At 43.3% G+C, this 57,671-nt stretch carries 49 protein-coding genes and 2 pseudogenes (2 of these 51 only partly in view); 13 read left to right on the forward strand and 38 right to left on the reverse strand.

The window, feature by feature from the left end; genetic code table 11:
• The 5 genes from cls to MKX35_RS23610 all read right to left on the reverse strand — a co-directional run.
• On the reverse strand, nt 1-492 hold the beginning of the coding sequence (gene cls / locus MKX35_RS23590; RefSeq protein ID WP_076298493.1) for a cardiolipin synthase. It extends 963 nt beyond the left edge of the window; the window shows 492 of its 1,455 coding nt (coding positions 1-492); it begins with the start codon at nt 490-492; its stop codon lies beyond the left edge, outside the window.
• A 280-nt stretch (nt 493-772) separates the two neighbouring features.
• The gene (locus MKX35_RS23595; RefSeq protein ID WP_076298494.1) at nt 773-2,653 is read right to left on the reverse strand and encodes a DUF2264 domain-containing protein; all 1,881 of its coding nucleotides are present in this window, start codon (nt 2,651-2,653) and stop codon (nt 773-775) included.
• Nucleotides 2,654-2,661: 8 nt separating this feature from the next.
• Complete coding sequence (locus tag MKX35_RS23600) at nt 2,662-3,798, reverse strand: glycoside hydrolase family 88 protein (RefSeq protein ID WP_076298613.1); 1,137 nt, start codon at nt 3,796-3,798, stop codon at nt 2,662-2,664.
• Nucleotides 3,799-3,843: 45 nt separating this feature from the next.
• Nucleotides 3,844-5,661 carry a heparinase II/III family protein gene (locus MKX35_RS23605; protein WP_076298495.1) on the reverse strand — a complete coding sequence of 606 codons (1,818 nt, stop codon included), beginning with the start codon at nt 5,659-5,661 and terminating at the stop codon, nt 3,844-3,846.
• A gap of 38 nt (nt 5,662-5,699) precedes the next feature.
• On the reverse strand, nt 5,700-6,845 hold the full coding sequence (locus MKX35_RS23610; protein WP_076298496.1) for a DUF2264 domain-containing protein: 1,146 nt from the start codon (nt 6,843-6,845) through the stop codon (nt 5,700-5,702).
• A gap of 189 nt (nt 6,846-7,034) precedes the next feature.
• Between MKX35_RS23610 and MKX35_RS23615 the strand changes: the two genes are divergently transcribed.
• A complete protein-coding gene (locus MKX35_RS23615; protein WP_052404241.1) occupies nt 7,035-7,871 on the forward strand; it encodes a helix-turn-helix domain-containing protein in 837 nt (278 codons plus the stop codon).
• Nucleotides 7,872-7,975: 104 nt separating this feature from the next.
• Here MKX35_RS23615 and MKX35_RS23620 read toward each other — a convergent pair whose 3' ends face one another.
• The 4 genes from MKX35_RS23620 to MKX35_RS23635 form a co-directional block, all read right to left on the reverse strand.
• On the reverse strand, nt 7,976-14,638 hold the full coding sequence (locus MKX35_RS23620) for an S-layer homology domain-containing protein (protein WP_081382738.1): 6,663 nt from the start codon (nt 14,636-14,638) through the stop codon (nt 7,976-7,978).
• 156 nt (nt 14,639-14,794) lie between these two features.
• Nucleotides 14,795-15,634 carry a carbohydrate ABC transporter permease gene (locus tag MKX35_RS23625; RefSeq protein ID WP_081382739.1) on the reverse strand — a complete coding sequence of 280 codons (840 nt, stop codon included), beginning with the start codon at nt 15,632-15,634 and terminating at the stop codon, nt 14,795-14,797.
• Between the two features lie 15 nt (nt 15,635-15,649).
• Complete coding sequence (locus MKX35_RS23630; RefSeq protein ID WP_076283100.1) at nt 15,650-16,588, reverse strand: carbohydrate ABC transporter permease; 939 nt, start codon at nt 16,586-16,588, stop codon at nt 15,650-15,652.
• A 72-nt stretch (nt 16,589-16,660) separates the two neighbouring features.
• A complete protein-coding gene (locus MKX35_RS23635) occupies nt 16,661-18,004 on the reverse strand; it encodes an ABC transporter substrate-binding protein (RefSeq protein WP_076298497.1) in 1,344 nt (447 codons plus the stop codon).
• Between the two features lie 300 nt (nt 18,005-18,304).
• On the opposite strand from MKX35_RS23635, the gene MKX35_RS23640 reads away from it, so the two are divergent.
• Together MKX35_RS23640 and MKX35_RS23645 are read left to right on the forward strand one after the other, a co-directional pair.
• Nucleotides 18,305-20,134, forward strand: a complete 1,830-nt coding sequence (locus MKX35_RS23640; protein ID WP_076298498.1) for a sensor histidine kinase — start codon at nt 18,305-18,307, stop codon at nt 20,132-20,134.
• Nucleotides 20,135-20,164: 30 nt separating this feature from the next.
• Nucleotides 20,165-21,775, forward strand: a complete 1,611-nt coding sequence (locus tag MKX35_RS23645; RefSeq protein WP_076298499.1) for a response regulator — start codon at nt 20,165-20,167, stop codon at nt 21,773-21,775.
• 132 nt (nt 21,776-21,907) lie between these two features.
• Here MKX35_RS23645 and MKX35_RS23650 read toward each other — a convergent pair whose 3' ends face one another.
• The 5 genes and pseudogenes from MKX35_RS23650 to MKX35_RS23670 form a co-directional block, all read right to left on the reverse strand.
• A complete protein-coding gene (locus MKX35_RS23650; RefSeq protein WP_042186968.1) occupies nt 21,908-22,390 on the reverse strand; it encodes a DinB family protein in 483 nt (160 codons plus the stop codon).
• Nucleotides 22,391-22,585: 195 nt separating this feature from the next.
• A complete protein-coding gene (locus tag MKX35_RS23655) occupies nt 22,586-23,233 on the reverse strand; it encodes a sugar O-acetyltransferase (RefSeq protein ID WP_256716221.1) in 648 nt (215 codons plus the stop codon).
• Nucleotides 23,234-23,246: 13 nt separating this feature from the next.
• Nucleotides 23,247-23,629 (reverse strand): annotated as a pseudogene (locus tag MKX35_RS23660) (VOC family protein).
• Nucleotides 23,630-23,657: 28 nt separating this feature from the next.
• Nucleotides 23,658-25,010 carry an MATE family efflux transporter gene (locus MKX35_RS23665; protein WP_042186961.1) on the reverse strand — a complete coding sequence of 451 codons (1,353 nt, stop codon included), beginning with the start codon at nt 25,008-25,010 and terminating at the stop codon, nt 23,658-23,660.
• Entirely contained in the window at nt 25,007-25,627 is a 621-nt protein-coding gene (locus tag MKX35_RS23670; RefSeq protein WP_076298501.1) for a DapH/DapD/GlmU-related protein, read from the reverse strand. Before MKX35_RS23670 ends, MKX35_RS23665 begins: the two co-directional genes overlap by 4 nt.
• Nucleotides 25,628-25,768: 141 nt before the next feature.
• Between MKX35_RS23670 and MKX35_RS23675 the strand changes: the two genes are divergently transcribed.
• Nucleotides 25,769-26,665 carry an AraC family transcriptional regulator gene (locus MKX35_RS23675; RefSeq protein WP_081382740.1) on the forward strand — a complete coding sequence of 299 codons (897 nt, stop codon included), beginning with the start codon at nt 25,769-25,771 and terminating at the stop codon, nt 26,663-26,665.
• 147 nt (nt 26,666-26,812) lie between these two features.
• Here MKX35_RS23675 and MKX35_RS23680 read toward each other — a convergent pair whose 3' ends face one another.
• Nucleotides 26,813-27,724 (reverse strand): DsbA family oxidoreductase, encoded by a 912-nt coding sequence (locus tag MKX35_RS23680; protein ID WP_076298502.1) that lies wholly within the window; start codon nt 27,722-27,724, stop codon nt 26,813-26,815.
• Between the two features lie 152 nt (nt 27,725-27,876).
• Between MKX35_RS23680 and MKX35_RS23685 the strand changes: the two genes are divergently transcribed.
• Nucleotides 27,877-28,215, forward strand: coding sequence for a winged helix-turn-helix transcriptional regulator (locus MKX35_RS23685; protein ID WP_042126439.1), 339 nt, complete (start codon nt 27,877-27,879; stop codon nt 28,213-28,215).
• 15 nt (nt 28,216-28,230) lie between these two features.
• On the opposite strand, the gene MKX35_RS23690 is transcribed toward MKX35_RS23685, so the two are convergent.
• The gene (locus MKX35_RS23690) at nt 28,231-30,219 is read right to left on the reverse strand and encodes an elongation factor G (RefSeq protein ID WP_076298503.1); all 1,989 of its coding nucleotides are present in this window, start codon (nt 30,217-30,219) and stop codon (nt 28,231-28,233) included.
• Nucleotides 30,220-30,579: 360 nt separating this feature from the next.
• Nucleotides 30,580-31,539, reverse strand: coding sequence for a methylenetetrahydrofolate reductase (locus MKX35_RS23695; protein WP_256716222.1), 960 nt, complete (start codon nt 31,537-31,539; stop codon nt 30,580-30,582).
• Between the two features lie 266 nt (nt 31,540-31,805).
• Between MKX35_RS23695 and MKX35_RS23700 the strand changes: the two genes are divergently transcribed.
• Nucleotides 31,806-32,204, forward strand: coding sequence for a cytidine deaminase (locus MKX35_RS23700; protein WP_036689594.1), 399 nt, complete (start codon nt 31,806-31,808; stop codon nt 32,202-32,204).
• Between the two features lie 102 nt (nt 32,205-32,306).
• Here the strand turns inward: MKX35_RS23700 and MKX35_RS23705 are convergent, their stop codons facing one another.
• The 4 genes from MKX35_RS23705 to MKX35_RS23720 all read right to left on the reverse strand — a co-directional run bounded on the left by MKX35_RS23705 (nt 32,307) and on the right by MKX35_RS23720 (nt 34,340).
• Nucleotides 32,307-32,681, reverse strand: a complete 375-nt coding sequence (locus MKX35_RS23705; RefSeq protein WP_076298504.1) for a hypothetical protein — start codon at nt 32,679-32,681, stop codon at nt 32,307-32,309.
• 712 nt (nt 32,682-33,393) lie between these two features.
• On the reverse strand, nt 33,394-33,546 hold the full coding sequence (locus MKX35_RS23710; RefSeq protein ID WP_341044445.1) for a hypothetical protein: 153 nt from the start codon (nt 33,544-33,546) through the stop codon (nt 33,394-33,396).
• 86 nt (nt 33,547-33,632) lie between these two features.
• Nucleotides 33,633-33,884 carry a hypothetical protein gene (locus MKX35_RS23715; RefSeq protein ID WP_076298505.1) on the reverse strand — a complete coding sequence of 84 codons (252 nt, stop codon included), beginning with the start codon at nt 33,882-33,884 and terminating at the stop codon, nt 33,633-33,635.
• Nucleotides 33,885-33,914: 30 nt separating this feature from the next.
• Complete coding sequence (locus MKX35_RS23720) at nt 33,915-34,340, reverse strand: hypothetical protein (RefSeq protein ID WP_076298506.1); 426 nt, start codon at nt 34,338-34,340, stop codon at nt 33,915-33,917.
• A 196-nt stretch (nt 34,341-34,536) separates the two neighbouring features.
• Between MKX35_RS23720 and MKX35_RS23725 the strand changes: the two are divergent.
• Nucleotides 34,537-34,701 (forward strand): annotated as a pseudogene (locus tag MKX35_RS23725) (IS5/IS1182 family transposase); the annotation flags it as partial.
• 788 nt (nt 34,702-35,489) lie between these two features.
• Here MKX35_RS23725 and MKX35_RS23730 read toward each other — a convergent pair.
• On the reverse strand, nt 35,490-38,126 hold the full coding sequence (locus MKX35_RS23730; RefSeq protein WP_076298507.1) for an adenosylcobalamin-dependent ribonucleoside-diphosphate reductase: 2,637 nt from the start codon (nt 38,124-38,126) through the stop codon (nt 35,490-35,492).
• Between the two features lie 415 nt (nt 38,127-38,541).
• On the opposite strand from MKX35_RS23730, the gene MKX35_RS23735 reads away from it, so the two are divergent.
• The 3 genes from MKX35_RS23735 to MKX35_RS23745 all read left to right on the forward strand — a co-directional run bounded on the left by MKX35_RS23735 (nt 38,542) and on the right by MKX35_RS23745 (nt 42,535).
• Nucleotides 38,542-40,287 (forward strand): DEAD/DEAH box helicase, encoded by a 1,746-nt coding sequence (locus tag MKX35_RS23735; protein WP_076298508.1) that lies wholly within the window; start codon nt 38,542-38,544, stop codon nt 40,285-40,287.
• Nucleotides 40,284-41,348, forward strand: coding sequence for a YqhG family protein (locus tag MKX35_RS23740; protein ID WP_076298509.1), 1,065 nt, complete (start codon nt 40,284-40,286; stop codon nt 41,346-41,348). Before MKX35_RS23735 ends, MKX35_RS23740 begins: the two co-directional genes overlap by 4 nt.
• Before the next feature lie 155 nt (nt 41,349-41,503).
• On the forward strand, nt 41,504-42,535 hold the full coding sequence (locus MKX35_RS23745) for a hypothetical protein (protein WP_076298510.1): 1,032 nt from the start codon (nt 41,504-41,506) through the stop codon (nt 42,533-42,535).
• Nucleotides 42,536-42,707: 172 nt separating this feature from the next.
• Here MKX35_RS23745 and MKX35_RS23750 read toward each other — a convergent pair whose 3' ends face one another.
• Nucleotides 42,708-42,896 carry a YqzE family protein gene (locus MKX35_RS23750; protein ID WP_076283115.1) on the reverse strand — a complete coding sequence of 63 codons (189 nt, stop codon included), beginning with the start codon at nt 42,894-42,896 and terminating at the stop codon, nt 42,708-42,710.
• A 183-nt stretch (nt 42,897-43,079) separates the two neighbouring features.
• On the opposite strand from MKX35_RS23750, the gene MKX35_RS23755 reads away from it, so the two are divergent.
• Nucleotides 43,080-43,832: an N-acetylmuramoyl-L-alanine amidase gene (locus tag MKX35_RS23755; protein WP_256716223.1), complete on the forward strand. Its 753-nt coding sequence runs from the start codon at nt 43,080-43,082 to the stop codon at nt 43,830-43,832.
• Here the strand turns inward: MKX35_RS23755 and MKX35_RS23760 are convergent.
• From MKX35_RS23760 to MKX35_RS23825, 14 genes are all read right to left on the reverse strand, one after another.
• Entirely contained in the window at nt 43,819-44,679 is an 861-nt protein-coding gene (locus tag MKX35_RS23760) for a divergent polysaccharide deacetylase family protein (protein WP_081382741.1), read from the reverse strand. The genes MKX35_RS23755 and MKX35_RS23760 overlap by 14 nt on opposite strands.
• A gap of 105 nt (nt 44,680-44,784) precedes the next feature.
• The gene (locus MKX35_RS23765; RefSeq protein WP_076298511.1) at nt 44,785-45,870 is read right to left on the reverse strand and encodes a glycerol dehydrogenase; all 1,086 of its coding nucleotides are present in this window, start codon (nt 45,868-45,870) and stop codon (nt 44,785-44,787) included.
• A gap of 87 nt (nt 45,871-45,957) precedes the next feature.
• The gene (locus tag MKX35_RS23770) at nt 45,958-46,701 is read right to left on the reverse strand and encodes an SDR family oxidoreductase (protein WP_076298512.1); all 744 of its coding nucleotides are present in this window, start codon (nt 46,699-46,701) and stop codon (nt 45,958-45,960) included.
• A 188-nt stretch (nt 46,702-46,889) separates the two neighbouring features.
• Nucleotides 46,890-47,480, reverse strand: a complete 591-nt coding sequence (locus MKX35_RS23775) for a TetR family transcriptional regulator (RefSeq protein ID WP_076298513.1) — start codon at nt 47,478-47,480, stop codon at nt 46,890-46,892.
• Between the two features lie 243 nt (nt 47,481-47,723).
• A complete protein-coding gene (locus MKX35_RS23780; RefSeq protein WP_076298514.1) occupies nt 47,724-48,635 on the reverse strand; it encodes an alpha/beta hydrolase in 912 nt (303 codons plus the stop codon).
• 68 nt (nt 48,636-48,703) lie between these two features.
• The gene (locus MKX35_RS23785) at nt 48,704-49,111 is read right to left on the reverse strand and encodes a MerR family transcriptional regulator (protein ID WP_076298515.1); all 408 of its coding nucleotides are present in this window, start codon (nt 49,109-49,111) and stop codon (nt 48,704-48,706) included.
• Between the two features lie 146 nt (nt 49,112-49,257).
• Nucleotides 49,258-49,698, reverse strand: coding sequence for a DinB family protein (locus tag MKX35_RS23790; RefSeq protein ID WP_076298516.1), 441 nt, complete (start codon nt 49,696-49,698; stop codon nt 49,258-49,260).
• 3 nt (nt 49,699-49,701) lie between these two features.
• Entirely contained in the window at nt 49,702-50,229 is a 528-nt protein-coding gene (locus tag MKX35_RS23795; protein ID WP_076298517.1) for a HugZ family pyridoxamine 5'-phosphate oxidase, read from the reverse strand.
• Between the two features lie 43 nt (nt 50,230-50,272).
• The gene (locus MKX35_RS23800; RefSeq protein ID WP_076298518.1) at nt 50,273-51,052 is read right to left on the reverse strand and encodes an ABC transporter ATP-binding protein; all 780 of its coding nucleotides are present in this window, start codon (nt 51,050-51,052) and stop codon (nt 50,273-50,275) included.
• 1 nt (nt 51,053) lies between these two features.
• Nucleotides 51,054-52,043, reverse strand: coding sequence for a FecCD family ABC transporter permease (locus MKX35_RS23805; RefSeq protein ID WP_081382742.1), 990 nt, complete (start codon nt 52,041-52,043; stop codon nt 51,054-51,056).
• 16 nt (nt 52,044-52,059) lie between these two features.
• Entirely contained in the window at nt 52,060-53,097 is a 1,038-nt protein-coding gene (locus tag MKX35_RS23810) for an ABC transporter substrate-binding protein (protein ID WP_081382743.1), read from the reverse strand.
• A 312-nt stretch (nt 53,098-53,409) separates the two neighbouring features.
• Complete coding sequence (locus tag MKX35_RS23815) at nt 53,410-54,084, reverse strand: DUF6320 domain-containing protein (protein WP_076298519.1); 675 nt, start codon at nt 54,082-54,084, stop codon at nt 53,410-53,412.
• Complete coding sequence (locus MKX35_RS23820) at nt 54,081-55,352, reverse strand: hypothetical protein (RefSeq protein WP_042186921.1); 1,272 nt, start codon at nt 55,350-55,352, stop codon at nt 54,081-54,083. Before MKX35_RS23820 ends, MKX35_RS23815 begins: the two co-directional genes overlap by 4 nt.
• Nucleotides 55,353-55,482: 130 nt before the next feature.
• Nucleotides 55,483-55,881, reverse strand: coding sequence for an MATE family efflux transporter (locus tag MKX35_RS23825; protein ID WP_143759315.1), 399 nt, complete (start codon nt 55,879-55,881; stop codon nt 55,483-55,485).
• 147 nt (nt 55,882-56,028) lie between these two features.
• Between MKX35_RS23825 and MKX35_RS23830 the strand changes: the two genes are divergently transcribed.
• The gene (locus MKX35_RS23830; RefSeq protein ID WP_179085713.1) at nt 56,029-56,166 is read left to right on the forward strand and encodes a hypothetical protein; all 138 of its coding nucleotides are present in this window, start codon (nt 56,029-56,031) and stop codon (nt 56,164-56,166) included.
• An 88-nt stretch (nt 56,167-56,254) separates the two neighbouring features.
• Here the strand turns inward: MKX35_RS23830 and MKX35_RS23835 are convergent, their stop codons facing one another.
• A complete protein-coding gene (locus tag MKX35_RS23835) occupies nt 56,255-56,629 on the reverse strand; it encodes a hypothetical protein (protein WP_076298521.1) in 375 nt (124 codons plus the stop codon).
• A gap of 406 nt (nt 56,630-57,035) precedes the next feature.
• Between MKX35_RS23835 and MKX35_RS23840 the strand changes: the two genes are divergently transcribed.
• On the forward strand, nt 57,036-57,671 hold the 5' portion of the coding sequence (locus tag MKX35_RS23840) for a S8 family peptidase (protein ID WP_179086651.1). The gene runs 375 nt beyond the window's last position; the window shows 636 of its 1,011 coding nt (coding positions 1-636); it begins with the start codon at nt 57,036-57,038; its stop codon lies beyond the right edge, outside the window.

Consider the following 57,671-nt stretch of genomic DNA (forward strand, 5'->3'; position numbering starts at 1 on the left):
TCTTAATTTTGTCCCTAAATCATCAGGCTGGATGATGTAATATTGAATGTTGACCTCTTTTTTGGCATTTCTAATATCATTAAATAAAGAGTCAAACTTTTGTTTACCATCGTTAAAAATAGCTATCTCGTTATCTGTTGTCATTAGCGCATTCGATGAAACAAGGTTCATATGAATTAAATCAGCATATTTCGTTAACAAAGCGTTCTGATTCTCGCGTTGATCCTTTAATGTAGCCAATTGATGATCTACAGTTGATTGTAGATATTTACTTTCTTCAGCTGAAAGGCCAAAGAAATTCTTTTTTGCTAAATTACGACCAAGAAAGAGATAAATAATAAAACCCAAAATGGGAATGAAATAAAAAACCATAAGCCACGCCCACGTATAACCAATATCTCTCCTCTCAAAAAATAAAAAACCAGCAGAGAGCAATATGTTTATAATCATAACAAATGAAAGTATCCACGTGACCAGACTGCCGTTGTCCATAAGGAGTTCCTGCCTTTCTTATCTTTCTATAGATGTCGGTATTTCTAGTTTTGCCAAAAGTCAGTTTATTCATCGTCTGATAAATCAATACTTCTGTAAATGACTAGATAGAGTACTATAGCATAATTGTCCATCTAAGAAAACATTTGATAAAAAACTCAATAATTAAAAGATAAAATCATAAAAATCCACATAAAAACAATAGCCCTAGTGCAGCAGTTCTGCATCAGGGCTATTGTTGTGACTTTTCAATTAGTGTGAGAAATATTCAACCAACTCATTATATATTAAGAACGATTTCTCTCCCAAAATGAGTGACAATGGTTAACGTTCCCTCGCTGAACTTAACTTTCAAATCTTGCTCAGGTGAATGCTTGAGGACCTCATCAGCTTGATCAGCCTGAATATCCAAAGCCCCCTCTGAAGGACAACCATAGACGGCCGAAGCGAGCCAATGAATTCCCGGCTCAAGGGTGCTCGTCAGCATCGGCAGCACCGTTCGAGGGTGAAGCAGGTTCGTATTGGCGTTCGGCCAGACCAGCTCACCCTTCCGACAACCTAGCAAATCCTTGATTGCGCTGGTTCCCCAAGCAGTGGAGGCCATCGCACCAGCCACATCGATCTTCGATAGCATTTCATTCTCTTGGCCAAGTGCGAATCCACCCTCTGCGGTATCCAGCGACCGTCCAGTTTCGACTCGATGAATCCGAATATGCCAAGGAAGTCCGGCGACAACCCAAGTCTGAACCTCGACATTGGCCCACGGTTTCCAGACGGAACGAAGGACGTTGTCTATCATCTCAGACTCTAAATTCTGGCGTCGTACCCGGTATAAGTTGTCTCCGCGCTCGCTCAGCGCAAGCATAGCGTCGAACGCTCCTTGGGAGAGCCCCCATTCGGAGCGGGGCACGCTGAAGCCGAAGCTTGTTGAATACACGAATTTTTCGTATTTGGCCGAGGTATGGGTATGTTCATTCGTGTATAAATGTCCGCTGTTGAAGGCTGCCACATGACCGGAAACGGAATCGCGGACGATGACAAGATGGGCAGGCTTCTGAACCATGACAGCCGGAATGGCCGGTAGCGGCAGTTCCTCTTCCTTCCAGAACGGATGATCCACCCCTAGAGCCAGCGGCAAGAAAGTCTTTAACGCCCAATACGGAGATCCGGGAGCATTGTAATTCTCCGCCATGACCAGATTCGGGTAAGTATATCCGATGGTCAGTACGCCATCGGCGTCAACAATCGGCTGGCTGAACCACCAACGCAGATTTCGCAGCACTAGACCTTTCACCACGCCTGCGGGAAATCCTTCAACATCTGCATAGGCAACGGCGCTCCAAAATGCCGACTGGGCAAAGCGGTAAGTCAAGCTACGTCCATAAGGAAGTGCGGAACCGTCGGGTGCGAACCAGCCGATGAAATCGACAGCAAACAATCGAGCCCGTTCTTTGAATACACGGGAACGTTCGGGGTCTTCCTGTTCCATCAGCTTTGCGTACAGCAGTGCGTAGTAATGAATAGCAAAAGGTACGTAATAATCGCTGTGACCATTAATCCCGTCGCTGTACCAGCCCTCTCCCAAATAGAAATCATCCATGCGCTTTAAATTGCTCTCTAGTTGTCCTGCGTTGTAGGGACGACCGATTTTGCGGAATCCGATATTGACTAGAACGTTAAAGAACAGCCAATTGCAATCATAGCAAGGATGGGCGTTTATTTGATTCAGCCAACGGTATAATTGATCCTGCTCATTCGGAGCAAGCGGCAACCAAATCTGTTCCGGAATGGCTGCCAATGCGAAGCCGAAGACCGCCATTTCGACCAAACGCTGATCGTAGTCCTTCACCTCTCCCCAATATTCTTCATGAGAAGGATCGGTGCCATGCCGAATGCCATCCAGCACGATGTCCCAGAGTTCGCTGTCTCCACCACCAATGAGCAGGGGTACCAAACCCCACAACACCCGCGAGAAACCTTCCATTTCAGCAGTTGCTGCCGAATAGCTCGCCCCTGTTTTGCCAATTTCAAGTCGTGAGCCACCTTTGCTGTAGAACGGCCGAAGTGGATCCGTAAGCTGCTCAAGTGCGATCACCAGATCCTCACGGGTCTTTAGCGGATTATCTCCAATACGAAAAAAAGATTTCTCATTGTTCATCATAATCCCCCCTATTCCCAATAGAAGGGTCCTGCTGCTTTAAGCCGAGCCAGTGCTTCGATATAAAAAAAATCACCGTAGATAAGAGGAACATCTATATTCCGGTTCTCAGGGTAGTTACTCGTACCATGAAGCAGCAACCCTTCCTCGTCCGCATTGTCCCAACTGCCATAATTCCTGTAGAGAGATTCCACTATTCTTATAGCCCCGTTCCGGTACACATGGGACTCCGAATCATCCACCTGGTCGGCTAGCAGCAGCAATCCACTCGCTGCGCAGGAACCAGCGGAGCTATCACGTATCTCGCCGACTTCACCGGGAGCGCGGAAATCCCAATGTGGAACGTGATCATCCGGCAGTCGGGTCAAGAAGAAATGCGCTACCTGCTTGGCTCCATCCAAGTAGCTTTGCTTTCCCGTATGATGATAGGCAAGCGCTAGGCCGTAAATAGCCCAAGCCGTGCCGCGTGACCAAGCCGATTCGGGCGCAAAGCCTTGCCCACCAAGCTTCTCCACCACTTCACCCGTCTCCGGGTTGAATTTGACGATGTGGTACACGGAGCCGTCCGGTCGGATAAAATGCTCCAGCACAGTATCCATATGCGCCTCTGCGATATGACGATAGCGGGGATCACCCGTTGTCTCGGAAGCCCAGAACAACAGGCTGGTGTTCATGCAGCAGTCGATAATAGCAACTCCGCTGTTGTCCTCCCCTTCACTCCATGGATTCCAAGCCCGAATATAATGCCCTTTCAGATTGAAGCGGGCTGCCAGATAGTTGGCCGCCTTTAATGCCCGAATTCGCGACGCTTCGCTACCCGTTAACTTATAATTTGCCACACTGGTAAGAATCCACATGAAGCCTAAATCGTGATCCAGCTTAACGTAGCCGTCCAGTACCTCGTCGAGTCTCTCTTCGCAGCGTTCCGCGATCATTTTAAGGCTTTCGTCCCCACTTTCAGAATAAAACTGCCAGAGCATTCCCGGCCAGAACCCTGCTGTCCACCAGTTCGGTGCTTCAAGCAAGTATTTACCACCTTGACTCGCGTGTGGAAATTCTGCACCGATCTTTCCACTGTTACATCTTGTCTTTTCAAGTGCCTTGTTCCAAGCTTCATCCAGCCAAGTTGGGTTTTCCGTTATATTCATTTCAAACACCGCCTTCTTAGAATGGTCCACTATTTCTTTCATCATTTATATAAATTGAAAGGTGAATACTAATTTTCCTTCAGAACCGGGCTGAATAGCATGAAAGTCTAGCGTATGCCAGACCGTATCCCTGCCAAAATGATCCCGGTACTCACGTGCAGTAATCTCTGGCTCAACGATCTGAACATCATAAGTCAGTTCCACTCCGCCTACTCCAGTTCCGGGCAGCAGCACAACACCAGAACGCAGCATTTTCGGACGACGCCAGGTAACGAACCGCTCTGTCCAGCTCACTGACTTACCGTTATACTGGTACTCGTCCATTAACTCCAAGCGAGGATGCTGCCCCTTATACCAAACCATAGAGCGGATCAGGGATTGAAGCTCTTCCACTTCGTATGCCTGAGACAGCTCCAGCTTCAGTTCATCTTTTTCAACCGCAGCCGACGCGTACAGAACTGTAGCACTATGCTTCCTGCCAGCCAGTTGATACTGGCCGCCGATGATCGGAACCGAATGTCCCTGCGAGCCGTTACAATCATATTGATAACGGCCAGCCCCAAAATATTCAGCCGTATACTCTCCACAGCCGAGATCAGCTGCATAGATTTCGCCTCCACCTGACAGAATGAACTGTCCCAGATCATTATGATTATGAGGTTCAGCGTTATGCCCTCCCTTAGCCGCGAAGCCGAACGAACTTCCTCCGGACTGATAACGCGAGACAAGCCATCCCGCATCAGGAAGATAATAACTGGCGGCTCCCCAATCCTGATCCTGTTTCTCATCGCCGGTCCTTCTCCAGATGAGATTTCGAAAAGCCGGAGCCCAGCGGCTGCAGTGATCCTTAGCGTAAGGAGTGCGAAGCACAGGCGGAGGACATTCTACTTCTGGATAGGTATCAGCTAAATAATGGGACAAGCCCATATGTATGTGAATTCGAGGCTCTGAGTCAGAGAAATTGGCGACAAAATTGCCACCGATGAAAATTTTCTGTTGGAACTGAGCGATACTTCGCACTTTGTCCGTTGCAAACCAGTCTACTCTTCCCTCACTTCTAACCCGGAGAAGATCGCTGTAATACGTGAAATAGCCAAATCCGTAGTTCCAGTAACTCAGACCTTCCAGGCAGGCCCCATCATCCCCGAAGCCTTCCAGATAGTAGCTCATGCTGCGCTCTGTCTTCAGCAGGATATTCGTCAGCGCAGCAGGATCATCCAACATCAATAAGGCGGCTGCCCCAATCGACCCTGCGCACACTGCTGCCCAGTTATGACGTGCAGTCTCCCATTCATAAGGACCACATTCAATAAAAGGTCGAAATATTCTCTTTTCTACTTCATGTCTGATTCGGGATCGAAGGAGCAGCGGAAGTCGTTCTCCCAGTAATAGAGAAATTTCGGCAAGGGTAAAAGCGGTCTCCGAGGAGAACAGATCAATAAACTGATCAATATTCTCTGTATTATGATCTGCAGGAAGATGGGCTGGCAGGCACCATGTGTACTCTTCGCATATAGACCATAGGATATTTTCCAGGTTCTCCAGAAGTCTGACATTATCCGGCTCAAGCAAGGTCATAAATACATATGTATTCAGCCTTCTTCTCCGTTCGAAATAGACCCGTTCATATTCTAACCTCGAACCCGTGCGCGCAAAAATTGAAAATAGCGTATCCGTCAGCTCTGATATAGGCTGGCTGTCTAATCTTTGAGCCTCCTCGCGGATTTCGCTGATATCTTCCTTTAATGTCTCGGATAATAAGGCTTGTTTCCAAAAAACATCCGACTCTCCATCAGGATAATACAAGCTCAGATTTGCTGGCTTCATTTCTTGGACAATTCCGAAAAGCTCCTGTCTGTTCATGCTTTTCCCCTCCCTTTGACCGATTAGATCAGATCCCCCTATCTACTCAAGGCATGATCTCTCATAACATCCTCTCCGGCTGCGATTCTTTGTGCTGTCCATTTCAGTTCTGTCCCTGCCCAGAAAGGATCTGAAGGAAGTAACCCCAGAGGAAGAAATACTGAAGCGCATAAATAGAGACTTCCCGTATTGATATAGCTCTCCGCAAGCTCGGGCTGGTAACCATACACCCCCGGACGTAGCCACCCGTCCTCATCCAGCGTCCCTGGAAATCCCATAGTCCGTGTGATTACAGCGGTCAAGGCGCAGCGTACCTGTGCGGGTGATAGCGCATCCTCCAGAAAATGCTGTAGCGCCGCTTGTGATAGCAGCTGAAACGCACCAAAACGGTAAACGATAGAGCGCCCGATAAACGGATACGTTCCGTCCGGCGCAATCATCCGTTCCAGAACAGTGGCGTATCTTTGTGCCCGCTCCAGAATCAATGGCCTCAATGCGGAGTATTGCTCCGAGTCCCGTTCAAAGAGTGTAACCACATCCACAAGCATCGGCTGAATGACAAAGCTATTGTAATGATCCCAGTGAAAGTCCTTGCCATCCCCGTAGATACCATCGCCTTTATACCAATCCATGAACATGTGGATCGCATAACCAACACGCATCCGGTCATATTCTGAATCGCCGAGTATATACAAAGCTGCTTCAACCATTGCGCTAAACAGCAGCCAATTGCTCCCGCTGGGTGCAGTCCGGCGCGTACGCTTCAAGGCTGTTATTAAATAACCTTTGACCCGCTCATTCAGCCGCCCGGCAAGCTGCTTCGGTGCACGCACCAACGCATGAGCGAGAAATGCCGCATCGACCAACGGTTGGCCTTCGGACTTAAAATCCATATAGTCAGGTGATGATGGATCAACAGCAGCATCGATGCATTCCAGCATCAATATGACATAACGAGCCCTGAGCTCTTCTTCTTCACCCTCCAGCCCTTCAAGCTCTAGCCATGGGGCCATTCCACAGGCCAACCTGGCGAATGCCTCCAAATGCGCAAACTTGCTCCTGTCACTATGAAACTCGGTGGGCAGCCGTTCCTTTAATTTTCTTTGCGACAAAGCGTCAAGTACTGGGTTCCCGATCTGTAGCATCGTATCCAGCCAATATTTGCGGTGTTTCGTACTATTCATACACCATCCACCCTTTCAATTGCGTCTATTCAGCAGATGCAGATCCCTACTACTCATGTTCAGACCAGCTATATACTTGGCTTATTGCGTAATCTTCTTCTATAGTTTAGTGTTGTATTATTGCAATGTCTTTGCGATTAATGATTATTTATTGCGTTTGTTGCTATTAATCTGAAAGGGGTTATCCGGATGAAACATGCCCAGTATTATCAGCCGTTCGAAGGCGACATACTGGCGGGCATCGGCAATTCACCGATCTCACCTACCAAAGATTTTCATATTCATGATCACTTTGAAATCTTCCTATTTTTAGGGGGCACGGTGAACGGATTTGTGGATCAGTACAGCTATCCGCTTCAACGTGGCAATGTGCTCTTATTCAACAATCACGAGATTCATAAAATCATTAATCTATCTCCGGAGCCTTACGAACGATTAACAATTCATTTCAAAGCTCCACTTGTATATCCCTTCTGCACCGCAACCACAAATCTGCTCGCCTGTTTCCAGAACCGTCAGCCCGGAGAGCAGAATCTCGCTCAAATGGATGAAACACTGCTTGCAGAGTACATGACCCTTGCCTATCGCCTGATTGCAATTTTGGAGAATCCTCAATACGGCAGTGAGGTTCTGGCTTTAACTTATCTGATCCAGATTCTGGTCCTCATTAATGAGCTATATAGCCGTACTAGTTCCACCATACCCAGTATTATTTCATCGCATATTCAATCGGCCATGCGCTATATCGATAACCATCTGCATCTGAATCTGTCGCTAGAGCAGATCGCTGGTGAATTAAACATCGATAAATATTATCTTAGTCACCTGTTCAAGCAGCAGACAGGAGGAACGATCTACCGGTACGTCCTGCTTAAAAAAATCGCTTTATCCAAACAGCTCCTATCCTCCGGAAACTCCGTATCCGAAACCTGTTATCTATCCGGCTTCAATGACTATGCCAATTTCATACGTACTTTCAAGAACATCACGGGCATTCCACCTGGAAAATACGGCAAAAAAAGCTGACATTGCCACTTATCGACGCCTCGCAATTGTATAAACCCTTCTTTGAACTTATAAAAAAACCTGGCACCCGCTAAATGCAGCTGCCAGGTTCATGGAAGTGCGGCTTACAAATATCCCAGCAGATTGGCGATGACTTGCGCACTTTCGGCACGGGTCATCATCTCTTGCGGTGCGAATTGCATATTGCCGCGTCCTTTTATCAGCCCTGCCTGCTCAGCGAACCTTGCTGATTTCTGTGCCCAGTCATGAATTAGGGAATAATCACTGAACGAGCTTGCGGAAACTTCATTTACCTTGCTGCCTTGTAAATATTCATAAGCCCTAACGATCATTACGGCCATTTCCTCGCGGGTAATGCTGCGGTCCGGTGCGAATGAATCCGAACTACGTCCGAGCACTATGCCCGCTTCGCTTACGGCTGCAACGTACTCTGCATACCAAGCTTTGGAGTCCACATCAATAAACGTTGAATGACTTCCTGCCTCTAAGCCTAGCGCTCTTGCAATCATGGTCGCGAATTGTGCTCTTGTCACTTTCCCTTGCGGATTAAACTCAGTATCGGAAATACCTTGGATAATATGTTTAGCCGCCATTGTCTTAATAACATCCCTCGCCCAGCTATCCGTACTGACATCCAAGAATGTCTTGTCATATTCTAGGACTGCAAACTGGCTGAAATGCTGTATTTCCGTACTCCATTTTCCATCAGCTAGCGTTCCGCCCATAAATTCAAGAGCTCCGTTCCCGGCTATATTGTAGATGCCCAGCAAATTAGGATTGGAATCTGAATCTAATATGAAGGTAAGCGTCAGTGGCTTATCAAAACGGGTTACCGGTACGGCAGTGCCATTCGTACTAATAACTTCCAAACTGAAGTTAATTACATCACTTGCAGCAGATAACTGAACCGAGCCGTTGACAGCTGGGTTATTCATAAGCTGTTCCACGGCAACTCTGGATGCCTTCACGGCCGAGAGTTTGATTCGTGCTCCATCCACTTGACCTCCTGCAGCTTTCTCCTGGATACTCTTTAGCGCTTCTGGGGTCAGTTGGATAGCAAATGTATTCCATACGAGACGCAGCGTGTTCACTCCGATAATATTTGACACTCCCACAGGAAGCAGTACGGAATCAGTAGCATCTGTGAGCTGAACTGTTATTCCCCCTCCAACCGGAGCCGTGAAATCGTCACTGTTAAGAATCCGCGTGGTCTGCGGCAGCGGTGTTGGTGTTGGCGATACCGTCGGTGCTGTGGTCGACACCGGCCCTGAGGTTACTTCAGGTACAGGTGTTGGTGTAGGATTTGCTGTGGGTTCAACTGTCGGTGTTGGTTCTACCGTTGGTGTTGAAGTCGGCGGTTGCTGTGCTTCTCCCACTGTAACTATTCTTATAACTTCAACAGCCGTATTGCCCACGGAATCGCTCACATTATAATGATAAATATAAGTGCCTGCTGATGAGGTATCTAACGTCTCCGTATGATTCCCATCCTTCGTAATCGTCGCCACAATACGTTCTGTAATATCGCCATCGCGGTTATCCATTGCGGTGGCTCCGGCATCTGTATAGCTTGCGCCATTGTCCAGTTGAATAGATGGTTCACCAAGCAGTGTAATGACCGGCTTCAGTACATCTGGATCTTCCGATACGATTACTTTTCGGGTGACTTCCGCAGCCGTGTTGCCTGCGGCATCGCTGACATTGTAATGGAAGGTGTAGATATCCGCTTGCGCTGTATCTAACTCCGTCAGACCATACACTTCACTGCTGACCGTTGTATTGATGCGGTCTGTGATATCACCGTCTTGGTCGTCATACGCAGTGGCTCCTGCATCCGTATATTCAGAACCCATCTGCAGATTGACTATGGCTTCACCTATCAAGGTAATCTCCGGCTGCTTCATATCTGGCTCCGGTAGCTTAATCGTTCCGCTGGCCGCAGCTTCTGCCTTCGCCTCGCCCTTGTTCAGTAATACTGTGAAGCTGAAGCTGCCGGCTGTGTCATCAGTAGCTTCCTGGAACGAAGATAGGGTGATATCACCCATCGTAACCCCCGTATCACTGAACCCGATTAAACCGTTCATCGTTTGGAGCAGCCAGGTCCGGACTCCATCTTCGCTGTTAGCTGTTTCCTTCTGCACGCTATATGCAGCACCTTCTATAATACTTTTAGCCTCGTTTACAGCCTGCTCATTGACAATGCTGACCCTGTCCTTCGCCACTGCTAAGTAACTGATCACAGATGCCTGACTATTCGTATTGTTTATCGAATATTTCACGACGCCGCTCACCGGCAGCGTAAAGTCATTAGTGATCGTGACGCCATTAGGACCTGCGAGTACACCGGTCTTGACCGTTTCGTTCACTGTCTTCCCTTCAGAATCAGTGTAGCTAAGCGTGATATCCATCGTGCGGTTGCTCATATTCCACCAGTCACGATGGAACGATGTAATCGTGTACTTTCCTGCGCTCAGAGGGAGGGTGTAGATCAGAGGTGTATTCTTTGTATTCGAGCTGTAGACACCTGTCTGAGTTTTATCCGTGATAACCACGGCACCGCCAAGCCCTTTGAGATTATAATTTGCCCCTGTATTGATATGACCCCACACAGCGCCTGTTGATAGTTGATCCGCGGTGCTATTCAGAAGGCTGTCGCCCACGAAATTCTTGATCACCGTATAGGGTGGTGTGACGACATCCGCCGAAACACCGACATCCAAAAAGTACACGAGACCTTCTGGCACTACTTCCACATTAGCAGTGGTTTTTAGATTGCCATAAGTGCCGGTTACAGCTACTCTTTCATAGGGTGTATTGAAGCTGACCGCGTCTAAATTCCACTTCACAGACACCTGCAATTTGGATCCATCTTCTCGGATAGCCTCCAACTTATCTGGAAGATTCGGCAGTTTCCCGACATAAGTGGCAATATCCTGAGGAGCAGCAAGCTCCCGTATATCCCCTGTTGTCAATTGGTTCTGGGCAGAAATCAGACGTCCCGCGAGTTGCACAGCTCCTTCCTGATCCAGTCTGAAATCAGCAGCATTGTCTAGTGCTTCTTGGGCGGTGTTCTGTGCGGCTGCAAAAAGCTGCCAGTCTCTATCCGAATATTCATCCAGTTTGATAACTTCTTTCGCCGCTATTACCGCTGATTGAAGAGCAGCTGTGTCCGCTGTACCTTTTACTTCACCGGAAACAACGGCCACCGCGTCCACAACCAAAGTACCGCTTAATACCTTTATCTGAACGTTATGCTGTCCATATTTAAGTCCGCGAAGCGTGTACGTTTGGTAGAGTTCTTTAGAGGCCATCGTATCGGCTGACAGTGTGACAATTTCATCATCAACAGTCACTTCTAACTTAGCCGATCCATTATTCGGTCCCAGAATATCTAACCCGGTGCCTTCAAAAGAATATTCCATCGTAGCAGCTGCACCTTGACTGGTAGATAGGGAACGTTGATAAATATACATACCAGCCCCGTTTTGATGACTCCACAAACCGCCGTATTTTAATTTAGGGTTTGGTGTAGCAGCCAAATCATACATTTCAAGATTATCCAGTAATTCGGAATAGTATGGCGTATAGCCGTCAATCGTCTCGACCTTCAGATTATCGAAACGAACATGATAATATCCACTGGCTAAATCTACCCGACCAGACAATTCAGGGTTCGGATCAGTATAAGAAGCCAGTTTCACATCGTCCAAATAGGCAGTCACTTTATCGCCTGCAACCTGAATGGCAATGTTATGCCAGGCATCATGTGCGGTGTTAAATCCATCCAGCTTTACTCCACCGGAACCGCTCACTACATTGCCACTCGCTACTGCGCTATTATTGACCAGCAGCTGCCAACCTCCGTCAAACCAGAACTTCAGTACATAAGGTGTGCCGTTTATAGTGTGAGAGCTGCCGCCTCCTTGATACCGTGCGCCAATCGCAGCATAATTAGCTCCGCCCTGCGTACTGTTCGTCTCGAACGAAACATCTACACTGGCCTTGTAATTCGTCCACCGGTTATCACCGATAGCCGTTACGGGATCTCCACCGTTCCAAGTACCACCCAGCCCCATAATTTCCGTATCCAGCTGTTGGCGCAGAACATAGTTGTCAGACCCGTCCGGAAGATACGCCTCAAATGCACCGTTGCGGTCGTGCGTATACCGTGGTATCACACTTTTGGAACCGCCGCGGGATTCAATATAGCTTTGGGTGCCAGCATTCTGCCCACCTGCCCCGATCTTCACAACGGATTGATTGGAGTAGTCAAAATCATCGGCGTACAGGATATTGTCCGCTGTATTTTGAATCCTCCCTGTGGCGTCGGTATCAAGCACGATGCGGTCGCCTTCTACAGGTAACGGTGTTTGATACGCCTCATTGTCCTTGTTCTTCAGAGTGGTCACAGTCAATGTCGAATATGGTTTGACATGAATGGTATAAACCCCACTGCCATCAACAGCGACATCCCCGAGATATTTCATATAATTGCTGTTGAAAGCTTCGCCCGCGTCTGCCGCACGAGTCTCCCATACTTCCAATGAGGGATTACCCACAAAGTTCATATTTACCGTCTGAAGCTTATAGGTTTTGGCATATTCACTATCGTTCACAATAACGGTTGAAAAATCGCTTCTGTCAGGTGAAGCAAGCGTCATATAGCTAGGAGAACCGTTGCGACCGCTAACAGGGTTAGTGCCTGTCGCACCCGTGGAGCTAGCCTTAGGAACTGCTCTCCAAATCCCTGCCGTATTATCCTCGTTCTCCCAGCCCACATTGGCGAACCAGCTGTAATGCTGCAGAGCAACAAGACCTGCATCATAATGAATCCATCCCGACCACGGATCACGTGCGCTAAGTAGTTCCTTAAACGAATATTGTCCACCTTCGTAGAAGGAGCCGATGGCCGGCTGATAAATAAAGTGCGTCCGGCGGGAATTGACGAATCCTTTAATAATCGTATTGCTCATCTCCAGTGGACTGCCAACACCGCCGATGCCGGTTCCTTCCACTGTAGGGTCCTTCACATTATTGTTGGGACGGAAGGCAGAGTTACTGAAGGTGGACTGCGCCTCACTGTTCCATACTTCAATATCATATTGTTCTGCGAGCTTTTTGAAATTGCCTGCGCTGTCGTCGTCAGTGTTATAGTGATATCCGGCGATCGGAGCCGCATCCCTTAGAGAAGCGTCGCTTACCATACTGCCGCCAAATGAACCAATCCCTACTTCATCAGAGATCACAACTTTGATCTGGTTATAGAGCGCTTGCTCTACTGGGCTTGCAAAACCTTCGTTATCTGTTTTAACACGCTCAGCGTACTGTTTGGTCCAGGTCAAATCCGGCGTATGCTCGTTGATATGGGGATTGACGTAGTCGACCATATAGCCATACTCACGGTAAGCAGCAAGAATTGTATCTTTATACCAGGTATAGATTTTATCGTTGTTGCTTGCCCAGGCCGGAGCACTCCATCGCAGGATGCTGACCTTGAGATCCGGATTCGTAGCCTTGGCGTCAGCCGCAAGCTGGAATCCGGGATGCCTAGTGACATTGGCTTGTTCATCGGCCGTACGCATAGTAGCCGGGTCCGGGCCGGTAGAGTTGTTACGGTCATTGCCCATCTCTATTTTTACATGCGTCATGATGGGATGCTCTCCACCGAACAGAATCCGCAACATTTCTGCGTAAGCTTCCGGATGCTCAGCCTTATAATCCATCAACAGGGCACTGGTGCTGTTGGCACTTAGTACGCCAAATCCCTTGAATGTTAGGCCGTTGACATTGTCCGCTTTAATATCGTTGCCGTCGAGTAGAACCTTGACCATGGAAGCTGCGTTCTGCCGAGCATCTTCGATCTCTTTTTGAATCCCGCCCTTGGCAACGGCGAACCAGCTTAAGATTGGTTTCTCACCGGAAACATAGGCATAGGTCAATGTCATAGGGCTACTAGCGTCGATATCACCGGGAATAGTGAATTCGCCGGAAATAAGCGGAGTCACATTAGTATTGAATTGTGCAAACGAGATCGTCTTTGTTGCACCATTTGTATCCTTATATTCGATCTGAGGCTGTATTACTCGAGTGCGGCTGCCATACCAATCATGGAAACCACTACTGAGTGTATAGGTTCCAGCTTCTGGAGCCATTAATTTATATACAATATGATTGCTAGTAGGGTCGGCACGAAGTCCTACTGTCCATATGGATGGATCAGTTGCAGGATCGGTAAGTCCTCCGTCTTTGGAGTTCTTCACCTTGTTGATGGAATCATCAAATCCCCAGGCAGTCGTTCCGCTGACATATTTCTGATCTGGTGACGGGTTGAGCAATGTGCTACCGGACAGCGTTTTTACTGCTTCGTACAGTGGCGAAGAAGTAGGACCATTACCTACGGAATCGCCCCCTCTGCCGCTATCCACAAAGTAAACCAATGGATTCCTTGAAGGTGGAATAACTTCTACATTGGCAACAACCGGCCCACCATTCGCTGTACCCGTGACTGTCACTGTGTCATAAGGAACGGCAAAGGTATCTTCACCTATATTCCATTTCACAGTCGCAGACTGGTCTCCAATGTCAATGCTAGCAGGCAAAGTAGTGTCAGCAGATGTCTTCGCCCCCATAAAGGCGGCTGCGAAAATAGTATCCACCGTAGCCGCAGATACAGATGGCATATGGAGTGCCGGAAACATTCCAACTACAAGCGCAGTGGTCATCATCATTGAGAATAGCTTTTTTCTAACGGAGTGTTTTCTGCTCATTCTTTAATCCTCCTTTTGCTATAAATGGTCTCTCGCCATGTTTCATGCTTGATTTGACTTTATCGCCCAGCAAACAAAGAAAGCGCATTCATTTCATTGATAAGCTAAAAAAAACTGGCAGCATGCGAAAACTGCAACTGCCAGGTTCAAACCTGTCTAGCCTTTAATACCAGATGCTGCGACGCCTTGAACGAAGTACTTCTGAAGTGCCAAGAAAACAATCACAACCGGAATAATGGAAACCACACTTGCAGCCATTATCAGACCGTACTCGGCAGAATATTGCGAAATGAACATTCGTAGTCCAATTTGAATGGTCTTGAGTTTCGTATCCGTCAAATAAATCATCGGCCCCAAGAAGTCATTCCAAGTAGCAACAAAGGTAAAAATCGTCAAGGTGGACAAAGCCGGCTTGGATAATGGCAGCATGATTCTCGCCCAAATCCCATATTCGCTCAAGCCATCGATTCGGGCCGCCTCGCATAATTCATCTGGGACACCCTGATAGAACTGGCGCATCAGAAATACTCCGAAAGCCGAGAATGCCTGCAATAGAATGATTGCCAGATGGGTATTGTTAAGTCCCATGTAACGCATCAAGATAAATTGCGGCACCATATATGCCTGCCAAGGTATCGCAATCGTAGCGATATATCCAAGGAATAAAACATTTTTCCCTCTGAATTGCAGTTTGGAGAATGCATACGCAGCAAAACTTGAAGTCAATAGCTGCAAAATCGTTACGATAATTGATAATTTCGCCGTGTTATAAATGAAGCGGTCCAGTGGAATACGGGTCCAGATATCCACGAAATTTCCCCAGCGCGGATTCGCCGGAATCCATTGCATCGGGAATGAGAACACATCCTTGTTCAGCTTGAGCGAAGAAGACAACATCCATATATATGGAACAAGCATACAGAACACCGTAGCAAACAACAAAATATACACTAGCACCATCGTGCCGATTCTAATTCCTTTATTTGTACCCACCATATCTTTTGAATCCTCCTATTGTCCGTATTTCTTCTCGCCGCGGAACTGGACGATGGTGATGCCAAGTACCAGCAGAAACAATACAATGGCCATGGCGCTGGCATATCCGTAATCAAGCGAACGGAACGCCGTATTGTAGATTTGATAAACCATAACCCTTGTAGAATCGTTCAACTGGTTATCAGCGCCGGCAAATAGGTTGATAAAAATATCGTAGACTTTGAACGAATTGATGACTAGAATCATCAGCACAAAGAAGGATGTAGGCGCCAGTTGAGGGACCGTCACATTGCGGAATCTTCTCCAGGCGTTAGCACCATCAAGTTCAGCAGCCTCATACAATTCAGGGTTGATCCCCTGTAGACCTGCCAAGTAAATGACCATGTAATAGCCCATGTTTTTCCATACAGTGAACAGTATTACTGTGAACATCGCCCAGTGTTTATCCGCCGCCCAGCGGGGAAGATCCTCCAGTGGGATACCGGTAAGGGTATGCAAAATATTGTTGATCGGCCCCATCGTAGGGCTAAAGATAAAGTTCCATACCGCAGCAACGGCTACCAAGGATGCCACATATGGGAAAAAGAATACGGTTCTCATGAAATTGCGGGCCATGATCTTCTGATTAAGCAAAATCGCCAGCGCCAGCGCAACAATCATGGTGAACGGTACTACGCCAATAGTGTAAACAATGGTATTCCATAATGCTTTATGAAATGTTGTATCTTTAATAAGCCGGGTGAAATTGTCCAGTCCGATATATTTCATTGGATTGGCCCCATCCCATTTCACAAAAGCTAGGATAAAGGCGAAAAACATGGGTACTAGTGTAAACACGGCAAATCCGATAAAGTTCGGCGCAATGAAGCTGTACGCTACCAGGTTTTCCCGGACACCTTTTGACAAATGACGTTTAGGGATTTTTTTTGTATCCAATATGGTTTCGTTCTGCATTCTTTCTCCTCCAAACCTTTCTATAAAAGGCGGGCTTTCACCCGCCCTTAGAATTCACCAACTCTCTTCAGGTTAATTGTTCAAGAGCTGCTGTACGCGCGTATTCATATCCTTCAAGCCTTCGTCGATCGAAGCGTTTTTGGTCATAATGTTATCGTGGGCTTCGTTTAGAATTACTTCAATGTCCGCACTCTTTTCATGCATTGGCATTTCCAAATAAGTCTGAACCGTAGTCAGTGCCGCTTTGCTGTTATCATCCGTAGGGAAACCGTCAATCGAAGTAATAGAACTGATAACTTCATCGTTCTTAATCGCTGGAATGGTTCCGGTGGAAGCAATGACTTTTGCACCTTCTTCACCAGTCACAAAGTTCATGAAATCAAGTGCCGCTTCTTTATTTTTGGATTTCTGATTTACAGCCAGGGAAGTAATTGTACCCAGTGTTGTACCGGCTTCCACACCATCCGGGTGAGGATATTTCACAATTCCCCAGTTGGTTGATTGAGACTCGCCGCTCTTCACCTTTTCAATTTGAGTTGCTATAAACCAGCTGCCCATGTTCATCATCGCAACGGAATTGTTGTAGAATACACCGGAATAATGCGTGCTTGAAGTCTTTAGTGTGGCGTAATCCATAACGATACCATCTTCCTGTTCTTTCAAGATCCGTTCATAGGTTGGCTTCAGGAAATCGTAGTTTCCACCGACAACGTTGTTCTTACCGTCAAGAATACCGAACAATTGAACCGCGCTCCGCCAAGTATGATAATGGGCTCCGTATACTTTTTCAGAACCGCTGCCGGAGGTCATTTTTCTAGCAAGTTCATCATATTGGTTGAATGTCATATCATTACTTGGATACTCCACTCCCGCTTTATCAAACAAGTCCTTATTATAGTAGACAACCCAGAAATCACTCCGGAAAGGAAGCGCATACACTTCATCGTTCACTTCAATCTGTTCTACAGTACCGCCATAGACGGATGGATCAATGTTTTTGTCTCCCATGAATCCCTTGAGCGGCTCCAAGTGATTTTGTTTCACGAGGTTTGAGTATCCAGGAATATCCTTAATCGTAAGTACATCCAGATCTGCACCACCGGACAACTGTGTACTCAGCATTGTCATATAGTCAGTGGAACCAAGATCGACATATTCGATCGTTACATTCGGATGCTCAGCTTTATAGGCATCAATCAACGGCTGATAGTATGCTGTGGCTTCCCAATCCCACAATGCCCATTTCAAGGTCACAGGATCCTGTTTCGGTTCAGCGGAAGCGTTTGCAGTATTTCCCGTTTCTGGAGCAGCTGTTGCAGCACTGCCTTCGTTGTTGTTATTACCGGAACATCCGGCTAGCGCACTTAGGGAGAGTATTGTGGCAAAAGTCATGCCATAGAATCTTTTCAATTTCATATAAAAATCCCCTTTTCCTTCTGATTGTTTACACTGATCGGTTCATCCGATCTATTTCAAAGTTTAAGACTTTCCCATCTAGAATGGCATGTATTTTCAAACTCAGTTCATTCACTTTTCTTTGTTCTTCTCTTCCTCCTCGCTTCAAACCTGTAAAATCCTATTTAAAACATGTAAATTTCTCAGCACCTCTGCCTTCCACTGTATGGAATCACAGGAATATGCTATGGTGTTAATATGGATATCGGTAAACTAGTTAAGCATATTATAAATAGAAGATTAACTTTGAACATGCATTAATTGAAAGATATTTTTGAAACCGCTTTATATTTTTCTGCATTTTGTAGAGGAGTGTTCAATACGGTAAGAAAATCAACCATTAAGAGCCGCATTATTCTGATCATGACCATCTTTGCGCTACTAATCGCCGCTCTGCTATCCTTTTTCAGCTATGAATTGATTACCTATTATCAGCGTAAAACAACCATCCAGGCGACTGAGTTCAACCTGCAGCTAGTTTCCCATATTATTGAACAAGATTTGATTAATCTCTCCTCATTAGCGATGACCAATAGCACCAACTCGTCCACCAATACATTACTCACTGATTATTTTGTATCTCCAAAGGCAAGCGCCAAGGATGCTGTTAATGTATTTAACTCCATGCAGGAGGACTTTCGGATCAATCGCTCCAATAGCTATGTCCGCCGCTTGATTGTTACGGGTAACAACGGAAAGTTCCTGCAGGTGGATAATTCCGTCAGCACTTCAATTCCACTTACTGTACACAATATAGGTCAAATTCCCGGACTAAATAAAGATGCTGTGGAGCAGTGGGAACAAGTAATTAAGGACCCGCTCTCCACCACGAACGGAATTCCTTTTGTTCTACCTATTTACGGAGATGGGGCTGCCCGGATTGGAACGGTCTACTTACTCGCCAATACCTCCTTAATTACCGACAAGTTGAAGGGGTATTCCCTGCCAAAGAACTCCCGAATGCTGCTGACGCTCGGCAATCATCATTATCAGCTCATTGGCGATAAAGTGACTGCAATGACTACGCCATATGAACCTGTGGCCTACACCGATGATAAGCCTGTCGGTCCACAAACCGAGCTGTCCATGATCAAGCTGGAGGATGAAGAAAGCCAAATTGTGGTCTCTTATCCCGTGCGGAGTGGAGTGATTCTGTCGCAGACCTTATCCAATGATCAATTCGCTCCCAAAGCAAATATATGGATTCTGGTAATGCTTGGCGTTTGTTTACTAGTCATCGTCTTAAGCGGCATTATTACTTTGTACTTAACCCGTAACATCAGTCTCCCGGTAGAGAAATTAAAGAAGCGAATTGATAAGATTGCCCAGGGCAACTTCTTGCTGGACCGCAATATCGAATGGAACAGTGAACTAGGTGATGTTGGTCGAGGTATCAACCGCCTATCACAGGACATTGTTGCGCTCATGGATAGCCGGCTCGCTGACGAGAAGCAGAAACAGGAGCTAGAGTACAGGATGCTGCAAAGTCAGATCAATCCCCACTTCTTGTACAACACACTGAATTCGATCAAATGGATGGCTACGATTCAGAATGCTACCGGCATTGCAGAAATGACTACTTCACTCTCCAGACTGCTGCGGAGCATCGCCAAAGACAACCGGAGACTAATGCCACTGAAAGATGAGTTAAGCCTGCTCGATGACTATTTTCTGATTCAGAAATACCGGTATGGCAGTACAGTCTCGATGGTGAAGGAAATAGAAGATGAGGAACTGCTCTCCGGCCTGATTCCCCGTTTCACGTTACAACCTCTGGTTGAGAATGCTATCTTTCATGGCATCGAGCCCAAAGGTAGAGGAGATATTCTCATCACGGTGAAAAAAAGCGGATTTGCCGATATCCTGGTCACGATTGAAGACAACGGTGTAGGCATGAAGGAAGAACAAATCTCCACCATTCTGTGTGAATCGGAGGATGGAACTAGGGGAGTTTTCGAGAACGTTGGACTCCATAGTGTAAATGAGCGTTTACGGCTAGCCTTTGGGGAGAATTACGGTCTTTCGATTGAGAGTGAAATGGGCCAGTATACTCTAATGAAAATCCTTCTACCATTTATACAAAAAGAGTAGAATGGCAAATCTAGCAAGGATGTGGTCAAATTGATTAAATTATTAATTGCCGACGACGAAGCTCTTGTCTGTATCGGCTTGCAGTCTATGCTGAAATGGGAGCAATATAATATAGAGATTGTCGGTATCGCGCACAACGGTGCTCAAGAAGAAGAGATGATTGACACTCTCCGCCCGGACATCGTAATCAGCGATATCAAAATGCCAATTAAGAGCGGTTTAGAGGTTGCCGCTTCGATACGCCAAAAATATGGTCGACTTCCGCTATTCATTATGTTGACTAGTTATGAAGAATTTCAATACGCACGCGCAGCTATAGAGGTGCAGGCCACGGATTATCTAGTAAAGCTGGAACTCACTCCGGAAGCACTGGCCGAATCCATCCGAAAGGCTATTTCCTTTCTAGAGAGTTACCAGACGATGGAAAGCTACCCAAAGCTGGTTCACCGCGGCAACCTTCAGGCGCAGCGTGATAAATTCTTCATTCGTCTGTTCAATAACCTGTTCGAGAATAAGAACCAGTATCTCCTGCAGAAAGAGGATTTGGCGTTAGAGTTTTCCGAGCCCGCCTACCTGGTCTGTACTTGCCGCATTCTAGGCCCAGACACTGTCCCTCCCCGTGGAGATAAGCTGGTTGCCTTATGCTCAAGCACTGTACAAATGGCAAAGGACACGCTTACTTCTATACAACCTTGCTATGTCACCAGTCTTGACTTACGTAATTTCGCCGTTGCTCTACCTGTCCCCGAAGTCAATCCCCGTCACTGGATGTCTGACATTGAGAAGCAACTTACCGACATGGCATCCGTATTACATAACTATTTCAATGTAACGATTATTGGTGCCATAGGGTTTGCCGTCGAGGACCCTTATTTAATGCGGGAGAGCTACCTAGCAGCTCGAAAGGCATTGCCAGTTGCCGTGCAAGAACGGTCTTTTGTTTTCTTCGATGAGAATGAACCTCTAGAGCAGGAACATCCGTTGTTTGATTTCTCTGAATCTCGTTCGGAGATCCGCCGTGCTTTTGAAGAACTAGATACCCTTGCTTTATACACCATCATCTCCAAAATGATTGAAATCTTCGAAGACCGACCTGACTTACTGGTGCCCGCCACCGATGCTGCCTGCAATATTCTGTATATGGCCACTTCGCTTCTTGCGGATGGAGAAAACATTGTAGAGCATATCTTCGAAAATGAACCGGAAGGCTACCGAGCCATCTATCAGATGCATACAATCGAAGAGATCGCCGGCTGGTTGATTCAGTTCCGTGATGGCTGCTCGGAAATTCTCTCTACTCGAAGACAAAGCTATAAAGAACAAATCGTCAAAAATGTCCAGGAATACATCAAAAGAAATCTCGGCACTAAGCTTTCACTGAATCAAGTAGCAGATGTCTTCAATTTCAGTCCAAACTATTTGAGCCATCTGTTCTCCAAAGTCGCTAAGGTCAATTATGTAGAATATATCACGGAGACTAAAATCACTGTGGCCAAGGAAATGATGATGCGCGGTGAAGGTCGTATTTACGAAATTTCCCAAAAACTCGGTTATGAAAGTGCCTTCTATTTCAGTAAGGTCTTCAAGAAAGTGACGGGGATTTCACCCAGAGAATATATGCAACAAATTGAAGCAGGCTGATAGTGATCGCCGGCCCCTCCAAAAAGCAACAGCATTCTTTAGCAATAATAGTGACACTCCGTCCGACAACAAAAAATCTCGTTTCCAAGACAAATGTCTAAGAAACGAGATTTTTATCGTAAGCACCAGTAACTATTTCATTTGAGCTTGTTCTTCTCGAGTAGGACCAATTACGCCAGGTACACGAAGACCTGCTTGACGTAAGAGAACAGTCATTTGACCACGATGATGTGTCTGGTGATCTATAAGCGATCTAAGCATTGCACCACGAGGCATTAATCCAGCAAAGGTCTGTACACTCTCAACCATTTGCTCGTCCGTTAATTTCTCAACCTCAGAAGCAATATTAGCCGCGATATTCTTATACGCTTCAACAATCACAGCCGCATGAGCCGGAACTTCCTTCGGATTGCCTACTGGAGTAAGTGTTAACCCTACCTGACCACCAAAAAACATCGGACAGGTTGCCAAGTGCCAACCTAACCATCCCAATGAGTTGTGACCTTCAACAATTACCTGATCTAATTTGTCATCGGTAAGTGATTCAAGAACGCGAATTGTCCCAGCAGAAGCACTTGCCCATTCTCCTAGAAAATCTTGAACTGTTCTGTACATTTGAAATCCCCTTTATTGGTCGTTAAATAACGATTACTTAGTCATACCAATTAAATTATAACCTGTCACAGGTCCTGTTACAAATAATCTAAAGGATCATCATATTTTTCACTTAACTTGAGAAAAAGGGGACTTTCGGAGTATTCATGATTTTCGCATAATAAAATCTGGTCTATGGTTTGGAATGCTACATTTCTACTCAATTATATCGCAATCTGAAAGTATTTCCGGTTTATGGCGCATGCTATCCTGATTGGTTATTTTACGGATTACTTTACACGGCACACCTGCAGCAAAAGAATTTTCCGGGATGTCCTGAGTCACGACACTACCTGCACCTATTACGCATCGATCACCAATCGTAACACCTCCACATACCGTTACATTTGCTGAGAGCCAAACATCGTTACCAATGCTAACAGGCTTAGCATAGCATAAAGACGCAGCATCACCATTTTGATCAAGCATTTGTCTACGCTCGGAGGCAACGAATGGGTGAATAGGCGTAACGATTGTTACATTAGGTCCAAAACTCACATGATCACCTATCGTAACCTGTGCATCATCCTGGACTGTAAGGTTATAGTTTCCAAAAAAATGATCACCAATTTTTGTATGAACACCATAATGAAAAAAAATGGGACCTTGAATAAAACAATGCTCCCCTATGCTATCAAGTAACTGTGACAATATCGCTTCCCGCTCCTCTGTCTGATCCTCAAATGTTCGGCTATATTGACTACTCAAATTGTGGGCGAGAAGCTTTTTACGCTTTAGTTCTGTGTTACCTGGATTGTATAATATCCCTTTGAATATTCGTTCTTCTTCTGTCAAATTGTTCACCTCTTTTTAGTTTTTAGACAGTAAGTTCAATTTGAATGTTTTCTGGCCCTAAAATACTGCTTTCATAATATCCGTCACCTGTGGTCCGTGGTCCACTTAACGTTCTAAATCCCGCTTCTGCCAATTGCTTGGTTAGCAGATCGACTTGTTCTTTACTGCCTAAGCTGAAGCTAAATGAGTTAAGCCCGTCCGCAAGAGATCATGAACTCCTTTTATCATATCCGGTCTGCTCATAATCTCCAATCTCGCGCCACCCTCAAACGTGAGAAAATAGGTTCTTAATCCCGTTTTGGGATTATGGTATTGTCGATTTGACTTAGCATTAAAGAATTGACTATAAAATTGTCTGCAGCTTTCTAAATCTTGTACATACATAGCAATACGTTCAATTTTCATAAAAATCTCCTTTCCGTCACTACATGTATTAGTTTTGAACATAATTCCTCGTAATATCGTTAAGCCATTTAAATTTAAAATAACGCATTAAGGCAATCGGGGCTTTAATAACCTCGTCTAAATTGATGATAATAAATATCGTTAGAGGGGAGAGATGCCACACAAATGCACTCATGTATCCTAATGGTAATATGATGCCCCACATTACAATCGTGTCACACCAAAAGCCAAATCTAGAATCTCCTCCAGCAACAAATATTCCTCCAATCGTCGTGGAGTTTATCGATTTCGGAATACAACAATAAGCACAGACAAGAAGCATTCCACTCAAATATATTTGTGCTTGATCATCCAAATTGACAAGTAGAAACACTATAGGCTTCAGTAATAGCAAAGTAATACCTGCAACGATGCCAAACAAGATAGCATATACATTTAATATTTTCCCAGCTCTTTTAGCCATTTCAATTTCGCCATTGCCTAGATATTTACCAACAAGTACGGAGCCACCACTTGCAATACCTCCACATAATACAATGACCAGATTCTTAACGACCGAGGCAACTGAATTTGCAGCGACCATATCTGCATTGATATGTCCAATAATTGCAGATGTCACAGTTAATGCGCATCCCCAAACAATATAATTTCCTTGGACGGGTAGTGTATACCTCAAAAAATCCTTAATCAAATTACGCTGAACCATGTCACGTAAAGGTAACCTAAATTTTATATTTGATTTGATCGAGTGGATGATACAGCAACCAAATTCAACGATACGTGCCAAAACTGTAGAGAAAGCAACTGCCACTATAGCCTTTTCTGAATTACCCGGATAAAGTATGAAAATACTTATTACATTCAAGAGAATGTTCAATATAAGACACATAGAACTGATCCAGGCACTCACACGGGCATTTTCCATGCTTCTAATGACACTAAAGTACATTTGAGATATTCCGCTTATCAGATAGGAGAACGAGATCACTCGCAAGAAACTCGATCCATATTGAATTAACTCGACGTCATTTGTGAAAAATCGCATTAATTGATCCGGCATCAACAGCGATATCCCAAAAAAGATAGCGGATATAATAATAGACATCGTACATCCAATACTAAAGACTCGTTCAATTGTCATTAAATCTTTCTTTCCCCAATACTGTGCAGTCAAAATCCCTACACCTGCTGCCAATCCCATGTAAAACAGTGTTAAAACAAATGTAATTTGCCCAGCCAACGATACAGCAGACATTGTAGACTGGTTTATAAAACCTAACATGAATATATCTATTGTCACGGCTAACGATGAAATGAGGTTTTGTAAAGCAATCGGAATGACCAAATTAAGCAATTGACGATTGAAATGCTTATCTCTCATCTCAAACGTGCTTCTTCATCCAGATCTTCCTTAGTGATCTCTTTGTCTTTGTAATAGTATTTTTGGTCGTGTTCATTAATGGTGCGCATCACCCTGCATGGATTACCAACAGCAATAGAGTTAGCCGGAATATCTTTTGTTACAACACTGCCGGCACCAATAACGGTATTTTCTCCAATTGTGACCCCTGGACAAATTGTAACATTCGCTCCGATCCAACAATTGTTCTCAATTTTCACCGGATCAGCATACATATATCCTCTGTAATCTGGATGGATTGGATGTCCCACTGTAGCAATCGTTACAGATGGACCGAACATAACATTTTTTCCGATAATAATTTTAGTGTCGTCAACAAAATTACAATTAAAATTAATGTACGTTCCATCTCCAATCTCAATGTTCGTACCATAGCAAAAGTAAAAGGGCGGCTCGATCCACACCTTTGTTTCTTTACCAAATATCACTTGCATGAGTTGTGTACGTTTTTCTAGATTATCTGGCGCTGTTATATTAAAGGCATGCATTCTTCTTTTTGCCTGTAGTCTGTCTTCAGGCAGTCCTTCACAGTAATCAGTAAATAGTTTACCGGAGGCAATACGTTCTCTCATCGTCATATTTCTGGCTCCTTATAATATCTTTTGGATTTTGTATTATTGTCGAGCAATATCAAAATTGTATAATTTCTTAGTAGTCCTATCCACCGAAATCAAATATAATTCTATTAAAATCGTATTTTGTTTGAGGGAGATGTGATTGTGAGTGCAGAGCTGGAAGTATTCTCTGATTTATCGGAAGAACTAAATTATAATCTTCCTGATTTTCCACTATACGTACGAAAAGGAGCACTTAATCATTTCGATAAATATGCAGCAGCATGCCATTGGCATCCGGACTTGGAATTTATTTTAGTGCTAGATGGGGAGATGGAGTATTTTGTAAACGGAGAAATTGTACTGATTGAACGAGGTAACGGAATATTCGTTAATAGCAAGCGTATGCATTATGGTTTCTCCACCAATAAATTGGATTGTACATTCATTGTCGTTGCTGTTCATCCTTCACTACTCGGAATAAACACACATGTAGGCAAAGTATATTGGGATGAGAAATTCGGTTCTAATACTGAAGACTATATTATGATTACTTCGCAAAGCACGTGGGGAAAGGACATCCTGCATTCCTTACATCGGATTTATGAAGAAATGAACAGCACTCCTTGCAACCCACTACGCCTTCTTTCACTGGCTACATCACTATGTGCAGACGTCGGAGATCATATACAGAGGGTTCCTGGGCAGATAAATGATGACCAGTCATGGATTGCCGTTTGGAAAATGACGGGATATATTCATCATCATTTTGACCTTAGAGTAACCCTGAATGACATCGCTACCGCTGGGTCTGTTTGCAGGAGCAGATGTTGCGAGTTGTTTGGCACATACATTGGCCAAACGCCTAATACTTACCTAGTGCGATATCGTATTCAAAAGAGCTCCGAGATGCTGGTAGGAACTAATCGATCGATTAGTGAAATTGCGATGAACTGCGGATTTCAAAGTGCGAGCTATTTTTCATCAGTTTTTCGTAATGAGACTGGATTGACGCCTCAGAATTACCGAAAGAAATCTCGAACACCTTCCCATTCAATTTAGCTTATTGACGGGTGCTTCCCAAGATCATTCCGATATTTAATTTATCATTTCCCATTATTTTCTCCTCTATTTGGTTTATCAAAGCGAATGCCAAAGAAGCCAGTAATTCCAAAGTAACCTTTGGCTTACTGGCTTCGTTCATTATAATCAAGATACGACGTATGATTCACCTAAAACACGCTTAATACTGTATGACCCCTCTATCATTTCCGTGGCTATAAATGACTCCATATCACTAGATTCAATATCATACAACACTTCAATTTCCTTGGAGAACAAAATGTTTCCTTCCTTGATAAGTTCAGAGAGAGGTGGAACATTTTCAGCTTTTACATCACCATTGTAAACTTGTTGAAGTCCGTCGACATAGGCTTCTAATGATCGTGCCCCCACAATTTTAACACCTTTATTTTCTTCATTCACCAAGATAATGGTTGGAAATCCACGTACACCAAGTCTGCCTGCTAACTCAAAATCCTGCTCTAACAAATCTTGTGCCGACCCAAGAGCAGCATTCGCCACTATTTCTTCGCCATTTAGCCCAATGTTGTTGACTATATCAACTAATGTTTTCTTCTCTCCAATATTCTGATTGAAGGTAAATACAGCTTCTCTTGCCTGACGCAAAAACTCATTTTCTTTACCCGGATATATATTTTGTATAACCTTGTATACTCTAGATGGCGGGTACGAAGAAAGAATCGGATTGTTTTTCCATAAAGAACCATCGATAGGCATACGTGAATGTAAACCGACTTCTCTCCAATGCTCCGCAACATCTGAAGGCTGTTGAATGCCATTGGAGACATCTGCAAAACCATGCCAGCTAGAAAGCAAACCACCCATAATCGTCTTCACATTAAAATATTGACCATACTGCAGAATAAAACGATTGAGTACCGGCTCAAGCGCCCAACAGTGGGAACAGATCGGATCTGTTGCATAGTAAAGTGTGATTTTGGGGGACTGTAGATTAAAGTCGATTATTTCCATTTGCTCTTCATCCCCTGGCCCACAGACACCGGTTTTAAGGTCACACATCATATTTGAATTATTCATATATAAATCACCTTTCGCTGGAGAATCAAAGAAAGTGCCCTCTTGTAGAAGTTCTTTGTATGGGAGTATTATAATACCAATACAAATTCAAACAAGTACGTTTATTTTTAATACTAAGTATCTTTAATAATACTATTGGACAGGAGTTATGTATGAAATACGAATTTAGACTTGATCAATTATGTCCTGCAACCTTCGCATTCCATGTAATCAGCGGAAAGTGGAACCTCCCGATCCTAGCCATTCTTAGTGAGAACGACAACATACGCTATAACGAGTTAAAAAGAAGACTGCATGGAATAACAGGGACTACCTTAACCAACTCACTGAGGGATCTTATAGAATATGGAATCATTCATCGGGAGCAGTATAACGAAGTGCCACCAAGAGTTGAGTATTCTCTGACTTCATCTGGAAAAGAATTAGTGCCTTTAATTGAATCCGTTGTTGAATGGGGACAAAGAAATATTGGGGTGAAGGATAATTCCTAGACTGCTTTCTCACTCCTATTCCTGAATCTCCAAATGCATATACGAAGGCGCTTCATCCCAAGGAACGCTATATCCCGCTCCCTTTGCACAGAACATAGAGCTGGAGGTGTACTCAGGATCAGCGCTGCGGTCGTATCCAATCCTTGCGATGACCTGTTCTGGGTTATGACATGGCTGATAACCGCCTAACTTCATCGAGATTGCTCCCTTGCCCTTTGTGAATGAAGCAAGCTCTACTGCATAATGCATGAACGTCGCGACAGGCGCACGTCCCTGAATAAACATCGATTCACCTAGCATTTCTGGCGGGTCAAATTCACCATGGGCCAGCTGTATATCAGACATTACGCGTCCGATAAGCTCTGCATCGACTTTGATTTTGAATTGATAATAGGGTTCCAGTAGAATTTTGTTCGCTTGCTCCAATCCCTGCCGCAGTGCCCGTAGTGTCGCCTCCCGAAAGTCACCGCCATGAGTGTGCTTCTGATGCGCCGCCCCGGTTAAAAGCGTTATATACAGATCGGTGACGGGAGAGCCGGTAAGAACTCCACGATGGTCCTTTTCAAGTAAATGCTGACCGACGAGATGCTGATACCCTGTGCTGAGCTGCTCCACATGGCATGTACTGCGATATGTAATTCCCTCACCACGTTTCGCAGGCGCAAGCCGGAGATGCACCTCTGCATAATGCTTAAGAGGTTCGAAATGCCCACAACCAATCACAATGTCTGCGATCGTCTCTTTGTATAATATCTCTGGCTTGGAGAACGATACCTTGAGCTGGAAACGGTCTAACACCACCTGCTGAAGTACCTCTAGCTGGATCATTCCCATCACATGAACATGAATCTCCTCCAGCTTGTCCTCCCATGTCACTTGCAGCGTTGGGTCTTCGGCTTGCAGGATCATGAAATAGCGTAGCACTTCTCTGGATGATATCCCCAAATTGAATACAACTTTGGATTTCAACGCTGACACAAGACGGGATTCTACTTGATCTGAATGATTACCTATACCCAGTCCAATGGTTGCATCAGTTAGGCCCGTAACGGCAACAAGCTGTCCCGCGGAGGCCTCATCGCATGAAGTATATTTCCCCCCATGATAGATACGAATAGAAGTGATTTTCTGGCTTAACTCCTCATGTTCTGAAGTGCTATAGCAGAGATCCTCCCGTACCCGTAATTTTCCAGCTAATATCTTCATAAAAGTCAGTCGCGTACCTTGCAGCTCATGACGCACCTTATATACTCGTGCCCCGAACACTGCGTTTACTTCATAAGTCGATTCCATTAGTAGTTCCATCGTCTGCATCCATTCCGCAATCCCCTGATCCAATAGAGCTGCTCCACTCATAACGGGAAAAACCACCCGTTCTTTAACCATTTGTTTCAGCGTAGCCAATACCTGCCCAGGATAAATGTTGTCTTCGAAATATGCCTCCATCAAGGCTTCATCTCGCTCAGCAACGGCGGTAATGACCTCTTCAGGCAGCATGCTCTGATCTAGACCTTTTGCCAAATACAACATATCCGGCGAAAATTGCTGTCTTAACGCTTTTAGTACACGCTGGACGTCAGCACCGGTACGATCTATTTTGTTAATAAATATAAAAGCGGGTATGCCATATTCCTGTAGCAATTGCCAGACCGTCTCGGTATGCCCTTCAATGCCCTCCACAGCACTTAAGATGACTACCGCATAATCCATAACCTGTAAAGCGCGCTCCATCTCAGCTGAAAAATCGACATGCCCCGGTGTGTCAATGAGCTGATATGATTGTTCGTTATATTTCATCACCGCCTGGTCAGCAAAAATCGTTATCCCCCGCGCCCGCTCCATCTCATGACTATCCAAAAAGGCATCCTGATGATCGACTCTCCCCCGAGTCTTAATTCCAGAAGCATGGTATAGGAGCTGCTCTGCGAAGGTGGTTTTGCCGGCATCAACATGTGCTAGCAGTCCGATGGTGATTGGTGATGCTTCTGACAGTTTACAATACATATTTCTATCATCCATTCAGTCAATCTGTTATATAAGAATCGTAGCCGAAATCTAGTAGCTTGTACAGAATCTCTCACCACCGACAGCATGCGGTAACGCCCGAAGATCCATATTATCCAATGACATAACCATCCTCGATGAAGGATTTAGCTAGAATAATATGCAAGAAAGGCACTAGACAGGCTATTGAGATGATGATTATATCCCTATTAACTTATAAAAAACCGGTAACCCTTAACAGAAAGGATTACCGGCTCAATGAATAGTTAGTTTTTGTGGTTTTTCATTTTAAACGAGAATTCACTGTTAGAAAATTCAATGCGATAACGTTAATATTTCTAATCTCCTTAAAACAATTAATCATCTACTCTCTAGACTCAACAGCTTTTTATCTAGAAATGCCTTTACATCTTTAGCAAGCTGAATGGATGCTTCAATTTCCAACTTAGTTGTTGAAACACTTTCAATGCTGCATCCAATTGGAATTCCCTTCTCCAGCCCGAACTCAAATAGTTCTTCAAATATTTTTTGAGATAGCTGAATTGATTTATCCAAAATGTCGTTCGAGTATTTCAACTCGTTTTCTAACCATCCCGGGATACTGATCCCCAACCATTTCATAAATTGTAATGTTTTCGCTGTGCCACATGGTGCAAGATTAAATAAAATAGGAACCATTTCAAAACCCTTATTTGTATAGTAATAATATAAATCAGACAATAAATTCTTTGATGCCTCTACATTATAAGTTGCCTGAGTGATAAAAAAGTTGCATCCATTATTAATCTTTTCGACAACCCGTATATGCTCATCATTCTTTTTTATATGTCTTTCAGGAATGACAACTCCTCCAAAATTCAAATTACTATTTAACTGTTTGCTTAGCTTATAAGCATCTGGTAAATTCAATTTCACCTCTTGCTTACTTGACGAAGCGCCCACATACACGGAAAATCTGTCTTCACTTTCGTCAGTCTTAATCCAATCCGCGAACGAAGCTCTTGTATCATTACCGACGCACCGATAAATTATTTTCGGGACCTCCACTTGTCTTAGATATTTATCACCATAGATAGCCGGATCAATCGTTGGTAAATATGGGTAAGGTCTTTCATGATCAACTCTTTCTGCTTCCTCCTGGACGTCGTAAAGAATTAAAGCATCTAAATCAACGTTTTTAAGTCTTTCAACCTGTTTCTGTGCAATTTCTGATATCTTTTCTGGTGAATGGCTTGCCTTCGGTGGTGTCATCCCATATGTTAAAATACCAGGTTTCTTGCTCAATATTTTTTGTTTAAATGTACTCCCTGCCGCTCCCAAAATAAAAACTCCTCTACACGTCTCTTTTAAGTTAAGGCTACCATGGCAGGCTTAATTTGTATAACTTCTATTTACTATATCTAGTTATATTTTAAAGCTATGATTCCCTATTGGTACTTATCGAGTAGTACATCATGGAGGCGGAACTTCTAGATTTTAATGTTGACAACCATTTGTTCTGACTATAGTATTAAAAGTCCTGCCAACCTTAAAGTTGGCGATAAGGGGACCGAAAGGTTCATTCTTATTTAAAAAGGGTGAGTATTATGAATAAAGAAGAATTAATGGAAAGCGCACGTAACACAAAGAAAGCTGCTTATGCCCCTTATTCTAAATTTCCAGTTGGAGCAGCCTTATTACTTAAAGATGGAAATGTTATTAATGGAGTAAATGTAGAAAATGTATCTTTTGGTGCTACTAACTGTGCAGAGAGAACAGCAATCTTCACAGCTATTACAAAGGGCTATACTAAAGGTGATTTTCAGGCTATAGCTGTAGCAGGTGACACAATGGATTTTCTGCCGCCATGCAGTATCTGCAGACAAGTATTATCGGAATTCTGTTTGCCCGACATGCCTGTCTATTTAACCAATGAGAAAAAAGAAATCTTAGAGCTGAGTTTAAGGGATTTATTGCCTTACGCATTCAAAAATTTAGATATGTAAAAATAATACCTACCATAGTGGAATATCAAAAACACGCGTACCTGTGTTAGACAAGTACACGTGTTTTTATGTTTAAAAGCTTAGTCAGAACACAGAGTTCAATTACCAAATCGCAATTCCAACCTTCTCTTTTTCTTTAAGTACTACCTTTATCATTTCCAAAGCATTTCTTACCCTAAATTCAATAAATTCTTTATCATAGTCTGTATGTAGTTCTATAGTATCTAAATTATCAAGCAAAATAAGGAATTCACTTTCCAGTTTTTCTATTCCTTCATCAAATGCAAAAATATTAGTATTCTTTAAAGAATATATTAACTCACATCCGAGTTCACCAATTAAATCATTTCCCCAGAGAGTTTTTCTGCATGATTCGAAACCAAACAAATTATTATGTGGTGCGGGTACCTGCTCCTCCAAAAAATTAGTATCTACAATTATACTTCCCTTTTGAATTACACTAATTATCAAACTCATATAGTTAAAACCTCTCAATGATTATCTATAATTTTTGATTCTTTTTTCTTTTGTTTCTTTTGTTTCTTATAACATCATCAATAATAAAAAAACAAGCGATCCATTGAGATAAAAGGTTAACACTTCCTCTCGATGATCGCTTGCTTTTAGTAGCTATTGTGATTTTTCATTTTAAACGAGAATTCACTATTATAAAACTCTTATAGAATAAGGTGGACTGTTTCATTTTAAATGAGAAAATTTAGTTCAAGCAGTCAGAATCCCTCTAATATATCAATTTAAGCGAGAAAAAAGACTTTTGTGGTTTATACAGCATTCTTCCATACTATACATTTAATTAAATGTATTTGTAACAGGCTGTTTTGTGCATCAAGTTGAAAAAAAATCACTTACTTCTCCATTAATCTTCATCTCCACTCTCGTTTCATTTTCTATAACTTAATTAAGTAAATCCCATTCATTTTTAATAATGATTCAATCGTCATAAATACCTCTCAATTCATGTTTTTTGATCTTTATTTTTGTAAAAGATAGTTAAGTTGCAATTTTGTTTTAAATCGGTAAATTAATCAACTTTTCTCACTTTTCTGTTAAAAGGGAACCCGCATAAAAAGAACAGACCATTTCATAAGCCTACTCTCTTTTATGTTGAGCTTGTACTGCACCAAGTATCGTTTTCCATTCGTTAAACAGTGGTATAGTGTTCGATATTTTATCCAGCTGTATGATGAATTTTTTGCTTAAAAACTTTCTCCCAAAATGCTGAATAACGAAGGCCCAATCGTATTCCTTCAAACTCGGATTCAAATCGTTCTTCAATAGTATCTTTATTTTCTTTAATAATTGCTTCTAATTTATCAAGCATGTACTGTGCTTGATTTATAAATGAATGACCGTAATCTGGCTTCCAACCGTCATCCCATTCAATGAATCCTTCATTCTCTAAAATATTCAGTTCATTTTTATCTGAAAAAGCACCAGCAAACCCGTTTTGATGTATATCTTTTCTCCATATTTCACGACAGCATTATCTGGGTATACTGATGTACTCAATATTCCGATCGAAGATTGTTGGACTGGATCATTGCTGTATACAGATTCATGAACTGAATTAGCATATGTATAGTTTTTGAGCTTTCCAGTTGGACTAAATAAAGAAACAAAAACTGTAATAATAATACTTAATGAAAATATTCTTTTCATATTACATTCCCCCTTTATTATTTCTAACGATTAGATTTTCCTTATTTTGATTAGATAATATAGAGTTAAGATAAATTGTATAATAGAAATACTCCAAGGAAGCAGAAAGAGCATTTCCACTTGATATTTTGGAAACCATTCAATAGAAACGACAACTCCATACTCACTATCACTGTCATCTTGTATTGCATTGAAAAATAAAAGAAGTAAGAGGCTGGATAGCATAGTTACCAAAAACCAAATGGCATTGTACTTTATCCTCTGAGTCCTTATAAACAAAAAAGAATTAATTAAACATAATAAAAGCGGTATGAAGTACACCTTAAATGAGATATTTAATAACGCCGTTCCCCATCCCTCTATTCTTATCTTTAAAAAATAGATTAAGATCAGATGCAGTCCAACCACCAGTAGTACATAAAGAATGGCTTGTAGTCCTGTCTTGAATGACTTCAAATTTCGTCCCCCTTTTCCATTCGTTCACTTAATGCTCTAATGATATCATCACCCTTCATCGAGATTTTCTTCTTACTTCAAGCACCTATATACCCCCTTAAATTATATGGATTAATTTTAACTAAAACACTAAATATCCTTATAATGTAATTTCAGGCAATTTGAAGGCGAAAATTAATAGTAAACCCCTCTTCCGAAAGAGCGTTATAAAATTGAGGCAAAAAATAGTGAACTCAAACATAGACACGGATATGATGTTGCATCTTCCTCGGGTCTAATTGGCATGCAGATGCAAGGCGCTATGGCGATATTTTCTGTTAATCTCAAACGAATCATTAATTTGATGAAAGAATCGAAGTAAAAGTATAAAAGCAAAGGCGACATTTCGTTCAAAATCGAACAAAATGTCGCCTTTTTAATTTGAGGGACACTAGTGACAACCTATAATACAACTATCATAAATACAACATTATCCAAATAATCCTCTACATAAGTTTCGAATACCTTATGAAGCGTCTTAAACGCTCTCAAAGCTACGAGAGGCTACTCAATAACATTTTATTTTACTTACATCAAAGACTACGAGGCAGATTATTCCTTCTAGATTGACAGTGAGAATAAAATTGATACCATCCCAGTTATGATGTCATTCTTCAAGGATTTTATAATAGAATTCTAATTTAACATAATTCTCTAAATTTAGTTTTTTGGGTTTGATGCCCGAAGTACACAGGCACAGATAGTGGATATTTTCAAACGTCTTAAACTATATCAGATCTGCAATTCGAATAAGTCAATATCCTTAACGGAAGAGGAATCAAACATTTTAAAGCCAACAAATCGGCTCATTCTTTAACTATTTTTTATTCTTGGATGTTACTTCGTGATGCTGAGAACCAGCTGCAAAATAGTGAAGAATCGAAACCCGAATTGATTGCCCTTTAGCCTGTCATGTTATTAATAAAAAGCCGGTAAACCCTAAGTAATGGCTTGCCGACTTTCTAAGTAAAGACGTGAAACTTGCTGCAATAGCATGTATATATATACATGCTATTGCATGGTGAAGTTTTTTCTCGTTTAAAACGAACTTTTCTCATTTAAAATGAAAAATCATAAGTTTTCCCATAAAACATTTATTGGCTCTACCGTTTACCCGCAGCGACTATACCCGCAATTGCCACAAGTCTTACAGCCCTCAATATTAATCAGCGAGGCGCCGCCGCAGGAGGGGCAAAGATCACGTGAAGCGCTCGTGTGGTTATGCGCACCATGTCCACCATGCCCATCATCGGTAGATGTTGCTACAGGAACACTCGCTTTCAACTCCGCATTTAAAGCTTCATTGAAATCTTCTAGCTCCAAAGTTGCTGCAATTGGTGCAGGCAAATGATCATCATGAGCGTTATTCAGTACATGAGTCTCCAATGCCTTAGCTACAGCATCTGCAATGGATTCTACTCGATTCGCACCGAAGCCGATTGCACCTGATCCGCCGATACCTTTCAGATGTTTGATCAATAATTCTACCTTCTCACCATGATCTCCATAACGGAGGAACAAGGAGCAGACACGACCGAGTGCTTCTGCCATCGCAAAGACATCAGAACCTGCTTTACCTACATTCAGGAAGATTTCTGCCGGTGTGCCATCAAGATCATTGATCGTAATATATGCCATGCCAAAAGGTGTGTTGATTTTATAGGTTGCGCCGCGCAGAACCTGCGGACGTTTTTTGTATTGTTTATCCAGCTCTTTAGTAGGAGCTTGAGGTGCTGGGCTTGCCGTTACAACATTTGCTTCAGGAGTCGTTGCAACTTCAACTGCTGGAGCTACCTCTTCTACTGCATCTTCCTTCTTCGAGGTTTGCAGAACTTGTACATCACGGCTACCATCACGGTAGATCGTAGCGCCTTTACAGCCCAAATCGAAAGCCATTTCATATAGCTCAGCCGTCTCTTCTACTGTGAAGTCAGACGGGCAGTTGGCTGTCTTGGAAATCGAGCTATCTACCCAGCGTTGAATCGCTGCTTGCGCACGAATATGATCCTTAGCTGACAAATCCATCGAAGTCACGAAATAATCTGGCAGCTCTTCACCTGGATGAGCTTCAAGCCATTCTTGGGCGATTGGAACGAACTGTTCATCGTAGCCAAGGCGACTTTGACGGAAATATTTAAAGGCGAAATAAGGCTCAATGCCTGTCGAGGTGCCTACCATTGTACCTGTGCTACCTGTAGGTGCTTGTGTTATCACTGTAACGTTACGCATGCCATGTTTACGAATCGCTTCACCAACCTCTGGATACGTTTCGAGCATATTTTTCATAAAGCCGCTCATTAAGTATTTCTCTGTGTCAAAAGCTAGGAAGGATCCCTTCTCACCAGCAATCTCTGCAGAAGCAAGGTACGCTTCACGAGCCATAAAGCCGTAAAGCTTGTCCAGAAACGCCAAAGATTCCGGGCTACCGTAACGGATGTTCAATTTGATCATCAGCTCAGCAAGACCCATCGTTCCGAGACCTACACGGCGTTCGTTTTTCTGATTCGCTTCATTTTCCGGGAAATGATAAGGCGTCTTATCAATGACATTGTCCAAGAAACGTACGGAATAACGCGTCGTAGTCGCGAGATCTTCCCAGTCTACATCATGATTCTTCTCATCGTAGAATTTGGACAGGTTCACAGCAGACAAATTGCAGACTCCCCAGCCTGGCAGTCCTTGCTCCCCACATGGGTTCGTACAAATGATCGGATTAAAATACCAGCTGTTGGACATCTGATTGTAGTATTCCATGAACACAACGCCTGGCTCAGCGGATTTCCAAGCGGATTCAATAATGGTGCGCCACACATCACGCGCTTTAACGGTGCGATAATGAATAACGTTTTTGCCCGCAGCCTTCCACTTGTCTAGATCGCCATCCCACAAATCGTTGTACTCTGGATCTGTAGTATCCGGAAATACGAGATCCCAATCCAGATTTTCTTTTACAGCCTTCATAAAGCTATTGCTCACACATACCGAAAGGTTCGCATTCGTAACTTGACCCATCGTTTGCTTTACGGTAATGAAGTCCTCCACATCTGGATGCCAGTCATTAATCATGAGCATAAGTGCACCACGACGGCTACCGCCTTGTTCAATTAATCCAGTGGTATAGCTAAACAGACCGCCCCAAGATACAGAACCACTGGAAGAACCATTAACACCTCTCACAATTGCCCGGCGTGGACGTAGAGAGGATAGGTTAATCCCTACACCGCCACCACGAGCCATAATTTCTGTCATTTCAGCCAACGTCTGCATAATGCCGCCACGGCTATCTTTTGGAGAAGGAATTACATAACAGTTGAACAGGGTTAGTTCTTCACTAGCGCCTGCACCAGCAGCAATTCGACCACCCGGTACGAGCTTCCAATCATCCAGAATCGAACGGAATTTACCCGCCCATTCTTCTTGAAGCTCAGGCGTCTTCTCCACAGAAGCCATAGCTGTAGACAGACGATCCCACATTTCCTCTGGTGTTTTTTCTATATTAAGCGTCAGCTTTTCAACATCTGATTTCACAAGTTCGCCGCTGCGCGTCTTCACGGTTACGATTCTGCCGTTACGTTCTACGATCTCTCCGACTTCCTTCGTAGGAAACTTCGGATCATCTTTTGTTAGAACGAGTACAACATCGCCCACTTTAGCATTATTGCTGTCGGCATCCTTCCAAGCATAACGATCCAAAAATATTTTTTCACTTAGCCCTTCAAGGCGTTGCTTACGTTCCACTTTACCCAATAGAAAAACCTCCCGCAATGTAGTAAATATTAGTTCCAGTTCAGGTGTGGGCGTACATTTTGTGACCCACAACAAAAACTTCCTTACACTTATCTTCCGTCTTACAGGTGTATGTAGGAAGTTCATCTTGTCAATAACAAATAGCAGCTACGCACTTTAAAAAAATCACATTTTCATGCTTTTGTCACAATATATTGTGTGCGTCAGCTTTTAAACTATACCACATATTGTATCGAAGGTCTTTTTCGAAAATAGAGTTAAGCAGCCGAAATATCGCAAACCTTGCCGCGTTTTCTCGCTTTTACTCTCTTTTTTAAAGGCTATTAAGAAAAATAGAAGGTTATGAATTCTCTTGTTTAAGAGCATACTACTCCTACGAATGATGATATGAAATAGCACCTGAGGAGGCTGTACCATGACGCAATTATTCCGTAATTCTCTACCTCACAAAGGTGGAAAGTCAGCGCCTATACTGCCTGTTCCTCTTTCTTTTGACCGGAATTGGCTGCAGGATCTAGAACTCAAACTAGATAAAGGTGGTCCGTGGGGAGACTACCGTCTGTCCAAGCTTGCTGTGCAAGGTGAACAAACGGGTCTAGTAACCAGCTTCGATGAGCTGCAATGCATGAAGCATTTATCCGGATTATCCCCGCTTCCTCATCAGCTCGATACCGCGCATAAGGTTTTGTTTGAGATGTCGGGCCGCGCGATTCTTGCAGATGAGGTTGGACTAGGAAAGACGATTGAAGCAGGACTTGTACTCAAGGAATATCTTGTCCGCGGTCTAGTCTCTAAAGTGCTTATTCTGGTACCCGCTTCCCTCGTATTGCAGTGGGTCCGCGAGCTGAATGCCAAGTTTGGCATCTCTGCTGTTGCACAGAAAAAAGCATATTCCTGGGGGAATGCGATTGTCGTCGCATCTATGGATACCGCGAAGCGCGATCCTCATAAAGAGATGCTGCTGGAAAATGAATATGACATGTTGATTATTGATGAAGCCCATAAGCTGAAGAACAAGAAATCGACCAATTATCTATTTGTACAGCAATTACGCAAAAAATATTGCCTGCTTCTAACCGCTACTCCCGTTCAGAATGATCTTGGCGAGCTATTTAATTTGATCACTTTACTGAAACCGGGGCAACTAGGAAATCAGGGTGATTTTGCTTCGAATTTCGTCGTTGATAAACGCCAACCTAAGAATGAAGGTCAGCTAAGAGACGAGCTATCGAAGGTGATGATCCGCAATCGGCGTGGCGAAGGTCCAGTTAATTTCACGAAACGAAAAGTCCGTAATATTCCGCTAGTTCTTTCACAGGAAGAGAGAGTATTATATGACGCTGTCACTTCTTTTGTTAAAGATCAGTATCAGGAATCAGGCGGCAATCTTAGCAGCATGCTTTCCTTGGTAACGCTTCAGCGTGAGGTGTGCAGCAGTAGGGATGCCGTCTTCATCACTTTGGTTAATCTGATCAAGAAGCTGCCTGCTGATTCGCCGAAACGCGATCGGATGATGGAGCTATTGCAGACACTTCGTACGGTTAAGACCAATACCAAAGCCGAAACAACACTATCTCTCATTCAAGAAATGAATGAAAAGGTCATCGTTTTTACGGAGTATCGCGCGACTCAAGAATATTTGCTTCAGTATTTCCGCGAACATGGGCTAATGTGTGTTTCTTATTCCGGCGGGATGAATCGTGGTAAAAAGGACTGGATGATGGACCTCTTCCGCGGTCGTGCTCAAGTCATGATCGCTACTGAAGCGGGTGGTGAGGGCATAAACCTGCAGTTCTGTCACCATATGATCAACTTCGATCTGCCTTGGAATCCCATGAGAGTAGAACAACGGATTGGGCGGGTGCACCGGTTAGGTCAGGAAAATGACGTGGTTATCTATAATTTGTCCACACAAGGTACGATTGAAGAACATATTCTGCACCTGCTACACGAAAAGATCAATATGTTCGAAATGGTCATTGGCGGGCTGGATGTGATTCTGGAGCGTTTTGAGAAGAAAGAATCACTGGAGAAAAGTTTATACAAAATCATGCTCGAATCCCGCTCCGATGAAGAGCTGCGAAATGAGCTTGATCATATCGGTGAATCCCTAAGTGAGTTGACTCAGGGTATTAAAAAGGAAAGTGAGACTGCGACATGACCCTCAACTCACAGGAAGTACGTAAACATGTAATGGATTATCTGGAGGCGACAGAATGCTCCATTATTGAAGTATCGCCCATTCACGTAACTGTAAAGCTATCGCCAAGAGCTGACAGAATGCTAACAGATCGACCTTATTATTGGGGATTCGTGGAGCGTACTGGTGTTGATCCGGAGACACTCTCTTTCACTTTTGTATTTGATCCGGAAAAATACGATAGCCAGGCAGCTATAGAAGTTCCGCCAACGGTAAATCACAGCATCGGAGCATTGAATCCGCCAATTACCGGAAACCCAGCGATGGGCGCCACAACAGATGCTGAGGCTAGCGCAGATCTATTGAATCCAACATCACCTGAATCTAATGTGGTTCATGTCCCCTCCTCAAATCCAGAAGATAGCATCCTAGCCCGCTACTTCGGTATTGTACCTGCATTGCCCCGAATTGGGCCCGGTATGATAAGACGTGAAGATATCATCTATGGTAGCAAGCGCCTGCAGCAAATTTGGAGTGCGGCCCAAGATGAAGGGAAATGCCTTTACTTATTTGAAGATCCCGGTAGCAGGCAGCGGAATACACTCTTCTCTGCTGCCTATGAACCGTGGCTCGGCGTCTGCTATAAAGTGGAGATGAGCTGCGATTTGAAAAGGGAAGAACTGCATTATCTTGGAATATCGCTGACAAAAGGGACCATCATTGATGACTTTAACGCTAAGATAGCCTCGCGGGAGATGATCCCCCGTTTACCAGAAAACGTCCATATTCAGCCTTATGAATTAACAGTGACAGCCGCTACAGATTTATTAGAGGCTCATCTTACCTCTCATCTAGCCGAACTCGATTACACTTGGGCAGAACAGGCACGTGAGCGTCTTAGAATCGAGCTGGCTATCATTGATATTTATTACGGAGAGCTGCTGAAAGAGCCTGATGAAGAAAAACGTTTAGGCACTCAAGAGCAGTATAACCGTCGTCGACAGGAGACCATTTGGCAATATGAGCCGCAAATTGCAGTTTCTGCGATAACCTACGGACTGTTTCATCTGCGAAGCCTATAGAATGCGACCCTACTCGCTAAAAGCAGGCAAAAAAACAAGAGAACTTCCGCCTTCAAGCGCGACAGCATGCAACAGCCTTTTTATAGCCTGTCCACTACAATAGAGTAAAGCTTAACTTTCCTGACATTTCTTAACAAAGAAAGGTGATCGACGCCATGAAAATAAGTTTGCGGCGGAGGCTGAAACTTGCGGGTCAAGGATGCCTCCTCCTGCTTCTAAGCTTTGGACTGTTTGTATCCAGTTCTGGTTCCCCTTCAGCGCTGGCGCTGGCTAGAGTAAGTGTGATCCAGTCAGTCACGCAGGATGCAATGCCTGTATTGAAGATGAGTACCTTACCTTCTCCGAGTACGGTCCAAGAATTCGCTAAGGCTACACTGAACAAGCTCGCTGCAGAAGCTCCATTTACAGCCTGGAAGGATGCAAGGATAGAATATTATCCCCTTGGTCCAGGTACACATGGCTGGCTTGTAAATGTAATGAAGGGTGAAGAGCGGATCGGATACATGATCATTTCCGCCACCGATACAGGCGGATATATGCTAAGTGAATATGGAGCCGGCACTTACGGACTCCCATACAGTTTAAATGATCTGCGCCAGTTTTTGGTGCAGAAAGGTCTCATTACATCATCTTTTTCAGGAACAATAAACCTTACTGCTTTATATGCACCACTTCTACCGGTCTGGAAAATAACCATTGACGAAAAGACGGTTTACATCAATGCTTCCGTACCGCAAATTTTACCTTGGACACTGAGCAAGGCGGAAGAAGTCTTTAAAGAGCAGCCTCCAGCAACAGATGTAATTACTAATCTTAATCCTGACGTATCACCGTTATCGGCCTTCAATAGTGGAGGGTCAGATGATCCTTACGAAGATATCCTATGGCTGACTGCTCCGAAACTAACTACAGTGAGCGGCGACAATATCGCACTTCTGATCAGACCTAAGGAAAGCATCGCTTATCAAGCTGCTGGGCGAAACGACCTTGTCGGGGCACCATTTATGATTACAGGCTATCAGAGCTGGCAGTCTTCTCAAGGTCAAGCTGAGAACAATAAAACTACCGTATACGCGGCCTCAGGCCCTGAAGGAAAACGATACTTACCACTCACTGCACTTCAAAATAATGGAACACTGCATAAGCTGCCAGACAAAACGACCAAAGCACTCGGATATAATCGTTAACACAAGCATAAACGCCTTCGGCGTCCTTATGAGGACGGTAAGTATTTATGCGAGAAATAGAAGGATAATTTATAACGTAAGCATATAAATTCTTATATTTAAACAAATGCAAATAACCTTCCACTGCCACCCATGAATAATGGCACTGGAAGGTTATTTGCTATTTATACCTTTATTCTTTTTTGCCATGACTCCACTTGCTTCGCCAGATAGACCACCCAAGCGGGAGCATGCCAAACCATTTCTGTGACCACGGCTGCTTCGTAGCCGCTCTACGAGCATGAATGGCACGCGGATCCTCGATATATACGACTACCTTCTCCGTTATATACTTTACAAGCTCATCGCCACCGGAAGCCATTTTAACACCTCCTAAAAATGTAAGTGAATTCAGATTATCAGCATCCGTTCCATGGTCTTAGTGTGCACCACTCCACTTGGATCTAAACTACAGACTTCTGATTTGTCGAATAGGTTTACCTATTAAAGCACAATCTAACAAAGAATCCAGAAGACGTTATTCACTTGCAAGGAGGCGTTTCACTTGAACAACTGGAGAAAACAACCCTTTCCCAGTACAGCAGCTGTTCTATGCGGCTTTCGAATCACTCTAACTACCCTAGGACTACTAATGTTGTTTATGGGCAGCTCCTTAGCCTCTGCGACACCAGAGAAACCCGTGATGAAGAATGACCGTCAGCATTTATTAGGTCACGGACACCGTATGATCCTAATTGATGCGGGACACGGAGGCATCGACGGTGGAACTTCCTACGGTAATATTCTTGAAAAAGATATCACCTTAGATATCTCACGTCGATTATTTCTACTTCTGGGTAGCGATGGTTTTGACGTTGCTTTAAATCGCAATGGAGATTATGCCCCAAGTGATGAGAACCGCTGGCTGCGTAGTAAATCTCGACATCTGCGGGATCTTGCACAGCGTAAAGAACTTGCTGAGACATTACCTGCTACTGTAGTGGTAAGCATCCATATTAACTGGGCGCCTTCCCCATCCAAACATGGTCCACTTGTATTGTACCGTCAAGAGGGCCGTAGCTTCATCCTTGCTAAGTCCATTCAGCATCAGCTAAACAATCTTTACGATGTCGAGGCTCATCCAAGACCAGGCAAGCCCTTTTATTTACTCAACAAAATAACCGCCACAACTGTTATCGTTGAGGCGGGTTTTGTAAGCAGTCCGACTGACCGCGCAAAGTTATGCACCCCTAAAGGGCAGCAACAAATCGCTGAAGCCATCGCTGATGGTATTGTAGCTTATCTTATGGAAGTTTAAGTTGGGAGCTCCATTTCATCTCGTTTTTAACCAGATCAGAAATCCCTATAAACTCAACATTGTCTTTCATCTGTTCAATACCGCTGCGGATTCCTGCGGCGGTCTCTTTCCCAAATACACCAACATGACCAATCGTTACACAAAATCGTTGATCCTTCGCCATGTCTTTGACGAGACCCATTTGTTTCAGAACATGACTTGCTGTATGTGTGTCATCTAAAAAGATATGGTTCTCTACGCGTGGCAATCCCATCCGATAAGCCATATTGCCAGCAACGGAACGGTAGTTGGTCTTGCTGTCTACAAAAAATAATCCTCGTTCTTTGCATACAGATAAGATCACTGCCATAATCCGTTCATCTCCGGTAATTTTCGAACCCATATGGTTATTTATCCCGATCGCATAAGGAACATTATCGAGTGCTGCCTCAACCTTTTGTCGCACTTCCTCATCGGACATTTTGGCCAATATGGCTCCTGGTCCAAGCCATTTAGGATTACCTTGGCGCGGCTCCATCGGCAAATGAACCAGAACATCATCTCCGCGTTCATGTGCGCGGGTGGCATCCTTTACGGATGTAGGTAAAAAAGGCATGACGGCTACAGTAAGCTTTATCGGTAACGAGAACATTTCATCTGTCCCCTTCATGCCATTGCCGAAATCGTCAATAATGATAGCGACCTTATCACGTTTTGGTGCACTCTCTTCAAGCTGCGTATTTGTAGCGTTGTCTTTAGACGTGGCAGCAGAGACAGCCGGCGTAGCCGGAACAATTGTGGTAATCAATACTGCAGCAACAGCAAGCCAATTCAGTAAGTAACGTTTAACCTTTCGACTGTCCTTCATCAAGAGGAACGCCTCCTTCGTCTTAAACAATTGTTCTCATTGTTTGGTTCACGAAGGTTAAATATGTACGTGGAGGGTTCGCAAAAATTTACAATCGAGCTGTTGCTAATGCCCGCGCTTGTCTGTGGCAAGGATTGCTTCCAGCACATCCACAGATTGAACTTCAAATGGCATATTCTTCATTGGGCTCTCTTGGGAGCAGCTAGCTTCTGCCACCACCATTAATTTATCCATATCGCTACTGGTAATCCCAAGCTCCTTAAGTGTAACGGGAAGGCCGACTTTTTTGCAGAAAGCAATGACCTGAGCGATCTCATCTTCTGAAGCCTTCTCCAAGACCAACTGCACGATCGTAGCAAAGGCAACCTTCTCACCATGTAACACATTCCTGCATTCCTCATGCAGGGTCAGTCCGTTATGAATAGCATGGGCTGCAGCAAGCCCACCGCTCTCAAACCCAACGCCGCTCAAGTAAATATTAGCTTCAACAATATGTTCCACTGCAGAAGAGATGATCCCCTGTTTAACATCCAGGAGTGCGGATTCACCTTCAGCAAGAAGTGTGTCCAGACAAGCACGTCCTAAGGAGAACGCTGCGATTGTGCTAGTCCCGCCTGCATGAGTAACCGCTCCAGATTCACGGCAAGCTCTTGCTTCGTAATAGGTGGACAAAGCATCACCCATTCCAGCCACCAGCAATCTTGCAGGAGCTTTAGCGATGATATCGATATCTGCGATCACCATATCAGGATTTCTTTTTAATGGAAGGTAACAGTCGAAGTCACCTTCGTCCGTATACAACACTGATAAAGCGCTGCAAGGTGCATCCGTCGAGGCCACTGTGGGTACAATAACTACCGGGAGATCCGCCATGTGGCTTACTGCTTTTGCCGTATCTAGGGTCTTGCCGCCACCGATTCCTAAGATAACTTCAACGTCCTTCAGACCAAGTTCTAGCACTATCTCATCCACCTGATTACGGCTGCACTCACCCTTGAATTCGCGCATCATAAGGGGAATATCGTTCACTTCAAAGCTGTGTAAGATATCCTCCTTGTACATGGAAAAAATAAAAGGATCTATAATCGCAAAAGCTCTGTTCGATCCTAGCTGCAAACAATAATCTCCCAGCTTACGAATCTCGCCATACCCCTGAATATATTTAGTCGGTGAACATATGATCTGCGTCATGGTTTCACTCCTCTTTTTGTATATTCTTTTATTCTAAGGAGTGTTGCTTCAGACTGGCTATAAAAAAAGATGCTATAGGCTTTTGTCTTAAATAAATCCGCCGTTCACACGAATCGTCTGGCCCGTAATCCATTGTGATTCCTTACTGGCTAGAAACAGAACTACACTCGAGACGTCCTCAGGCTCACCTAAGCGTCCAAAAGAATTCATACTCCCAACATTCGCAATCTCTTCAGCTGACTTCCCAACTGTGAAAAGCTCCGTATTAACAGGACCTGGCGAAACCGCATTAATGGTGATTCCTTTTCGTCCAAATTCTTTAGCTAACTGACGAGTGAATTGTTCCACTGCTCCCTTTGTTCCCGCATAAACGCTGTAGGTTGGGAACATCTGGCCTGTAACCGATGTCGAGAAATTAATGATCCGTCCGTTCTCACTCATATGTTTAGCCGCTTGCTGGCAAGCAAAAAAGGTACCCTTCACATTGATGGCGAACTGTTTGTCGAAGTCTTCTTCCGTCATACTCGCAATCGGCTTTGTGATCATAATGCCTGCGTTGTTAACGAGAATATCGATTTGTCCATAAGCTTCCAATGTGGCTTGGAATAATTGTTCTAGCTCTGCCACTTGGCTGATATCCGCTCGGATAGCGATAGCTTCTCCACCCTTTTGCTTAATTTCGTTCACAACTTCCTCTGCCTTGCTTGAACTGCTTGCATAATTAACAACAACCTTTGCACCATGTAACGCCAAGTTCTCCGCAATTTCCCGTCCCATACCTCTTGAAGCTCCAGTCACTAATGCAACTTTTCCAACCAAATTCTGATCCATCATTTATTCCTCCTATTCGTTTACCTTTCTTGTTGGTCTGATTATAAATCGAACACTCGCAAATAACAAGTGACAATTATTATTTTTTGTCATTCAATATAATTGTTCTCCAGACGCAAAAAAACCTTCCGATCTTCATCAAAAGGTTTAGTCCATCATTTTTCTATTATGAAATATGCTATAACAATTTATGACGAAATTCCGGAAAGCATCAAATCCCAAACAGAGGCAAACTCCTGATCAATCGAACCCGACTGCCACTCTTTCGCGTGAGCAGGATGATGAAATCGTGATGTTGCATTAAAAATAGCTCTTGCCGTAACCTCAATTTCCAATGCTTTAAACTCCCCGGTTTGTATACCTTTTTCAAGAATGCGTGCGAGTTGCCCAATTAATTGATCTACGTGTTGGGTAATCATATCTATTGCTTCTAAAGTTACGGAGGCGTACATAGCAAACATTTCGGAATCATCTACAGCATAGCTCCGTTTACTGTGAATTAGAGTATCTAACCACAGACGTAGCTGCTCTTTGGCATTCCCATCAAATTGCTCAGTAACGTCCTTTAATGGGGCTAAAATATTTTGATGCAACCATCTTTCGGTTACCGATTCGCGCAAAGCTGCTTTACTGGAAAAATGTCTATATAGCGTACCATGACTAACCTTCAGTACCCTCGCTACATCAACAACTGAAGTCTTATCCGGGCCAAAACGCCGGAGTACTTGTTCAGCCGCATCCAAAATGTTTTCTTTAGATAATGGAAGATCATTCGACATTGGTATTTCCCCTCGCTCTATTTCTGATGGTACTTATCATAGCATATAATATTCAAAAACGAACTGACAATAATCTTACTTTGTCATTTGTAGAATCCATATCAGTATATACGTGCACTAATTTATTAAACTTAGGTCCACGTTTGGTATCCAATTCTCATCAGCCGCTGAGTACCTACCATACCCCAACAACAGAAAACCTCCTTGATTTCTCAAGAAGGTTCCTTACTTTCATCTACTTACTCACTCGTCCAGCTTCGCCCTAGCAAACTTACCAATCTTCGAAATCGCCTGCTCTGCTTCTGGGAGCATATACGCTAAGAAATGAAAAACACTCCACATATTATCCCATATTTCCAGTTCCACATGAACACCCGCTCCAGTCGCCCGTTCAGCCAACCTCGTTGAATCGCTTAATAGCACCTCATGGTTGCCTACTTGAACAAGTAAATCAGGCAATCCCTGCAAATTCATTCTTAACGGCGATAATATTGAAGCCCACTCGGTTCGAGTACCTACATATGCTTCAAGTATCCGTTTATTCCCTTCCAAGCTACCTGTCGGATCAAGCTCCGCACGACTCTGATACGGTTCACCATCCAAATGAACAAGATCTGTATGCGGCGAGATTAAAAAAGCACCTGCTGGTAACTCGCTCCCCTCATCTCTCAAAGTAATCAGTGTCATCAGCGCAAGGCTGGCTCCAACAGAGTCTCCTCCAAACACGATATCACTGGCAGAATATCCATTCGCAAGCAACCACCGGTAAGCCCCTATACAATCTTCATTAGCGGCGGGATAGATATACTCGGGTGCAAGGCGATACTCAATGATTAGCACTTTCATGCCACTCGCCTTTGCAATTCGTGCTGCTAGATCCCGATAAAATTCACAGGTTCCTGAAACAAAACCACCACCATGAAAATAAAGAATCACTTTATCATCAGGTGGAGCTGCTTTCACAGGAATGATCCACTCTCCGCTTAATGGTCCAATCCTGACCCGCTCGACTGTAACATCCGTATGACTAGGCATATTCGCAGCCGCCTCAACCATTTCTTGCCGGATATGCTCTACAGACCTACTTTCAAACCGATTGGTTTGTTTCAGGTAATCTTTGATCGCTGCAAGCTGTTCTATACTCGTCTTTTCCATATCGATAATCCCTCCTACAGGTCTTTTCAACTCAAAGTGTAAAGCCTGTAGGTGACTACAAGGTCAAGTTAAGATTCCATTTTCAGGATTTCTAGCGTTGACTGTACTCCAGGATGTTTATCCTTGGCTAATAAATTTTTTCTCAAGTCTGCGAGAGAAGCAAGCTTTATCTCCTGCCTTGCAATTTCATTGCGGACTCGATCCATTTTTTTATCTACAACTTTCACAAAATCATCTATGCTAATGCCACTGCTTTCCGATTTTAACAATGCCTTTTTAATTTCCTTTAGGGTGAATCCACATTGCTTAGCATTATGTATAAACGTAAGTCGACTTAGCGCTTCTTCAGAATAAAGACGGTAGCCGGCTTCCGAACGTAAAGGTGTACTAATTAGACCCAGTTCCTCATAATACCTCAGTGTTTCCATATTCACATTTGCCATCTTGGCCATTTGACCTCGCAAGTACTCCGTCATGATCTACGCCCCCTTGGAATTCCCTATATTATACCAAAATCCAGATAATACAGAGGGTATCAAAATAGAGCCAATAATTAATCGGGATCAATTTAAAACTCCTTATTTACACACAAAAAAACGGCATTTCTGCCGTTTCCCTATGTCTACTCTTCTACCGACAACACTTCACTTCGAATCGCATTTTTCTGTATTAGAGAAATCTGTCCGGCATGAATACCTGTGTGATACATAAGTCTTCCTACCGCTTCAAGCGGAGTAGATGTGCCAAAAGACGACTCTACGCTTACATGCCAAGCATCTTCCGGAAGCTCCCGCATCGCTGCAATCAGATTCTCGTTGGAAGCAGACAGCAGATCCACCAGTTCACTTAATGTAGTATACGCTGCGTCATCGGCTTGAGGTTTAGGTCTACCAAAGAACCACTCTGCAAACATAAATTCTACCTCGGCATTATGAGAAATCAAACCTCCGATGGATGAATTCCCTAATTTAAGATTTAAATCTTCTTCCGGCAATGCCTTCACCATTTTATGAAATCGCTCTTGAACCGCTTGCCAGATGGGCAGTACTGAAGTAATAGTCATCGGCTATTTGCTCCCTTGTACAGCTGCTTCTTCGTCTTTCTTCTTATCAATAACAACGTGATTAAATACATTCGCATCTACATCAATATCGAACGCTAACCCAAAACCTACAACATAACGCCCCTTCAACGGAGTTAGTTCGAACAGTGAAAAATCCAGTCCGCGCAGCAATTTCAGCATGGCCTCACCATGGTCAGCATTGAACAATTCAAAGATATCCTCATATCCATCATTTCCGATATTGCTTGAGGTACAACTCCAGCGCACACGCTCAGTTGCAAATTTATTGTTTGTTTCAGACTCATCCGCAATTAGAAAGGCGTCCACAAAATCATTATTTTCCATATAGCCATAGTGCTCTGCGATTTTACTAATATAGATATACAGCTTGCCGTCTTTCTTTACGAAAGGCGCATAACTAATAAAGGGCTTACCTTCATCATCGATCAAACTCAAAATCAGGTTCTTACGTTTATTAATAAATTGCAAGTAGTTTTCTTTATTTTTCTCTAAATCTACAGGCTTCTTCATTTAAAATCCCTCCATGAATAGGTTGTGTAATCACACTATGATTCTATCGAACAGTACTCAACAAATGAATACGAGGTTTCTTCTCTGTGGGAACATACTGGACTTCCGAGTCCATCCGGTATATATCCCTTATCATATCGGTTGTCATGACTTCATTCGGTGTGCCATACATCGCCTTCTCACCCGCCTGCACTACAACGATACTATCGCTATAAGTAGAAGCTTGATTGAGATCATGCAGCACCATCACTACGGTCATGCCCATGTCTTGATTTAACTCGCGAACAAGCTCAAGCACTTCATGCTGATGCGAAATATCCAAGTACGTGGTTGGCTCGTCAAGCAACATGATGAGTGGACGCTGCGCTAAAGCCATTGCAATCCAGGCACGCTGTGATTCACCACCTGACAATGAAGCTACGGCTCGGTCCTTATACTCCATTAAATGTGTCTTTTCAAGGGCCCAATGAACAATGTCCATATCCTCTTGGTTCAATCTTTCAAACCACTTTTTGTGTGGATATCTGCCATACGAGACCAGATCAATCACAGTCATATCACTCGGCGCTTGATTCTTCTGGCTCAGCATGCACATTTTTCGTGCGACTTGTTTGGCGCTCATGGTCTTCAGATCCGTACCATCGAGTATGACCGTACCCGTGTGATAAGGAATTAGCCGTGATACTGCTTTGAGCAAAGTGGATTTACCGGAGCCGTTCGGTCCTATGATGGAGACGATCTCACCTTTTTTTACGGAAAAAGAGAAGTTGTTAATCACGCTTTTCTGCTCATACCGAATCGAAATGGAATCGACAGTAAACATGTTAGAACGCCTTCTTTCTCATCAGGTATAGAAAATATGGTCCGCCAATCACAGCCATAAGGATACCTGCAGGGATATCTAGGGGTGCAAACAGGGTACGTCCACCTGTATCCGCAATTAACAGAACCAATGCACCTAGAGCCATACTCATCGGTAAAAGATATTTGTAATCTGAACCCACGAGCAATCTCGCCATATGAGGTACAACTAGACCGACAAATCCGATCATTCCAATGGCTGCTACAGAAATAGCCGCTAGAAATACTGCCAGCAAGGAGAGCAGGATACGAATTCGGTTCACATTTTCACCCAGATTCGAAGCCACCTGATCACCCAGACGAATGATATTTGCCTTACGAATAGCAAAGAACGATAAGATCCAACCTGTAATCGCATATGGGAAGACCATCATTAACGCATTATTCCCTTTTGCCGCAAGACTGCCGTTAAGCCATTGAACCGCTGCAGGGAGTCTATCGCTGTACATGATTGTTAATAGTCCAATGAGTCCTCCGCAAAGCGCATTCACAGCAACACCAGATAAAATAATAGTAATCGGTGAAATACCGGTTCGTCTCCACGCTAATGCATATACAATCCCGGCAGCAATTAGCCCTCCAACAAAAGCGGCAATCGGAATGAACTCAGTATACTGTGGTGCAGCAAGCATTATGACAAGAACACATGCAGCCGCGCCACTAGTTACACCCGTCAATCCAGGATCAGCAAGTGGGTTACCCATCACAGCTTGCAGCAGTGCGCCCGAGATCGCTATATTCGCTCCGATGATCATCGCCAGTAACACACGTGGCAATCGAATATCCCATATGATGGTGGCATTCACCGCCTTAGACGATGAACCAAAGATTGTGCTTAGTATGTCTGATACCGGAATGAAAACAGAGCCTAATCCGATGGCAATAATCGCTGCAACGAGCGCTAATAGAACCGTTACAATAACAACTATTCTGCTACGAGATGTATTTATCACTTGCTGTCTCCTTTAATTATTCATAGAAGTATTTTGCGATTTCAGTTAGGGCTGTTTCTGCGTTAATGATCGAGGTTACGCCGAACACACTGTAATCTAAAATCTGGATTTTGTCGTTTTTATAAGCAGAGAGCTTCGTCCAAGTTTCATTTTTCTCTATTTCTTTTTTAAATTTGTCCTTTGTCGCTCCGTGGTCACCTGAAGCCAATACAAGAATGACGTCAGGATCAGCGGCTACGACGTTCTCCATATTAATAGGAGAGTAAGTATCTGTAACTTTAAGTACAGAAGTAGCAATGTTATCAGCGCCAAGCTTTTTCACCAAACTACCTAGATAAGATTTCTCACTCATAACCATGAAGGAATCAGAGGTTCCAATAACGAGCATCACGCTCGGCAGTTCTTTTCCTTCGGCTAATTTACTTAGCTCATTTTCTTTATCCAATATCTTACTCAAAGCCGCATTCATCTCATCTTTTTTATTAAAATAAGTACCTAATACTTTAAGGCTAAGCTTTAAATCCTCGAAGGATTCTGTGCGTAGATATGCTTTTTGCAAATCCATGCCTTCCAGTGTCTTATCCAGTGTGCTTCGAAGTGATTCTGCTCCCAGCAGCAAGTCTGGCTCAAGCTTTGTTACTACTTCAAGATCCGGTGCCATTGGCGAACCAATTTTATCTATCGATTCAAAATCAGCAGGGATTGGATTGGTGGAGGTTGGCACCCCAACTGGTGTGATTCCAAGCAAGTAGAGCATTTCTGTTAATGGTACAGATGTAGTTACAATTCGCTGTGGAACTGTGGCTGGAAACTGGCTTAATGCTTCATTGAACAATGCTTCATCTACACCATCATTCTCCAGACTGTATTCCTTTCCAGCATCCGCTGTTTTCGCTGCTTCTGTTGTATTCGCTGCATTTGCTTCTTTCGTTTCATTAGCAGCTGTATTCGTTACGGCTTCATTCTTGGTTTGATTGTCCGCTGTATTGGTGGACGAACATGCAGTCATTGCAGTAAGCGCTGCAACAACCAGAAGTACTAATAATTTCTTCAAATTATATCCCTCCGAGTATGTATAATTATACGTTCTAAGTAGTGATAATGATTTTCATTTTCATCTACCATTCCTATGATAATGGTTATCATTAGGAAGTGTCAAGAATTTTATTTTAATTTTAAACTAGCCAAAATGCCTTAAACATCCCATTAAAAAGGACAACCTTTCTTGTAGAAAAATAGGAATCTGGTGTCGTATGAACCCTTCACTTTCTTAAATCCACAAAAAAACCACATCCAAAGGATGTGGTTAATATGCATAATAAACCTAAATATTTAATTATAGATTGGAATAAATCTATCTCGATTATTAATAATGGAATCTTCTTCTGATTTCGCTTATAAATTTCCGGTCAGAAAAAATTATCATTCCAATAATGGTTAGGAGTGAGTATACGATAGAGAAAACACTGGTCCAAATGACATGAGACAAATTAAATACAAACAGAAGCATAGGACATAAATTAATAAAGAACATCGCTAAAATATAGCCTATATCATGACGCCATAATGATTTTTGAACAATTGCGAGCACAGTCATAATAAATGTAGCTGCCACTCCAAACAGTGGGATTGCATAGTTGGTAGACCATCCCCTAAAACCAACGAATATATCGATCACCAAAAGGAAAATGGACAACATGACATAGTGATATAAAATTTTCCTGCCAATATGTTTATTAGATAAAATGGTGTCTTTAACAACGATCCACGCATAGATAAGACCTGTACTTACGATAATTGACCATATTCTCGGATTGATATGATAGGTCAACGCATTAATTGTAATCGAAAGCACGATCGCAGATATAGTCAAAAAGAGGAACAATTTAGCTACCGTAAATGGTTTGGTTTCCTGATAGATCTCTTTATAGGACGGGTATTCTGTCGTGCTCTCTCCCCTGATCTTAATTGGCTTGGAGCATAGTGGACAACGATAATGTTGATTATCAACCGTCACGTTGCAACGAATACATTTGGTCATTCGCTAATCCCCCAATCGTTTGAGTAGATTTTAACTTCAAGTCCGGCCTCACCCGCTAAGGTCGAAAAGAAATATTGCAATATATCGGATTCCACTATATTTCTGGTAAACGTGATCACCAGCTTATCATTGACTGAGCTGATCCCACAGTTCATAGGGCTTTTATTGGATGGATAGACTAATGCCTCGATTAGCTCTACGTGCTTGTACATTTGCTGTGGCAACATAATATTGCCGATATTGGACAAGGTCAGTGTTCTTTTACTTTCCCCAAGCATATGAAACCCTAAATTCACGAACCAGTTCTTCAAAAATAACGGGACAAACAACGTAGCTTTGTTCCGTTCAAGCGCCACATTATTGTAAATGATATTTTGCAAATTTTCTTTCCCCGTCTTATACTTCAGCATCTCATTCATTCTAAAAATTAATTCATCCAGTGTGGTATCTTCCGTGATTCGCGCGCCAAGATTAACTACGCCAAAGAAGTTACGAAGAGTACGTGAAGGGAATGCTTTGCGCAAATTGACAGGCACTGCGATAACCACGGGAGCGTTACTTTTGCTATATTTGATTCTTGTTTGATAAATAGAATAACTCAGTAATGCAGATAAATAAGCAGTGATCGTACTACCTTTTTGCTTAGCGAGGGCATTCAATTGGGAGGCACTTACGACCCCGTGTACCACGTTATTTCCGAACTGTTCGAAAGCTGTACCTTTAATGTGGTACGCTCGGCTGTTTCTAACCGATTCAACATAACAATCCTTGTAGTATCTGCGAAAAGCATCCTCCATATCATGGATATCCACTCCTGAATCAGCGAGTAAAATCCGGTCCTCAGTGTCAATTTCATGTCCCATATACATTAGATAATAGTACAGCAGTGATTTTAAAAACTCGACAGCCCCATTACCATCCGTAAGCGCATGGAACACTTCAACAGAGACTCTATTTTTGTAGTATAAAACCTTAAATAAATATCCATTGTTTGTAGTTGGATCAATGTTGCGACAAGGATACTGCTGATCCTCAGCGATCACAATTTTATCCGTGCTAGACTCTAAATAATTCCAAAACACACCCCTGCGAAGCTTCACAGTGAACATCGGAAATCTGTCGAATACCGTATCAGCGGCTTGCTGTAACGCATCCACATCTACAGGATTTGTCAGAACAGCTGAGATCCGATAAACGGAAGTGTTTTTTGTGTTTGTAACGGATGGAAATAGTTTTGCTGCGTTATCAAGTTTGTACCACTTTTTCACTTCAAAACTCCTCTATTATTCTGCTGTTGACTAGTTGATACTCCACTTTTGCATTGTCTTCCTCAAACAAACATAGCTTACCACGACACAGATTATCTCTGCCACTACAAAGGAAAGCCAAAGGCCGATGTTACCTAACATTAAAGGAAGGATAAAAAAATTCCCCATCAACAAGACATACCGTAAAATCGCCAAAATCGGATGCCAAAGCAGCACCGGTAATCCCCATATCGAAAACGCAGAGAAAAATCAAATCCAAGATGATATTCAAGACTACACTCAGTAAATTACCAACCATAGGAAAAAGCACTGAATTTTCTCCAACTATTCTAGCCAGTACATGAGGAAAAAAAACTACCATTATGAAAATAACTACGGCTATCATGAGCAGTGTGTAAAAAGCATTATTGAAGTAGTGGTTGGCTTTCCCCTTGTTCTGCTCTCCCAGACTAATAGCGGTTAATGTGATTCCTCCAATGGCAATTAAGATCCCTATACAGGAAATAATATTAAAAATCGGTGAAGCCATATTCACAATATTTTGACTACTTTGGAGCCTAGCGAGAATCCATCTGTCTTTTTTGTAGTTTGTGAGAAGTACCCTGAACAGGCCGGCTGTATTTCAATATTACCTAAAGGAATTTATCTCTATGGTTATTGCTCGGAGGAGCAGATAATGGAAACGATGCAGAATATCGCTGCATATGCTAAAGCCGAATATAATACGGAGATTCCATTTGTCATCCAGACAGTCATTTTCACCGGAATGTTTCAGTGGGTTTATGAGATTCAAGTATGGTTAAAATCTGCATGATCTAAAATAAGACAAATAAAACAGCACGCGGCGATATAGGATCGACACGTGCTGTTGTTAACTTGAGTATAACTAAGCTAGTCCAAATTTAGAACCTAGCTACATAGAATTCTCGATCTGACGGTACATTAAAGCTTTTTATAGCATTTCCGTTCTCATCTCTTAATGTGAGAAGATACGGCACCGTTGTTAGTGTGCTAACTGTTGGGAATCTAGCTACACCAAATTCATCGAAATCAGCAACTATAGCTGGATTTCCAGTTCTCAATAATGAAGCGGTCCACCCTGTAGTGTCTTTAGGTGTTCCAGTTGCATTTGTACCAATAGCGAGAACAATAAATCTGTCCAATGTCTGTCTGATTCTCCGTTTCTTCCGGGTTGCAGCTGCTTTCACTCTTTTTGCCGCGAGGGCTTTGGCCGCCATAACGGCTTGCTTATTGACTGGCTTCTTAATCATTGCCATTTTCCTTCACCACTTTCTTTTTAGGATACGATAGTAAATGCAAGATTTGGAATGCTTGACCTCACTTTTACCTACTATTCTAGAAATGTACTTTATTCCTAGATTCATAGATTCGTACCCACTGGATCAGTGGTGCATATAATGCACTTGTGAGGTGATCCATTAATAAATGAGCCGACAATTGTGGCTAGAGCAAAATAGTTCAAGAATCCATACGGCGCTAAGAAAAAGAATTCAACACTCCCAAGTCCGTCGCGGTACATCCGCTAAAATTCCTATCATTATCAAATTCAAACAAAAAATGACCCCAGCACAGCTGAAGTCATTACAAAAACATCTAGAATCACACGACTTTCCTATCAAACATCATCTCCCCATACTAAATTCTGTATCATCACGAGTTTCAATGAACTGTCTGAAACAGATGTGCAGTTGGCATGGAATCGATAAAATCTATGTAGACGGAATTAAAAAAACATCACTTTATATAGCGACACCATCCATCAGTTCTTCATCCGTCCAAAAGAAACAGGGACTTACGGGAAAAGGAATCAACATTGCCATTCTTGACACAGGAGTGTATAGGCACCCTGATCTGATTCAGCCCTGTAACCGTATCGTAGCTTTTAAAGATTTTATCAATCACAGAAAACTTCCCTACGACGATAACGGCCATGGGACTCATATTGCAGGGGACGCGGCAGGCAACGGATGGATGAGTAAAGGAAAATACAAAAGCCCTGCTCCAAAGGCAGGGATCGTTGGTGTTAAAGTACTTGATAAAAATGGTGACGGATATGACTCCACGATCATTAAAGGAATTGAGTGGTGTATTGCGAATCGAAAGCGACTAAAACTACGTATCCTTTCGATGTCATTAGGGGGTACGGTAAATTCACCTTGTTCTGACGACCCGTTGTGCCAAGCCGTAGAAAAAGCAATAAAGGCTGGACTCACTGTTGTGATAGCAGCTGGAAATAGCGGCCCTGGACGCAGGACGATAGAATCTCCTGGTATTAGTCCTTCTGCAATTACCGTAGGT

Origin of the sequence: Paenibacillus sp. FSL R5-0923 (assembly GCF_038009145.1) — a bacterium.
Lineage (GTDB): Bacteria > Bacillota > Bacilli > Paenibacillales > Paenibacillaceae > Paenibacillus_AQ.

Coding starts and splice junctions, on each gene's coding strand:
- MKX35_RS23595 (WP_076298494.1), bottom strand. CDS start 2,653: ATGATGAACAATGAGAAATCTTTTTTTCGTATTGGAGATAATCCGCTA.
- MKX35_RS23600 (WP_076298613.1), bottom strand. CDS start 3,798: ATGAATATAACGGAAAACCCAACTTGGCTGGATGAAGCTTGGAACAAG.
- MKX35_RS23605 (WP_076298495.1), bottom strand. CDS start 5,661: ATGAACAGACAGGAGCTTTTCGGAATTGTCCAAGAAATGAAGCCAGCA.
- MKX35_RS23610 (WP_076298496.1), bottom strand. CDS start 6,845: ATGAATAGTACGAAACACCGCAAATATTGGCTGGATACGATGCTACAG.
- MKX35_RS23615 (WP_052404241.1), top strand. CDS start 7,035: ATGAAACATGCCCAGTATTATCAGCCGTTCGAAGGCGACATACTGGCG.
- MKX35_RS23620 (WP_081382738.1), bottom strand. CDS start 14,638: ATGAGCAGAAAACACTCCGTTAGAAAAAAGCTATTCTCAATGATGATG.
- MKX35_RS23625 (WP_081382739.1), bottom strand. CDS start 15,634: ATGGTGGGTACAAATAAAGGAATTAGAATCGGCACGATGGTGCTAGTG.
- MKX35_RS23630 (WP_076283100.1), bottom strand. CDS start 16,588: ATGCAGAACGAAACCATATTGGATACAAAAAAAATCCCTAAACGTCAT.
- MKX35_RS23635 (WP_076298497.1), bottom strand. CDS start 18,004: ATGAAATTGAAAAGATTCTATGGCATGACTTTTGCCACAATACTCTCC.
- MKX35_RS23650 (WP_042186968.1), bottom strand. CDS start 22,390: ATGTACAGAACAGTTCAAGATTTTCTAGGAGAATGGGCAAGTGCTTCT.
- MKX35_RS23665 (WP_042186961.1), bottom strand. CDS start 25,010: ATGAGAGATAAGCATTTCAATCGTCAATTGCTTAATTTGGTCATTCCG.
- MKX35_RS23670 (WP_076298501.1), bottom strand. CDS start 25,627: ATGACGATGAGAGAACGTATTGCCTCCGGTAAACTATTTACTGATTAC.
- MKX35_RS23680 (WP_076298502.1), bottom strand. CDS start 27,724: ATGAATAATTCAAATATGATGTGTGACCTTAAAACCGGTGTCTGTGGG.
- MKX35_RS23685 (WP_042126439.1), top strand. CDS start 27,877: ATGAAATACGAATTTAGACTTGATCAATTATGTCCTGCAACCTTCGCA.
- MKX35_RS23690 (WP_076298503.1), bottom strand. CDS start 30,219: ATGTATTGTAAACTGTCAGAAGCATCACCAATCACCATCGGACTGCTA.
- MKX35_RS23700 (WP_036689594.1), top strand. CDS start 31,806: ATGAATAAAGAAGAATTAATGGAAAGCGCACGTAACACAAAGAAAGCT.
- MKX35_RS23705 (WP_076298504.1), bottom strand. CDS start 32,681: ATGAGTTTGATAATTAGTGTAATTCAAAAGGGAAGTATAATTGTAGAT.
- MKX35_RS23710 (WP_341044445.1), bottom strand. CDS start 33,546: ATGCTTGATAAATTAGAAGCAATTATTAAAGAAAATAAAGATACTATT.
- MKX35_RS23715 (WP_076298505.1), bottom strand. CDS start 33,884: ATGAAAAGAATATTTTCATTAAGTATTATTATTACAGTTTTTGTTTCT.
- MKX35_RS23735 (WP_076298508.1), top strand. CDS start 38,542: ATGACGCAATTATTCCGTAATTCTCTACCTCACAAAGGTGGAAAGTCA.
- MKX35_RS23740 (WP_076298509.1), top strand. CDS start 40,284: ATGACCCTCAACTCACAGGAAGTACGTAAACATGTAATGGATTATCTG.
- MKX35_RS23745 (WP_076298510.1), top strand. CDS start 41,504: ATGAAAATAAGTTTGCGGCGGAGGCTGAAACTTGCGGGTCAAGGATGC.
- MKX35_RS23750 (WP_076283115.1), bottom strand. CDS start 42,896: ATGGCTTCCGGTGGCGATGAGCTTGTAAAGTATATAACGGAGAAGGTA.
- MKX35_RS23760 (WP_081382741.1), bottom strand. CDS start 44,679: ATGAAGGACAGTCGAAAGGTTAAACGTTACTTACTGAATTGGCTTGCT.
- MKX35_RS23765 (WP_076298511.1), bottom strand. CDS start 45,870: ATGACGCAGATCATATGTTCACCGACTAAATATATTCAGGGGTATGGC.
- MKX35_RS23770 (WP_076298512.1), bottom strand. CDS start 46,701: ATGGATCAGAATTTGGTTGGAAAAGTTGCATTAGTGACTGGAGCTTCA.
- MKX35_RS23775 (WP_076298513.1), bottom strand. CDS start 47,480: ATGTCGAATGATCTTCCATTATCTAAAGAAAACATTTTGGATGCGGCT.
- MKX35_RS23780 (WP_076298514.1), bottom strand. CDS start 48,635: ATGGAAAAGACGAGTATAGAACAGCTTGCAGCGATCAAAGATTACCTG.
- MKX35_RS23785 (WP_076298515.1), bottom strand. CDS start 49,111: ATGACGGAGTACTTGCGAGGTCAAATGGCCAAGATGGCAAATGTGAAT.
- MKX35_RS23790 (WP_076298516.1), bottom strand. CDS start 49,698: ATGACTATTACTTCAGTACTGCCCATCTGGCAAGCGGTTCAAGAGCGA.
- MKX35_RS23795 (WP_076298517.1), bottom strand. CDS start 50,229: ATGAAGAAGCCTGTAGATTTAGAGAAAAATAAAGAAAACTACTTGCAA.
- MKX35_RS23800 (WP_076298518.1), bottom strand. CDS start 51,052: ATGTTTACTGTCGATTCCATTTCGATTCGGTATGAGCAGAAAAGCGTG.
- MKX35_RS23815 (WP_076298519.1), bottom strand. CDS start 54,084: ATGACCAAATGTATTCGTTGCAACGTGACGGTTGATAATCAACATTAT.
- MKX35_RS23825 (WP_143759315.1), bottom strand. CDS start 55,881: ATGGCTTCACCGATTTTTAATATTATTTCCTGTATAGGGATCTTAATT.
- MKX35_RS23830 (WP_179085713.1), top strand. CDS start 56,029: ATGGAAACGATGCAGAATATCGCTGCATATGCTAAAGCCGAATATAAT.
- MKX35_RS23835 (WP_076298521.1), bottom strand. CDS start 56,629: ATGGCAATGATTAAGAAGCCAGTCAATAAGCAAGCCGTTATGGCGGCC.